Raw genomic sequence first — 57,671 nt, forward strand, 5'->3', positions numbered from 1 at the left:
TCTTGACTATTATGTATCTTTTCTTTCCAAAATGGTATAGGCTTTTATTTTTATAATGCTGCAAAACTTTTCTTCTGTAAGGTATTCAAAGGATATTTCCCTTTGCCGCCGCTATTGGAAAGCCAAAAGCAGCGGCTTTTTTACGCGATATGACCGAAAAGACTAGAAAGCAGGATATGTCATCATTTGTCATTTCTTCTCAATGTAATAACTGCATGGCATATCAAGCCAAATACAAGAGAAAAACAGCCACCGCCAAATAGTGATGCTCCCCACCCTGCACCCGACATTGTCATAAAACCGCCAACAAAGAAAATACCAATGCCAAGAAATATCCCGACACCATAAAAAAGTCCAATTGCCATATCATACTTATTAAATTGTCGTTTCTCTTTTTTTCACATGTTTCCATTTTTGTTATTACCTCCTTCGCAAAATCGTCCATGTGGACTCCAAAAAGAAAACAAATTTTTTTCAACGTATTTAAATCGGGTTCATTAACATCTCTCTCCCAATTCGATAGCGCCTGCCGGGTAACATTCAATTTCCCAGCCAGTTCTTCCTGTGTCATTCCCGATTGTGTTCGCAGATGACGTATTTGCTTTCCTGTTGTAATATCCGTCTGTTTCTGGTTCAAAATGGTTCCTCCTCTCTGATGCTGATTTTATCAATGATATTTCGCAATAGCCAGCAATGAACGTTTGCATTGCGCAAGATGTTACATTATCTTCTGAAACATATGCCGGATCTTGTCTAAACGGCTGTTCGGGCGGCGTGGCTGAAACACAGGCTCGCCGGAAGTTTCCTGATACCCTTTTAATTCTGTAATGCAGACACTTCTTCCATTTGTATAAAAATTCAAATCATTTCTATATTCACCAATACAACGGGCAGGGATTTCCCCCTTAAAAATAACTTCATCTTTTTCAAGTCTGGTTGATTCAATGATTGCGCAATACTTTGGTGCGTCATTATAAGCCCGTGAAAGATATTCCTGCGGTGCAAAAAGGGTAAAGGAAAGGTATGGTTCCAACAGTTGTGTTCCTGCTTTTTTCAATGCCTGCTCCAACACGACAGGCGCAAGAAAACGAAAATCAGCGGGGGTGCTGACCGGGCTGTAATAAACTCCATAATCAAAACAAATTTGGCAGTCTGTCACTCCCCAGCCATATAAGCCCTGCTCCATTCCATAACGCACACCCTCCATGACGGCATTTTGAAAACTTTGGTTTAAATAGCCGAGAGATACCTCGCTTTTATATTGTGTTCCGCTTCCAACAGGAAGCGGTGTTACAGTCAAACCAATAGATGCCCAAAACGGATTCGGCGGCACTTCAATATGAATCGTGTAGCTCGCTTTTTTTTGCGGTCTTTCCAGATAAATAACCGAAGGCTCTTTCATAGCCACGCCCACATGATATTTTTCTTCTAATAGCGAACAAATAACTTCTAACTGTACTTTTCCCAAAAAAGATAATATAATCTCATGTGTAACAGTATCAATGTCAAAATGCAAAAGAGGGTCTGTATCAGCAATCTCTGTGAGGGCATTTAACAGGGCTTCCCTTTGCTCCGGCTTTTGCGGCTCTACCGTTGTCCGAAGTAATGGCATGGGATTATCAATCCGTGTTTTGTGAGGCAGGAGTTTTTCATTTCCCAGAATGTCGTTCAGTTTCAAAGTATCATCAGCTAAAATAACAATTTCTCCCGGACAGGCATGGTCAACCGGGACGATTTCACCATTTGACGGAATACACATTTCTGTAATCTTTATTTTTTCCTTTTTTGACAGCAGCAGGGTATCCCGTAAATGGAGCGTCCCATGATACAGGCGTAAATAAGAAAGCCGTTTTTTCCGCTCTGTATACTCAACCTTAAAAACATATCCACATAATTCAGACTGAATATCGTCTGTTTCTGTAATGAAAGTTTCTGTAATCGCTTCAATCAGTTTTTCTGTTCCTAAATTGTCTTTTGCACTCCCATGATAAACAGGAAACAAAGAGCAGCATCTGGTTCTTTTGCACTTTTCATATTGTAATTCCTGTATATCCAAAGAATCCTCTGCAACATATCGTTCTAATAGTTCATCGCTTCCGGAAATAATCATATCCCATTTGTCCAAATCAGAAATATCGGTCATGGTTATCTTTGGCGACAGGGAAACCTCCTGCATGACAATCATATCACTGGTAAGTTTATCTTTAATGCTTTGGTAAACACGCCGCAGGTCGATCCCATTTTGGTCTATCTTATTTATAAAGATAATTGTCGGAATGTCCATTTTCTGAAGCGCATGGAATAATATACGGGTTTGTGCCTGTACGCCGTCTTTTGCCGAAATGACTAAAACAGCTCCGTCAAGGACAGATAAAGAGCGGTATGCTTCGGTTAAAAAATCCATATGACCGGGAGTGTCCACGATATTGATTTTATAATCATTCCAGCAAAAAGAAGTAACCGCTGTCTGAATGGTAATTCCGCGCTGCCGTTCCAAAATCATAGTGTCTGTTCTTGTAGTTCCTTTATCCACGTTTCCTTGTTCCGCAATCGCTCCACTGGTGTACAGCAGGCTTTCCGTCAATGTTGTTTTTCCTGCGTCTACATGGGCGAGAATTCCAATATTGATTATTTTCATGTGATTGTCCTCCTTTTACAGCCCCAAAAGGGCATAAAAATCCCCAGCAGTAAAATACTTTTACCACTGGGGATTATAATTTGCGGACATACACATATACAGCATACACCTGTTTGTGATTGCTGTTTTTCGGATATGTCAAAATTGATAAGGCAAAAGTATTCTTAAATTGGGTACAAAAAACCAAGCCCCCACAAAAGGGACTATCATAATCCTTTGTTCCCACTATTTGATTATAGTTTTATTTAAGAATACCTTGCCGCATATTTTTTACTCCTTTTTTGGAATGATGCTATTATATCACATTAGTTTTAGGAAAGAAAGTACCTAAAAGAAATTTTTCTTCCCCTTATATGTAACAATCATACCGACTTTCTGGCGTTCAGAATGGTTTCTGCTGTCTGCTGTGGTGTTTGGTTGGAATTGTCCAGCCAAAAGCCGATCCGTGGTGTTGTCTGCATAAATGTATCGTATAAGGTTTCAACCGTAAAGCCGGAATAGCCTGTTTTCTCCCTGTATCGTTCCCTTCCTTTTATTGTTTCCACATCTGGACAAAGAACGACAACCTCAACAGGGTATTTATGCGGCACAAAAAATATGTACATGTAACTAATTCAACACATTTATAATTTGAATAGGGACATTATAGCATTTACTAAATACAAATTCAATGTATACGGAAATAAAGATATAAGGAGTGGGAAGGATTCCGCCGTAGTCGGCATTGTAGGAAAATCCAAAAGTTTAGATTTTCCCACAATGCTTATCTTTTGGTCTTTGGTTCGGAATAGTGTAGTGCTGGCGGTCTATCTCTTGTTTTCGGTTGCTTGCTTCCTTACCGTACATGAGCATTTAATGCCAGTTTCTAGTATATTTATCAACATTTTTAGTATGTTGATAAACTTACTTAGCAAGCTCGGTCCGAGCTTGCTGTAAGGTCTTAGCCAGACGGGCAAAATTTTTATTTACAAAGATACAACCTAAACAAAACTTTATCCATTAAAAATGACATTTGCCGATAAAAGGTCTAAGTTTTTGCTTAAGATAAATATTACTTTAATACATGCAAAAACCTCTCTCAAAATTTTACTCATAAAATTTCTTTCTCCCAAAATAACAATCCATACCCATAAAATGCTAAAATAGCAAGCAAAATATAAATGGCTAAATTTACAAATGCTAGAGAGCGACCTTTGAGAGTTGGCGGAGTTTTTGCGCCCAGGGTCAAACCTCACATCGTATCAATACTACGTGCCAATGCTTGGTCTTATCTTTTTGCGATACGCTCTGGGGCGAGCTACCTGAGTGTTATGATGATATAAGTATCTCGGCGTGCAGATAGAAAATTTATGAGTATGTCTATATGAGATATAGGAGTGTTGCGTAGGATATACCGCAAGTTTGTAAGCAAGCCAGTGTAAATTTACTTGGTAAAATTTACACGGCTAGCTTACTTTGGTGGCTTAAATTTATAGATTACGCATTGTAAATTTTAAAGAATGCTTACTACCCCATCTCCATCAATGCATCATCTTTTGTAAATTTACCACTCAACTCTGGCATCTCATTTACTATTATCTCTTTTAGCTCAGGATCGGTGCTTGCTATTTCAAGTAAAAGACCTAAGCTTTTGTCATTAAAGTCTCTTAGCCTGATATTTTCTTTTTGCAAGCTTTTGCTTTTACGTGCTAGAGATTGATTTTCTCTATTCTTACTCTCTATCAATGCATTTTGTTCATCTATCTTTGTTTGCTGATTAGTATGTGCTTTTACTCTATTTTTAAGAAGCATTATCTCTTTGTCTTGCTCAGCTTGAATCTCTTTTAAATCATCTAGCTCTTTTTCTAGCTGCTCTTTTTCTTTTAAGACTTCTAAGCTTTTCTTTTTATCTTCCTCTATGATCTTGTTTTGTTCTGTTACTTGCCCATCAAGAAGTTCTACCTTTTCTTTTAGCTGCTCATCAGATGTGATGGTTATGCTTTCTTGCATTTGTTCAAAAACAGAATTTCTAAGACCTACTATTAAAGCTCTTTTTTCATTTGGCTCTAACCTAAAGTACTCGTCGCCCAACAAAGGCTCTTTCTTTTGCATATACTTATTTGCTTCCGCTTCTATAAGCTTTTGAATTTTCTCTTTTAACTCTTTCTCGCTCTTATATTCACTTGCTATTTGGTGCATTTGGGTTAAATTCTTGTGTCTATTTTTACTTGGCTTACCACGAAGTACCTGACCTTCAAATGCCTCTGCACCCATATCTTGCAGCTCTTGGCCAAATTTTGCTGTTTGTGTCCTGCCACTAAATCTCAAATTTGCATGTTTTTCAAAGTTGTAGTTTGTAAAGATGATGTGATAGTGCTTGGTCTTCTCATCATTATGCTCAGCCACAAGCAGACACTTTGCGCCATACTTCGCGCAGTATGCGTTTACAAATCTCATTACTCTATCCATATGTATGTTTTCATTTATAAATTTTGACTCTTCGTCGTTTAGCCCTTCTTTTGGATCTTTCTCTCTGTCTGTACCAAATGTGATGATGACTTCACAAAAACTAGCCATATCTTTGCGCCAAGTTCTACGTATAACTATATCTTTACCTTGTCGTTTTTGTGTATAGGACTGCGCGGCATAGTCTTCTTTAAAGCTATCCTGAAAGCCTTTAAGTAATTTCTTTACAAAAGCCATATTATGTAACTCATCATCTTTGCTGTTAGCATCTCTCATATTGCCATTGCCATTAAATTCACTTAAGAGCTTGTAGCGATTAATAGTGGTTGGATTCTTGTTGAGATACTTTATATGCTCAGTTTGATTTTTCTCACGGCACGCATGTGCAAATCTACCTATGGCTCTACCATATGTTAAAAAACCTGACCTCACATTTATGACTAGGCTGTGATCATTTACTATATATGCATTAGCCATGGCAAATCACCTCACTATATGAACTTTCTTTCGTGCTAGCGGTGCTAGTTACTATTAATGAAAATTTTTTCATTTTTATCCTTTTAAAAGATATTTATAGTAATTACACCAATTTTGAAAAAAATCTGCGCTGGAAATGCAAATTTTTGTAAAAAAGTTTATTTTTTAAGAAAGAAAAGTTAAGAATATTAAAATGATAGATGTTGAAAGTGCGTATTTAAAGGAGTTTGAGATAAAAAGATTATCCGCCCCGAGTGAGGCGGATTTGTCAAGTAGGAGATTATTTTTTGCTAGGTGGATACATCTTCCAGCTGCTATCTACTTTCCAGTCTATCGGGTGGCAAGACATACAAGTATTTAGCTTTTGCGGATGATGCACGGCGTGGCATGACTGACACTGAAGCATTTCGTTGTCTCTATTATGGACACCATTATGCGGGTTAGACAAACCATAGTTTGCGGTCTTTTTTCTGATCTCATCTACCTTGTGACAGCTTGTACATTGTTGGTTTGTAAATCCTCTTTGTTTTGTTGGCATCTCAAAATCGCCCATCGCATACATCCTGACCTCGTTTAGTTGCTCGCCTATGGTTGGTGTATGGCAATCGTGGCATGTTACGTTTGCATCATTGTGCTTTTTGGCTAGCAAATTTCCTTTTGTATAAGAGTCGTACTCTGGCTGCATGTTGTGACACAAGATACAAAATTCAGCCTTGTGGCTAGCAGCCTCTATTTGGTGAAACGCTATAAAGCCCACGATAGCAGCTACTATTAGTCCTATTATCGTATATTTTTTTCTATTGCTCATGCTTGTACTCCTTTTGCGTTTGCCGCAGCCTGATAGCCTGCTAAGCGTCCGTAGCATAGGCATGTTCCGTGGCTAGTGCCGGCTAAAACTACTGGATAATCTCCCAAAAAGCGTCCGCCCATAACGTTACCGCAGGCATAAAGTCCAGAAATTTCGTTATAGTCGGTATCCAGCACGTTTGCAGTGCTTGGCTCAACGGTAAAGCCACCCATTACGACCAGGCTCGCACCTACTCCCATTTTGCCAGCATAAAACGGCGCATGGCGGACTGGAAACATCCTCTTAGCGGTCTTACCAAAGTCATCATCATAGCCTTTGTCGCATAGCTCGTTGTAGCGTTTTATGGTCGCCAAAAACTGTGTTTGCGCCTTTTTGTTATCAGGGTAGAGCTTACTAGCAAGCTCTTCAATGGTGTTTGCTTTTATGACATCAGGCATCTCTTCAATATCTTTTACCGATATATATGATGTTTTGCCTATCGCCCACTGGCAGTCAGGTGGAAGCTTTGGATTATCTTCTACACAGTGGTTTACACTGCCGTGTGATACGCCCATGAGGCCGACTTGCTCTGGAAATTTAGAGTCAAATACCTGCCAGCCAAAGCCTCCTGGTTGGCGAGAGAGCGGCTGAGTGACTTGCTGACCGCTTAGATCTTCATTTGTAAAGCGCTCTCCCTTTGCATTTGTTAGTAAAAACGCATCAACGCCAAGCGGTCCGCCAAGCGTGTGAGCGACTGGTGCGTGCGGTCCGTCTTCTAGCTTTGCACCTATCCATGAGCCAAGCTTATGCCCGTCTCCCGTATTGGTCGGATTGTTTTTGTAGTCTCTGTTTGGAAACGGACAGAAGAAATTTGCCACCCACGGCACAAATGTCTTTACCATCTCAGGGTCATTCATATAATCGCCCGTAGCAAGTATCACCGACTTAGCATTTATCTTGATATATGAGCCATCAGCCATATTTTGCGCGATCGCTCCTTGCATTTTGCCAGTTGTTTTGTCGCGAAGAAGCTTTTTCGCACGAGTTTTAAAGATATACTTTGCGCCTTGTTTTATAGACTTTTCATAAACTAGCTCCATCATCGGCTCTTGACTAGGTAAAAAGGACATAACAGTTGGATAGCTTGGGCTGTTTTCCTTACTTGGGTCGTATCCGGCCGGGAGTGGATAGTGCATAAGCATCAAATTTATCTTACTTCTATCAAGCTGCGTATCGGTCTCTTTCATAAAATGCACCGCAGGAGCAAGCTCTATCATCCAGTCAAAGTCCTCGCCGCTGTGATCCGCCCAGTAGTTCCACACTCGCTGATCGGCGCGGTAGCCCATCTGTTTTAAGTGTTCATTTATGGCCGCATTCTTGTCATATTTGATACCAAGCTCTCTTTGAAATTTATTGCCTAGAGTGCCGTACTGACCGCTTCTAACCTGAAAGCGACCGGCTTTTTCTAGGACGATAACCCTTGCGCCTTTTTCGCTAGCAGCGCGCGCAGCGTGAAGCCCTGAAACGCCAGCACCGATGATAAGCACGTCGGTTTCAAGCGTCTCTTTTATATCTTTGTCTGAAATTTCAGGCTCAACACCTAGCCATTTTGGCACATCAGGTGCTTTTGTGGTCTCCTTTTCTGGATGGATGAGGTGGTTATTTGGGTTATCACAGCCTGTTAGCAGCGCTGATCCTGCTGCAACTGAGCCAAGTGTGAGTGCGCCACTACGTTTTAAAAACGAGCGACGTGATAGTTCGTTATTTTCTACCATTTTATACTCCTTGTTTCAAATTTATTTCAATATATCAAAGTCATAAGACACTCTTAGCCAAAGCTCTTCATCTCTTGTCTTGCCGTTAGAGCTGCCGTTTGTATATTTTAGCTTTCTATCTAATGTTTCATAGATAGCTGATAGTTTTAGACCCTTAACCGCAGGGACTTTGTAAGTTACTTGCACGTCCCAGCCCTTTACGTCGATTCTAGTTCCTGGTGCTTGACCATGAAGGCCACCTGAGCGAACGTTGCTACCATTGTGCTGTTTGCCATACCAGTAGTCAGCATCCACTCTAAGACCCTCGGCGCCTACATTGCTAAGGTCGTAGCCTGCGCTAAATTTATGTAAATTCATACCAGCAAAATTCATAAATAAAAACGGACCATAGATTGGAGTGGCCGTAAATGAGCCAACGTCGTTTCCTATGCCTTGAAGCGACATCTGGTTTTTACTAACGGTTGAGTATGCGTATCTAAAATCAGCGCCATAAGCATTATAAAGCCCTATCATGCCTGCATAGTAATCGCCGTTAAAGTCGAAATTCTCTTTTAAAGTGCCGTTTGTTCTTGAGCCTTTATACATAAAGTCTATGCCAACGATCGCGTTTTCAAAAAGCGTAGGCGTTTTGTAGCCAGCAGCTGCGAAGTAGAAATTTATATCGCCTTTTGAGTTAGCCGCGTCGTCATACTCGATGCCTGAGACATTTGCGTAGCCAGCTGTGAGCGAGACGCCTGGGATGCCGCTATATGTTGCAAATGAGTTAAAGATGTTGTCAAATTTATAGCCGTAAGGTCCAAAGCCACCGATAACAACTCTATCTTTAAACCTTGGCGCGCCGTGATCTCCACCAGTTACTGCGCTTGATCTACCTGCAAATTTCCAAAAGTCAGCTAGGCCGATAACGGTATTTATACTATCAAGCTTTATCCTAGCGCTCACGCCCTCAAATGCCTCTTTGTAGCCCACGTCTGTGTTTGTTGCCACAAGTGGCGGCACTAGGCCTGTGTATTTTGAGTTGTAGTACTGGCGACCTAGTTTAAAGTCGATATAGTCATTCTCATATCCTAAGTAGGCCTCTGAAAGTGCTACACCTTCGCTATTCCAGTCATAGGCAAAATACTCTTTTGCAGCCTTTGACGGAGCAAAATTTACTAAGCCCTGAGCCGTAAGACCAAGCTTAAAGCCATAGTAAGAGCCAGTTAAGAACCTAAGCTCAGCACCTAAACCGCCTATGTGCTCGCGAATTTTATTTGTTCTGCTAGCTGGCGGGAAGTACTCTGTCGAGTCCATATCATAGTATGAAAATATGGTCGCACCCATAGTGCTTGCCTGCAAAGCCTCTTCCAAGCTCTCACTCGCACTTGTACAGGTCGTCATAGCCATAAGCGCAGCCAAACTAAGAGCAAATTTACTCTTGCTTGTAGTTAAAAAAGATGTTTTCACTCTAAACTCCTTAAATTTCTTTTTAGGCATTTAACAATGCCGCCTTTTTAAGCTTGGCTTATCGCATCATCACTTGCGATCATGCCGCGCTATGTAAATTTTGTCTTTTTAGTTTTGCCATTTGGTGATATGTCTAGAATAACCACGTCCTTTTAAAACACAAAGCTACTGTGTTTTATGGCATCCCCCCTTGGATTTATTAGTGAAATTATAACATGTAGGCATATCAAAAACGGTAAGATTTTGGTAACATTAACTAAAAAATATTTTTTAGTTTTAAATTTTAAATTTGATATAATCACTACTATGATAGAAATTTTACTTATAGAAGACGACCTTGAACTAGCCGAGCTTTTAAAATATGCATTGCTAAAAAGCGAGATTGGCGTAACCATAGTCACAAATCCGCTTAAAGGGCTTGAAATTTTAAACGAAAAAAATACCTTTGATGCATTGGTGCTTGATCTTGGCTTGCCAGATATGGACGGTCTTGAAGTGTGCAAGCACGTAAGACACAGCTATCCATCGCTACCTATCATCATCTCATCGGCTCGCAGTGAAACGCTAGATAAGATAAAGGGCTTTGAGCTTGGGGCGGACGACTACATGGCAAAGCCCTATGAGCCAATAGAGCTTGCATTTAGGCTAAGGGCGATACTTCGCCGAGGGATACAAGCTGGCAATGACTCCAAAACCTTTTGCGTAGATAAACAAAGACGCACTATATTAAAAAATGGAGAAGCCATAGCGCTTACAAAAGCGGAATTTGACATCTTTATCTACCTTTATGAAAAAGAGGGGATAGTCGTATCAAGAGAGGATATTTTGTTAAATTTAGGTCAGGCTAAATTTCAAAGCGGGCTAAAAAGTATCGACGTAGCCATAGGGCGCTTGCGCCAAAAGATAGGAGACGACCCTAAAAATCCACACTTTATCCACCCCGTGCGCGGTATAGGGTATAAATTTATCAATGCGTAATATATCTATCATCAAACTCATATCTTTTTTCTTTTTTGCCGCGCTCATTACGGTAAATTTGGCATTTTTTATCGAATCAAAAAAGCAGATTAGAGACGCAGAGTATCATACTTATGAGCGCTTTATGCTGGGTATGCGTATACGAGGACAAGTAGAAGGCAACGCGGCTAAACAACTAGCGCAAATAGGTCTTAAAAGTAGCGAGCTTGATCCTATTAAGATCAGGCAAGGCGGAGAAAAAATTTATAGCGACTCGTATGCTGATATGATAAGGTATAACAAAAAGTTTTATTTTGTGCCTAGATTTTCTTCTATCGATCCAAAAATGTTTTCGCGCATTATGGATGCGGCAGGGCTTAATATATCAAGCAAAGATGACATAGTAAAAAACGATGTGCCTTTAGAAAATTTAGAAGAAATTTCTTCAAATGGCATTTGGGTGCTTTGGCTCGTAGTAAATATAGTAATGGTCGCATTTTTTATAGTCGTTTTGAAAAAACTGCTAAGGCTTAGAAATTTAAAAAATATGATAAGAAGAGCAGGCGAGGAGGATAAATTTAGGCTGATAAAAGTAGAGGCAAACGACGAAATAGGCCAAATCGCTGGCGAATTTAACACGACTATGCAAAAGATAGACGCCATAAAACAGGCTAGAGCGCTCTTTTTGCGTAATATCTTGCATGAATTTCGCAACCCGATAATGAAAGGGCGGATCATGGCGGATATGATCGCTGAAATTTTACAAGACGATAAGGCGGGAGACAGGTTAAAACAAATTTTTATAAGGCTAGAGATGATACTAGGCGAGGTTGTCAAGGTCGAAAAACTAGTATCGAGCGAGTGGGAGCTTAAAAAGAACAAACACCGAGTCATAGACATCGTAGATCACTCGGTAGATATGCTTTTGCTAAAAGATACAAGCCGCATAGATGTGCTAGCAGATGGTGAGATAAGCGCTGTTGAGGTTGATTTTGAGCTTTATGCGACCGGAGTTAAAAATTTGATCGATAATGCCTTAAAATACTCAAGCGACAAAGTCATCGTAAGGATAGATAAAAATGCTCTGTGCATCAGCAGCGTGGGAGACGAGCTTGAGCAAGAAAGACTTGAGTTTGATAGGGCGTTTAATAGAAGAGTAGAAACTTCAAATTCTGGACTTGGACTTGGACTTTACATAGCAAATCAAATTTTTAAAAAGCACGGCCATGCCCTAAAATACAAACACGAAGATGGTATAAATATTTTTATGATATGTTTTGGGGAGTGATTTAAATAAGAGTTGCTTTATAAGTCTCTTTAAGATATTTAGAATTTCATTGAGTAGATTTTAAGTCTTGACAAAAATATATGCAAAAATTTTAGAAAACTATTTTTATGGTATTAAAAGGGTGATGGCTTTATAATCATTGGAATTTTTAAGAGACTGTCCCACTTTTGTAACTAAGTGTTCCACTCTTAAAGGAAATTTTAAAGAAAGGGAAAGAACAAAAGCATCACTGCTAGTGCCTAAAATAGGATATTTTGGTGTCAAAGGGGAGACTTGAACTCCCGACCTCCGGCTTATGAGACCAGCGCTCTAACCAGCTGAGCTACCTTGACACGCGAAAAGAAATAGCAAGTATAGCTAAATATTCTTATTTTTAATTGAAACACTTTAAAAGGAGAGAAAATGAATGCGGCTTTGATTTTATTAGTCGTCATAGTTTTATTAGTTTTGGCGCTAGTGGGCGTTTATAACTCATTCATCGCCAAGCGCAACCAGGTGCGAAACATCGCTTCCACCGTCGATACGCAACTTAAAAAGCGCTACGACCTCATCCCAAATTTAGTTAGCGCCACGCGAGAATATATGAGCCACGAAAATGCCGTGCTAACGCGCGTTAGCGAACTTCGCTCGCAAGCAATCAGCGCAAGCTCTAACGCGGATAAATTTAAGCTAAATAGTGAAATTTCGGCTCTTTTAGGACAGATCCGCATTGCGGTGGAGGCGTATCCAAACCTCAAAGCTAACGAATCGTTTGCCAAGCTACAAAACGCGTTAGGCGAGTGCGAAGAGCAGATCAGCGCCGCACGCCGCGCTTATAACGGCGCCGTTACGGTTTATAATAACGCCTGCGAGATGTTTCCTACTAACATCATCGCTAGCGTTTTCAACTTTGCCAAAGCGGAATTTTTCGCTGCTAGCGAGCAAGAAAAGCAAGCCCCGAATGTTTCTGAGCTTTTCAAAAAATAAGTGCGAGGCGTATAAAATTTGCGACGAAATTTTAAAATTTTATCGCAAACAATGCCGAGCGCCGAAAGGCTAAATTTATAGCGAAAAAACAGATCGCGCGCAAAGAGCGTGTTCTTAAAAGAGTTTGCTTCGCGCCCCACGTGCTCGTCATCTTGTTTGAGATATCTTGCGGCATGCGGTACTGAGAATTTTAACAATAAAATTTTACGGTGCAATGCCAAATTTTAAAAGTCTAAATTTCGCAGTGTAAATTTTCGTTAGCTTGCCGCAGGCGTTACTTGCGCAAACGGCAGCAAAAAGTAACGCCTCGTTAGTCGTGAGTAATTTTACAAATTTGCGCCTCGGTTGCGACTGCGAGGTCTTTCGGCGCAAGAACGATCTGTTTTCCGCGCACGCCCGCGCTAACGTAAATTTTCTCCTGTGTTAACGCCTTTTCATCGATGAAGGTGCGGAAGTGCTTTTTCATCCCAAGCGGCGAGCAACCGCCCCTGACGTAGCCCGTGACCTTTTGCAAATCCTTCAAATCCATCAGCTCGCAACGCTTTGCCCCGCAGATGTGCGCGAGCGCCTTGAGATCCAAATTTAGATCGCCCTGCAGGCAGGCCACGACGTATTCGTGATCCGCCGTGCAGACTATCGTTTTATAAACCCGCTCGATCGGCTCGCTCACGCTGTTTGCAACATGCACCGCGTCTAAATTTAAAGGATCAACCGCATATTCTTTGATCTCGTAGGGGATTTTCAGACCGTCCAGGACGCGCGCGGCGTTCGTCTTTGAGCTCATTTCGCCTCCTTAAATTTAATAGCGGATTTTGTTTTCTTTCAAAAAATCGCGCAGATCTTCGTATTCGCTTTGATCGAAATAGCGCCATTTGCCGGGCTTTAGCGTCCCAAGCGTCATTCTGCCGAATGCCGTGCGCTTAAGCTCCACGACGTCCAGATCAAAATAGCCGAAAAATCTGCGCAGCTCGCGGTTTTGCCCCTCGTTGATGATCGCCTTTATCTTCGTATAACCGCCGCTGCTAGGCATTATGCGGTAGCCCAAGAAGGGCTTAAATTCCATCGATTTGATCTTGCTTTTAGCGTGCGCGCCCTTGCTTGCGTCTGCGGCGAAAAAGCCCTCGCGGATCGACGTTACGACCTCGTCCTTCACCTCGCCTTTTACCTTTAGATAGTACTCTCGCTCGATGTCGCTGTTCATCAGCGCCGTAGCGATCGCCGGCGCATCGGTCAGCAGCAAAAGCCCCTCGCTTGCAAAATCCAAACGCCCCACGCTAACAAATCTACTAAATCCCTCCGGCAAACTATCGTAAATCGTCCGCCTGCCACGATCGTCCTTTTTAGTAACTAACTCGCCTTTGCGTTTGTTATAAACAATCATCGTAAATTCCGTCTTAGGCTTGATGAGGCGCGAGCCGATGCGGATCTTCTCCTCGCCGCTAACTTCGATGAAATCGCTAACGACGCGGCCGTTAATGCTAACCTTGCCCTGCTTGATCAGCTCGTCCGCCTCACGGCGTGAGTAGGCGGTGTTATGAGAGATAAATTTATTCAGACGCATCTTTTGCATTATTTTAGCCCCAGACTCGTTAGATCATGGATATGCAAGATCCCCGCAGGCACGCCATTTTCGGCCACGGGCAGGACTTGAATTTTAAATTGCTCGATTAAATTTAGTGCGTCTATCGCGAGCATATTTTTATCGTCCAGCATTTTAGGATTTTTGGTGGCATATTTTAGCGCGCCGTCATTGATGTCAAAATCCTCTCGCATCAGCGCACGCCGCAAATCGCCATCACTTAAGATCGCCTCGAGCGCGCCCTTTTCGTTCACTAACAAAACGGTGCCGAGCTTTCCGTGCGTCATAACGTCGATAGCTTGTTTTAGGCTGGTGTTACGGTTTGCGAGTGGCAAATTTTTACTTTGCATCACGTCTTTTACTTTTACGAAAAGTCGCTTACCGAGGCTTCCGCCGGGATGAAAATTTGCAAAATCCTCCTTGCCGAATCTACGCTGCCTCATCAAACAGATCGCTAACGCGTCGCCTAACGCAAGCGTTAGCGTCGTAGAAACCGTCGGCGCAGCACCTAGCGGGCAGGCCTCTTTGACGATATTTAGGCTTATGAACTCATCGCCAACCTTACCGAGTGAGCTGTTTTTATCGCGTGCCATCGCGATGATCTTTACGCCGAAACGTTTGAGGTGAGGTAGAATTCTAACCAGCTCCTCGCTCTCGCCGCTAAAGCTGATCGCAAGCACCATATCGTCCTTGCCGATCATGCCCAAATCGCCGTGCAGCGCCTCGGTAGGATGGACGAAAAACGACGGCGTGCCGGTGCTGGCAAGCGTCGCAGCGATCTTAACGCCTATGTGACCGCTCTTACCCACGCCGGTGACGATTACTTTGCCTTTGCAAGCCAGGATCAAGTTTACGGCTCGCTCAATTTCGTCGCCGATAAGATCCGCATGCCGCAAAAGCTCCGCTCCTTCGAGCCTCAGCACCTCTCGTGCCGTATCTAAAATTTCACTCATTAAACCTTCTTTTTAAAATTTGCTTTCATTTTACGCCTCTTCGCGCCACGCCTAAATTTACGCTACGCGGAATTTCACGCCGTAAAACCAGCACACATTGCAAAATTTTACACCCAATAGCTCATCCGCGCCATAAAATTTCACTTGCCTGCCGCAGATCAAAGCCTCTTTGCGCGCTAAATTTAGCCACGCTTACATCAAATAGATCACCGGCACGATGGTCGGATATTTTTTGATCTTTCTAAAGATGTGTTTGCGCACGGCCTGGCGGATCTTGCCCTCCAGCGCCCAGTGATCGAGCAGAATTTCATCTTTTAAATTTGCCAAAAACTGCTCGATGATGCCCTGCATCTCTTTGGTAAAGTGCGCCGTTTGGTTCTCTGCGACGAGTCCGTAAGTGATGACGCGCGTCTGAATGAGCCTCTTTTCGTTTTTGTCGATCTGCGCGATGATGACCGCGACGCCCGCATCGGCTAAATTTTGGCGGTGCTTGACGATCTCGTCGGAGATCTGTTTGTTGATCTGGTTGTCAATGAAGACCTTGCCCGTCTTGACGGTCTTGACGCGCTTTAGATATTTTTCGCAAACCTCCATCTGATCGCCATCGTTCATCAGATAGATATTTTTCTCCTCGATGCCGCACTCCATCGCAGTCTCTTTGTGCTTTACGATGTGATTATACTCGCCGTGCACGGGTAGGAAAAATTTTGGCTTTATCAAGCGCAGCATGAGTTTTTGCTCCTCGATCGAGGCGTGCCCGCTTACGTGTATCTCGCTGAAGTCCTGATACGCGACCTTTGCGCCGCTTTTTAGCAGGTAGTTAAGCACGGTCGATACGCTGCTTTCATTGCCCGGGATCGCCTTGGCGCTGATGATTACCTGATCGGTGGATTTGATCTTGATATATTTGTGCTCGTCCGTCGCCATGCGATACAGCGCGCTCATCGTCTCTCCCTGCGAGCCGGTAGTAACGATTAAAACCTCATTATCGGGGTATTTGGAGACCTGATCGGCATCGACAAAGATCTTTTTGTCTAAATTTACATATCCAAGCTCCATCGCGGTAAATAAATTTCGCTCCATGCTTCGTCCGATGACGCAGACCTTGCGGCCGTATTTTACGCCGCGCTCAATAGCCTGATAGACGCGGTGGATGTTTGAGCTGAAGGTACTCATTATCACTCGCCCCTTACAGCTTGAGAATATCATATCAAAGGTCTTACCTACCGAGCTTTCAGACTTTGTGATCCCCTCTTTGTGCGAGTTTGTGCTATCGCTCATCAAAAGCATAACTCCGCGATCGCCGTAATAAGCTAGGCGGTTCAGATCGGTCGGATAGCCGTCGATCGGCGTGTGATCGATCTTAAAATCGCCCGTATGGATGATCGTGCCCGCTTTCGTTGTGATTGCAAGCGCGCTTGCATCGATAATCGAGTGCGTTATGTGGATAAACTCGACCTCAAAATCACCGATCTGATAAAGCTGGCGCTTCTGCACGGGGCGGAAGTAGCTGCGTTCGGCTTTAAGGCCGTGCTCTTCAAATTTATTGCTTATCATCCCCAAAGGAAGCGGCGTGGCATAGATCGGGAATTGAAATTCTTTGAAAAAATATGGCATCGCTCCGATATGATCCTCATGCGCGTGCGTGATAATTATGCCCTTGATCTTGTTTTTTATCTTGCGAACATAATCGAAGTCGGGGATTAAAATGTCCACGCCAAGCATACTCTCCTCTGGAAAGCTCATGCCCACATCGACGATGATCGCACTCGTATTGGTCTCAAAAACGGTCATATTCGCGCCGATCTCGCCCAGTCCGCCAAGCGGCGTGATACGCACCGTCTCATCGCTGCGATTAGCGTCTTTAAGCGGGTGCAGGCGCTCCTCGTGGATCAGCTTATTTTGCGCGATTGCCTCTTCCATCGCCTTTTGCCACGGCTCGTTGCCCGTGAGACTCTTTGGCATATTTGAGCGCTTTTTATGCTTTTTCTTTTTCTGCGAATCCGAAGAGTTCGTATCGTCTGCGGCGCTAGAATTTGCGCCTTTTGCGCTGCTGCTATTTGATTTTGCACGGCCGTCGCGGTTTAAATTTGAACCGCTCGCGCCGTTTTCGTTGCTTCTTGGATATGCACCGCCGAAATGCGCACCGCTCGCGCCGTTTGAATGCGTAGCATTTAAACCGCCATTTGACGCGCCACCCACAGAATTTGATCCGTTGCGAGAGCCGTTTTTTGAACCCTTTGAACGAGCGGAATTTTGCCCGTTTTTCGCGCCTTTATTTTTGCGGAAGCCGTTTTCATGCTCGTCGCCAAATTCCGCGCCGCCTGCAGAGCCCTCACTCGCGATAGATTTTTTTAGATTTTCCTTGCGTTTTTTGTAGCGATTGCTTTTTTTGAGTCGTTCGACGCCGTTTTCATTTCTGTTTTCTTCCATCTTTTGCCTTTAAATTTTTAAAAATTTCTAAAAAAAGGGTGGAATTTAACTCGTGCGCCCGAACTGTGGGCGGAATTTTCAAATTTAAAAAGATCTCTTCGGCTAAGCCTCCATCAAATTTTGCGCTTAAATTTTTAATAAGCGTCTTTCGCGGCGCACTGAAAGATACGCGCAAAAAGCTTTTAAATTTCTCGTATTCATCGAGATTTTGGAGCTGAGCGCAACTTTTTACGCCGAGGCTCTCCGCGCTTTCCTCGGCACCGGGCTTGAAATTTTTGCCCTTTACGAGCCTGATCACCGACGAAGTTACCTTCGGCGCAGGCTCGAAGCAGCCAGGCTCAACGTCGAATAGAAGCTCGCAACCGCCCGCAAGATCCGCCAGGATCGAAAGAGCGCTAAAATCGCTCTGCCCGGCTCTAGCGCAGAATTTTAAAGCGACCTCCTTTTGGATCATCACCAAAAATCCGCTGCACAACTCATCGTCGATCGCCTGCAAAATCATCTTTGTAGCGACGTAGTAGGGCAAATTTGCGACCAAAAAATATTCGCCGCAGCTAAGACCCCGCTGCTGCCAAATCCGCAAAGCATCGCCCAAAACGAGCTCAAGCTCGCCGCTAGCAATCTGCTGCGCAAATTTAGCGCTTAAAATTTGATATAAATCTTCATCTATCTCGAAACTTTTTAATCTGTAAAATTCCAAAAGCTTGCGAGTTAAATCACCTAAGCCAGCCCCGATTTCAACGACATTCTGTACGCTCTCGGGAATCGCTTGGATGATCTTGCTTAAAACGGCTTCGTCTTTTAAAAAATTTTGCCCGAACTCTTTTTTCGCCCTAATCATCGCGAGAGTCTAGCCAAATTTTACTTATAAAGTCATTATGTTAAGTAAAATTTGGCTAAAATCATAAAAATTTTATTCCGAAGGGCTACTTTGAATAGATTCGCAAAACGCATAATCCCGTGCCTAGACGTCAAAGACGGACGCGTGGTAAAGGGCGTAAATTTCGTAGGTCTCGTGGACGCGGGCGATCCGGTCGAGATAGCCAAACGCTACAACGAGGAGGGCGCGGACGAGCTGTGCTTCCTCGATATCACGGCGTCGCACCTTGAGCGCGATACGATAGTGGATGTCGTGGAGCGGGTCGCGCGCGAGCTTTTTATCCCGCTAACAGTAGGCGGCGGTATCCGTACGATCGACGATATCTCGCGCCTATTAAACGTCGGATGCGACAAAATCAGCCTCAACTCAGCCGCGATAAAAAATCCAAATTTGATAGACGAAGCGGCAAATAAATTTGGCTCGCAGTGCGTCGTGATCGCGATCGACGCAAAACGAAATTCTAGTGAAATTTCGCGCGGTAATTTATATGTCGCGGCGAGGAATTTGAACGTAAATTTACGCAATGAAGCACAAAATTTTGGAGAGACTTCACGCAGCTCGCAGGATGAAATTTTAACTGGGAACGGCGAGCCTTGCGGCTATAGTGTGTTTATAAACGGCGGTAGGCTGGATACCGGCAGGGATGCGCTTGCTTGGGCGAAAGAGGCGCAGGAGCGCGGTGCGGGCGAAATTTTGCTCACGTCGATGGACTGCGACGGCGTTAAAAACGGCTTTGAGCTAAATTTGACGCGGATTTTTAGCGCGCTTGATATCCCTGTGATCGCAAGCGGCGGTGCGGGTAAAATGGAGCACTTTAAAGACGCATTTTTAGCGGGCGCGGACGCATGCCTGGCGGCATCGATTTTTCACTTCAGAGAAATCGAAATCAAGGCACTAAAAGCGTATTTGCGAGAACAAAATATTGAAGTGAGACTGTAAATTTAGTCAGGTTTATACCGTGGGGTTAAAACTTAGCAGTCAAAGCGACTAAACAATTAATTTTATTTCAGCCCTTCGTTATCTTGCAAGTTTTTTGACAAGTATTATTTTGCTTAGGTAAAATTTATTCGTTTTAGCTAAATCATAAGCTTTTTTAAATACCTTTCCATCTTCTACTCGCCACCTGCGCTGCTACCATTATGGGAAGATAAGGGTACAGCTCTCATAGATATTTACTCGATTTATTTTAATTTCATCTGATACTTTACGACGAAAAAATTTCAAAATTTAGCTTTAAATTTATCGTCATTTTGCTATGATTAGTGAAAAATAATGAAAGCGTGAATGCGTAAATGATAATCTCTGCCGGACGAAATGAAATTTTTGATTTTGCCCTGCCTATGGGTGTAGGGCTAGTGGATATGAGTATAAATTTGACTAAATTTTTATGCGAAAATAGGCAAAGCTTGCCGAGTGAAATCATTTTCGTGGGTTCTGCGGGGCTATATAAAGAAGGTAAAATTCTAAAAATTTATGAAAGCAGATCGGCTGCAAACTGCGAGATATCGGCGCTTTATGAGCTTTCATACTCTCCAATTAACTATGAAATTCTAGCTAGGAATTCTGCCAATGTTTCATATGAAACAATAACTAATAGCTCAAATTTTATCACGACCGATAAAAAATCCGCATTAAAATTCTTTGAGCGAGGTTATTTTTTAGAAAATATGGAATTTTTTGCGGTTCTCAAGGTAGCACAAAAATTTCAAATTCCCGCTTACGGAATTTTTTGTGCGACGAATTTTTGTGATTCAAATGCTCACACGGATTTTTTAAAAAATCACGCCGCTGCAAAAGAAAATTTAACTAAATATCTAAAAACTAAGGCATTAATTTGAAAAATATCTTTGATTTTACAATGAAAGAGCTTGAAAATTTCGTCGAACCAAAATTTAGAGCCAAACAAATTTACGAATGGATTTACAAAAAGAATGTAGATGACTTTGCACTAATGCTAAATCTACCAAAAGAGATCCGTCAAGGTTTAGCTCAAAATTTTTATTTAGACCCGCTTAAATGTATCAGATCCGAAACAAGTAGCGATGGCAGTATCAAATACCTTTTCGCTCTCAAAGACGGCAAGACGATAGAAAGTGTCCTGCTACCGATGAAGGATGAGCTGAGAGATGAAAACGAAAAAATTATAAGACACGCGCGCTACTCAATCTGTGTAAGTTCACAAGTGGGTTGCAAAATCGGCTGTAGCTTCTGCTTGACAGCAAAAAGTGGTTTCGTACGGAATTTAGCTCCAGGCGAAATCGTGGCTCAAATTTGGCTCATCAAGAAAATAAACGCGATCCCGTACGAGCGCCGCGTCAATGTCGTATATATGGGAATGGGCGAACCGCTTAATAACCTAGACAACGTTGCCAAAGCCGTGCGAATTTTAAAAGAAAACGACGGACTCGCAATAGCGCCGCGTCGCCAAACGATAAGTACAAGCGGACTTTCTACGCAGATAAAAAAGCTTGGCGAAATGGATCTTGGCGTACTACTCGCAATCTCACTGCATGCAGTGGATGACGAACTGCGTGAAAAACTAATGCCGATAAATCGCGCCTACAATATCGCATCGATCATGCAGGCGGTGCGCGAGTTCCCAATCGATCTGCGAAAGCGCGTGATGTTTGAATACCTAATGATCGATGGGGTAAATGACCGCTCAAGCGATGCCAAAACGCTAGTGAAGCTTCTGCACGGCATCCGCGCAAAAGTAAATCTGATCTATTTTAATCCGCACGAAGGCTCGAGCTTTGGCAGACCAAGCCCTGAAAATATGATAAAATTTCAAGACTATCTATGCGCGCACGGCATTACTTGCACGATCCGCCAGAGCAAGGGGCTAGATATCAGTGCAGCGTGCGGACAGCTCAAGCAAAGAAACGAGCAAGATAAAATTCTGGCTCAAAGTGGTATCAGTGCCGATAAAATTTCGAACAAGTAGAGGAAAAATTCGGTGATTATTTTCAGATCATAAGGCAGATCAGTAAAAAATTTATAACGGAGTAGCAATGGACGCGCAAAAAATAATGGAAGAGATCGGCGTTTTCTTAGATAGATCGCTGCTTAAAAAATCCTAGATTACAAAGGCGGAAATTATTCGCTTTATCGAGGCAAAATGGGTGGAGGCGGACGATGAGAAATACCGCATCTGCGCCTCATACATCTACGCGGCGCGCATGGTGAATGAGTACAAATGGGCGGGCGACACCCCAAATATGCTGCGCTGGCTAGGCGAGATGGACAAGCACGCGAGAAGTAATGAAAATCCGCCCTACGTGAGCGATTATTATAAAGGCGAATGCTGCCTCGAGTGCGGAGCAGAGCAGGAGGCGCTTAAATTTTTGTGCAAAAGTTACGAAGCGATTGAGGAGTATCTTTTCATCCGCAGCCCAAAGGTCGCGGAGTTTTTTAATGCACATCTTGCGGAGCCTAAAATTTTGTCTAAATTTGAAGATGAGGAATACGAGGACTTAAGCTTTCCGCTGCGACTGGAGTATTTCGGTAAAGCTTTAGAGCAAGAGGGCGAGTTTCGCTGCGCGTTTTTAGATGAAGACGGCGAGGAGACGGACGAGCCAAGCCAGGCGCAATCGGACGCACTAGAGTTTCTAAAGCAAAATCAGGAAGAAATTTTAACGGGCGTCTTAGCTGAAATTTTAAAAAACTACCCAAAATGGCAGAAAGTTTATGACTATTCGAACGAGACGAAAAGCGATTTCATGCCAGGCATCAGCACGCCACAGAAGCTTAGTGAACTATTGGAGCTGCAAAATATCTATATCCTAGACGGCGCGAAAATCGGCTTTCAGTTTAGCTGCTCGTGGGATATAGAACATGGCTTGGGCGTGATGACGCGCAAAGGCAAGGTCATAAATATCGGCGAAGTGGGAGTAGCGTTTATGGCTATTTGAATTTAGTTTAAAATTGTTTATTTGAAACTTCGCGTAAGTTGCGAAATTATGACGATTATAGAGCATAAATACACATTTAGCTACATGCTTTATGGCAATCGGATCCGCGTTTATATAAATTTAGCCGCGTGCGATAGCAGCCAAAAATTATTTTCCTAAATTCTAATTTTATTAGAAGAGATTTTAAAGCAGAATTTTTCAAAGTTCTAAAAGGCCACTCAATAAAATCAAGAATTTAAACCAAAATAAAAGACTTATCAGAATGATTAGGTTAACGCGCCGCATAAAAGAAATTTGTCCTAGCACTATAGATTGCGGCAAAGCAAGTAATTGCTAAAATTTTAAAATTTTATGGTATATCGTAAGGCGTAAAAAACTAATAAAATTTAAAAACAAAACGTGCTTACAATAAATGTACGTCTAGGCGCCTTATCATTGTAGTAAAATTTATTATTCTACCTTCCGCCTTGCGCTTTAGCAAATATAATTAGATTTGACTTATTTGATTTATAACGCACGCTATATTTGACCTTTTAACAAATCTCATTAAAAGCTACACAAAAATTCCAAGAAATTTTATACACACCAAGCTTCTAAATACGCGCACAAAATAAATTCTTATCTTAAAAATTTATCTGATCCGCCAAAGCATCCAGATTTTATTGAGTTACCTAAATTTTACCGATTTTCGCGAGATTATAAAACTCTCTTGCGGCGTCAAATTCGCTTTTTATCTCGTATCGTTCGCCGCCTAGTTCAAAGCGAATTACATTCGCGTGCAGCAACAATCTCGGCGCTCCCGTCGTTCTGATCCGCTCCGTCTCATCCATTTTTTTATCCAATATCCGCTCCGCTTGCTCTCGCGAAAGCCCATACAGCGGCTCTCCCAATATCGGCGCACCCGCGGCAAATAGATGCAGCCTGATCTGATGCTGCCTACCCGTCAGCGGATAGCACTCGATCAGGCTAGCGTCTATGTCCGAGAAATATCGCAGCGGGCGTATCAGCGTGATCGCCTCCTTACCGTCGCGCGATATTTTCATACGAATTTTAAGATCGGCAAACTCGTCGCTAGGAGCGATCGGAGCATCAATCACAAACCCCTCAAAATCCTTTAAAAATTTCAGTTTTTCGCTAAATTTTGCGTATTTTGCAGGCTCAAATTTTTTCAAATTTACACAGCCTGTAGAAGTAGCCAGCATAGATTTAGCCGCAGATAAGGCGCAAGGTTTATGTCCGTTATCCGCGCTACTCATCGCGATAGCGGGTTTAAGCTTATCACTCACGCCGCAGGATAAGGCATCAAATTTAAATCCGCTGCCAACATCGCCAGTAGGAGCGCCAGATTTAAATTTAGCCTGCGCGCCGCCAGATAGAGTGCTGCGCCATAATCTCCTACTCGCACTATTAGACAAGATATTAAATCCAAATTTATTGCCTACTCCTTTTAGAGCTAGTGTATCGCGCAGATCCGACACGTTATCTGGTAAACTCACAGCATCGTCCGCAAATTTTGATCCGCAAATTTCATACGAACCTAGCGCATAGCAATTCTCTATCTCGCCATTGCAAGCAGCACTTTGCAAATCCCCTCGTACGAGCGCTAGATAGCTTTTCATCACCCTACGCTGTTCGAAGCACTCTTTAAGCTCGCGTGCCGCGTCTTTATCCTTAGCGACGATAAGAATTCCGCTGGTTTCTAAATCAAGCCTGTGCGCCACGCACGCGTCCTGCCCGTATAGCGACCAGATCTCGTCATACATATTATAAGGCGAGTTGCGTCCGCTCGGATGGCTTAAAATTCCACTCGGCTTGTCAAATGCCGCAAACGCATCGCACTCAAAGATCGGCTTCAGTCCGCGCGGCTCGCATTTGTAATCGATCAAAAAAATTTCTCCGCGAGCAACGGAATTTTTATGCAAATTTTGATCCTCTGCATCGGTTACGCGATGCTTGTCACAGATGCGCTGCGCGGATTTCATATCGTACCCGAGGCTAAGCAGAATTTCGTAAATTTTGCGTCCCTCAAAGCTTCCCAGGCTTCTTTTCTCATAACCCATATTAAACTTTCAGCCCCATTTTTATATAATTTTTGCCATCATTATACAAGAAATTCTAACCGAAAGGCTACTAAAATGGTCGAAAGATACGCAAGAAAAGAGATGTCTGAAAAATGGAGCTTGCAAGCCAAATACGATGCGTGGCTAAAAGTCGAGCTCGCAGCGGTTAAGGCGTGGAATAAGCTAGGTTTAATAAGCGACTGCGATAAAGATAAAATTCTACAAAACGCAAGCTTTAGGATCGAGCGGATAGATGAGATCGAAAAGACCACCAAGCACGACGTGATTGCATTTCTAACGAGCGTGAGTGAGAGTCTTGGGCAGGAGAGCCGCTTCGTACATTACGGCATGACTAGTAGTGACTGCATCGATACTGCCGTCGCGCTGCAAATCAAAGAAAGCATGGAGCTCATCATTGAGGATGTGCAAAATTTAAAAGCCGCGATAAAATCTCAAGCCATGAAGCACAAAATGACGCTGATGGTCGGGCGCAGCCACGGTATCCACGGCGAGCCGATCACTTTTGGGCTCGTGCTTGCGGTCTGGTATGATGAGATAAATCGCGCGCTAGAGCTTTTGCAACACGCAAAAAGCGTCATCAGCTACGGCAAAATAAGTGGTGCGATGGGGAATTTTGCCCACGCCCCACTAGAGCTGGAAGAGCTAGTGTGCGAATATCTGGGGCTAAAGCCCGCTCCCGCGTCCAATCAAGTCATCCAGCGCGATCGCTACGCACAGGTAATGAGCGCACTTGCGATCCTAGCTTCCAGCTGCGAAAAGATCGCTATCGCAATCCGTCACTATCAACGCACAGAGGTTTATGAGGCAGAGGAATTTTTTAGCCCAGGTCAAAAGGGCAGCTCTGCGATGCCGCACAAACGAAATCCTGTGCTTAGCGAAAACGTAACGGGACTATGCCGTATGATCCGCAGCTTCGCAATACCCGCGATGGAGGACGTAGCACTATGGCACGAACGCGATATCAGCCATAGCTCGGTCGAGCGATTTATCCTCCCCGACGGCTTTATAACTGCTGATTTTATGCTAAATCGCTTGACGAGCTTGATCGAAAAACTGCTCGTATATCCCGAAAATATGATGAGAAATCTAAATTTAACCGGTGGGCTCGTATTTTCGCAGCGCGTGCTGCTAGAGCTGCCTAAACGAGGAGTTAGCAGAGAGGATGCTTATAAAATCGTGCAGCGTAATGCGATGAAGGTCTGGGCGGATCTGCAAGAGGGCAAAAAAGCTATAGATGAGCAAGGGCATAGCCTATTTTTGCAAAATCTGCTAGCAGATACAAAGCTACGAGAAAAGCTAAGCGAAAGCGAGATCAAAGAGTGCTTTGACTACGGATATTACACCAAAAACGTGGACGCGATTTTCGCTAGGGTTTTTGGCAAATAGCAGACACGTGGCTTGCTATTTTAAAGCTCCGAACGGGCCTACAAAATATAGCAAAGCGGCTAGAAATTTATGTTTGCGCCGAAGCATTTTAATAACCGCGATTGAAATTTTAAAATTTTGATAAAGATAAAATTTTAGTAAAAGCGTAGCGCTTGTGGATAAATCTGGCATCTAAATCCGCACGACAGGCATCTACCGCTTTTACCGCGAATTTTCTACGGTTGCAACTAACCTTAAAATCGTAAAAATTTAATGCTTTAAAACGGTAAAATTCTTAGGCGTAGTAGTTTTAGAATTTTACCGCAAAATTTAAGTGCTAATCCCGAAGATGTAAATGCGAGATTTCCATAAAGCAAACAGGACCAATTCACCTCTAAATCAACTGCCATTAAAGCGCAATCCTTTTACGTGCTCGCTTAGCATTTTGCCTATGGCAACCAACCAAATTTTAATGATTTTATGGCATTTCTGCGTTGGCTCAAGCTAGGGGTCGCGAGATATCCGAAGCAATTATGAAACAAATTTAAAGTGGCAAATGGAGACATTGATAAAATTCCGCTTTTTCAACTTAAAATTATAACGATTCTTAGAAAAAAGCGGATTGAGTAAAATTTCATAAATTCCATCAATTTAAGCGCTTAGCAGATAGTACCAAAATACGAGCCAAGCATGTGAATATATTTGAATTTTGTATGTACGAGTGGGTAAAATTTGATGTCTAGTACCGGCAGCATCCTTGATTATCATATAATTATGTCTGAATTGCTAGCAAATTTCGGATTAAACAATCCTGCGATTTGATGTCTAATAATTATTTAGAATTTAAAACGGATGGGACGGGAGTTCGTTCGCCCCATCCTGCGCTAGTACATTAGAATTTTTAGAATTTAAAGTTGTATCCTAAATATAGTCCATGATTGGTCTCGTAGGCTTTATCTATATCCTCTCCGAGCTTACTAGCCTTGTATCTCGTGTAGTCCGCCTTGTAGCCAAACTCGATCTCATTATGCTCATCAAAGCTATATAAACCGCCCAGCCTTGCGCCGATGACCCAGCCAGGCAGAGTCTTTGAAAGCGAATCGCTACTTCCGTCAGATTCGTCATATGAATAAATTTTATATTTCAAAAATGAAACTCCTGTATATGCGCCCGCTACGAGTTTAAAGCCATTCGTAATCTCAGGCGTAAAATCCCCGCCTACGAGCAAGCTATGCTTATTCCACTCGTGTTTAAATATGATGTCCTCGTCAGTGCCAGTTTTCGAAGCTTTGAAATCATACAAGTACTCGCCGTACGCCCTAGCTATACCGAAATCGTAACCGCCTTTAAAGCCGAGCGCAGTCTGCCCCTTATTATCTTTATTCGTGCCAGAATCGTCCTCGTCAGACCATTTAGTAGTGATGCTGGATTTAAAAGAATAATCTCCCTCGATACCTAAAAATATCCCCTCGCCAAAGCTTGAACTCACGCATACCGCAGCGGCAAACGCCGCGATTAAAATTTTGTTTTTCACATTTTCTCCTTATAATTTATAATTTCGGGCTTTCCGCCGCCGCTTTGCCATTTTACCGCTTGCTATCTTTGAGCGTCTTCCGCCAAGCTCGCTCATAAGCATGTTTAAAATTTGCTGATTATAATATCCTTTTTTTGAAATTTCGATGAATTTCGCGACAAGACTTGGAATTTTATCTCACTCGCCTTGGATAAAATTTTATCTTGATTGCCTGGATGAAATTCGATGAAATTCTACGCCGCCTCCCCGTGAGCAACTAGAAAATTTAAACACCGGACACCATTAAAAACAATCTGTGATAAAATTTAAATCGCCTATTTAGTTGTTCGTTTTTATGTATAATTTAAAATTTACACACGAGATAAGTGCCGTGTTACCGATAGTAACTGCACTTTTAAAAATTTAAGACGATTTGATTTGGAATTTATAAAATTCCCGCCTCATTTTTGTATCATAAGCCAAATCCAAAAAAGGAGTATCTATGGAAGAACACAAAGTGGAATTACGCAACTCCCGCTTACAAGGGCCGCTAGACTCAGACGTAGACGAGCTGGGTTTAGACAGGCTCACCGACACCGTGCCGTTTCCTAAGCGTGGCGTAATTATCATGGCGATTGCCGCTGCTGTGGGTTTTGCGCTATATGCCACGTTACCGTTTGAGCCCAATGTCAAAAAAGGCCTTGCGCTGCTTGCTTTCATCGCAATTATGTGGCTTACAGAGGCCGTGCATATCACGGTAACCGCGCTTATGGTGCCGGTGCTTGCGGTAGCTATCGGACTTGGTAAATTCGCTAAAGATGGCACTTTCACGGCTGCCACCATCAAAAGCACGCTTGCGAATTTTGCAAACCCTACGATCTTTACCTTTTTCGGCGGCTTCGCGCTGGCAACGGCTCTGCATATGCAAAAGCTAGACAAAAAGATCGCGATGTGGCTAATCGCCCGCGCAGGCGGTCGCTTGGGTGTAGCTGCGATTTTAATCTGCCTTGCTACGGCGATCCTTTCGATGTGGGTTTCAAACACCGCAACTGCTGCGATGATGCTTCCGATCGCACTTGGAATTTGCGCCAACATGGACGAGAGCAAAGATCGCGGCACGCTCGTGTTTTTGCTTTTAGGCATCGCGTATTCTGCAAGTATCGGAGGTTTGGGCACGCTCGTGGGCTCACCGCCAAATTTAATCGTGGCTCAAGCCTTGCACTACAGCTTCGCAGACTGGATGAAGGTAGGTTTGCCGCTAATGTGCGTGATGCTACCGATAATGCTTGTGGTGCTTTATATAATTTTCAAGCCGAATTTAAGCCATAAAATAGAGATGGATCTGGAGCATATCCCTTGGACGCGCGAGCGCATTATTACGATCGTCGTATTTGCTCTAACAGCGCTTGGCTGGATATTTTCAAAGCAAATTTCAGCCCTTGTGGGCTTTAAAGTGGATGATGCTTACGTCGCCATCTGCTCGGCAGTCGTAATCGTCATACTAGGGCTTGCCAAATGGCACGATATCGCCGAAAACACCGAATGGGGCGTGTTGCTGCTTTTTGGCGGCGGACTTACGCTAAGTGCGGTTTTAGGCGATTCCGGAGCTTCTAAGGTACTTGGTGATCTAGTCGCGCATACTTTCGGCGGAGCGCCTACTTACATCGTACTTTTGGTAACGGCGGTTTTCATCATCTGCCTTACGGAATTTACGAGCAATACCGCCTCTGCTGCACTTTTAGTACCAGTATTTGCGGGAGTAGCGGCGCAAATGGGGCTACCAAAAGAAACTCTTACTATAGTAATCGGTGTGGGCGCAAGCTGCGCTTTCATAATGCCGGTAGCGACGCCGCCGAATGCTTTGGTTTTCGGAACGGGACGCATTCGCCAGGCGGAAATGGTACGAAGTGGCGGAATTCTAGCGATATTCTCCGCGTTTTTGGTTTCGGGATACGCGTATATTTTTTACTCGTAAAATTCCGTCAAAATTCTATAGTCCGGGTATCTACTCGGACTAAATATATTTATAAGATATATTTTTAAACTCCTAAATTTTCGGAATTTTTATAAAAAAATTCTAATTTAATACTATTTTAATCAGTTATCTGTATAATACACATATTTTACGGAAAGAAGAATTTATGGATTTTGATTTTATAGCTAAATTTAGCCCGATGTTCGTAAAGGCGGGAATTTTAACGCTGAAGCTCGCATTTTACGGGATTTTACTATCCATCATCATCGGTTTTATCTGCACGCTAATAAAATACAAAAGGCTGCCGCTGCTAAGCCCGCTTGTGAGCGCATATATCGAGCTATCTCGCAATACTCCGCTTTTAATTCAGCTATTTTTTCTATACTACGGTCTGCCGAAGCTCGGCGTTCAAATTTCAGGCTTTACCTGCGCGATTGTAGGTCTTGCATTTTTGGGCGGAAGCTATATGAGCGAGAGCTTTAGGCTCGGTTTTGAGGCGATAAAAAAATCCCAGATCGAAAGCGCGATGAGCCTAGGCCTTAGCGAAGCACAGATAGTGTTTTACGTCGTGCTGCCGCGCGCTTTTGCGATCGCCCTACCCTCCATCAGCGCAAACATAATCTTTCTACTTAAAGAAACCTCGATCGTTAGCATCGTAGCGCTCGCCGATCTCGTTTATGCCGCAAAGGACGTGATCGGGCTGTATTACAAGACGAACGAGGCGCTATTTATGTTAAGCGTTTCGTATCTGATCATAATCTTGCCGCTTTCGCTAGCGCTTACGCTGCTTGAAAAGCGCCTTGCGTATATGAGAGGCTAGCGATGGAACTCTTAAGCGGCGAAAATTTAATCAGGCTTCTTGGCGGGCTCGGGCTCACGCTGCAAATCGCGCTCATTTCAATCGCGGTTTCGCTCGCTCTGGGCTTGGTACTTGGAATTTTAATGGCCTCTGGGCGCAGAGCCTTATACATCCCGCTTAAAATTTGCCTAGAGATCGTGCGCATCATGCCGCCTATCGTCTGGCTATTTATCGTATATTTCGGCGCGAGCAAGGCATTTGGCATCCACATCTCAAATATCGCGGCTTCAATCATCGTCTTTAGCATCTGGGGCGTTTTTGAGATGATGGATCTGGTGCGCGGCGCCGTGCTTAGCATACCCAAGCATCAGTTCGAAAGCGCCGAAGCGCTCGCATTTAGCAGATCGCAAATTTATCTCTACGTGATCCTGCCGCTTGCGATGAGGCGCCTAGTGCCCGCAACGATAAATTTATTCAGCAGGATGATAAAAACAACCTCGATCGCCGTACTAATCGGCGTCATCGAGCTCGTCAAAGTAGGCCAGCAGATCATCGAAGTAAACGTCTTCCGCGACAATTATGCGCCGCTAATCATCTACGGAGCGATATTTTTCGTATATTTTTTGATCTGTTATCCGATCTCGGCGCTTTCGAAAAAACTAGAAAATAGGTGGAGCTGATGGAAATTTTAAAAATCGATAAAGTCAATAAATTTTACGGCGAGCTGCACGCGCTAAAGGACGTCAGCCTTAGCGTCGCGCAGGGCGAGGTCGTGGTGATCCTGGGTCCTAGCGGCTGCGGCAAAAGCACCCTACTTCGCACGATCAACGGGTTAGAGCCGGTACAAAGCGGAAATTTTATAATCGAAGGCGAGCGGATCGATCAAAATTTCAAAGAGTGGCGCAGGATCAGACAAAAGATCGGCATGGTCTTTCAAAGCTACGAGCTTTTCGATCATCTAAGCGTTCTGCATAACATAATCCTGGGCCCGATGAAGGTACAAAACGTCCCGAAAGAGGAAGCGATAGCTTTAGCTCGCGAATGGCTAAAGATCGTAGGTCTTGCGGATAAGGAAAACTCCTACCCCAAAGAGCTTAGCGGCGGGCAGAAGCAGCGCATCGCAATCGTGCGAAGCCTGGTGATGAAACCAAAGATCATGCTTTTTGACGAGGTTACTGCAGCTCTTGATCCCGAGATCGTGCGCGAGGTGCTCGACGTAATGCTAAATCTTGCCAAAGAGGGGCAGACGATGCTAATCGTAACGCACGAGATGGGCTTTGCGCGCGCCGTAGCCGATCGTATAGTTTTTATGGATGAGGGAAGTATCGTCGAGATTAACAAGCCGGAGGCGTTCTTTACTGCGCCGAAGAGCGAGCGCGCGAAGAAATTTCTAAATATGTTCGAATTTAAAAAATAAATTTTAATAAAGGAGAAAAGATGAAAAAAACGCTAAGCACGCTTTTTATCTTAGGTGCGTTATTTTTCGCAGGCTGCAACGACGAGGGCAAAGGCTCCTCAAATTCCGCGCAAGGCTCCGTCGAGTCGCAAAGTTATATCGACGGGATTAAAAAGCGCGGCGTAGTAAGGATCGCGGTTTTCGGCGACAAGCCGCCGTTTGGTTACATCGACGAGACGGGTAAAAACGCGGGATATGACGTGTATTTTGCAAAACGTATCGCAAAGGAGCTTTTAGGCGATGAGAGCAAGGTGCAGTTCGTGCTCGTAGAGGCCGCCAATCGCGCGGAATTCTTGGCGTCTGATAAGGTCGATATCACGCTTGCAAATTTCACCGTCACGCCGGAGCGCAAAGAGGTCGTGGATTTCGTGCTGCCGTATATGAAGGTAGCTCTCGGCATCGCGAGCCCAAATGGCGATATCACCGACGTTTCGCAGCTTAAGGACAAAACGCTTTTAATCAACAAAGGCACGACCGCGGATCTGTATTTTACGAAAAACCATCCCGAGATCAAGCTTTTAAAATTTGACCAAAATACCGAGACTTTCGGTGCGATGCTGGATCGCAGAGGCGATGCGATCGCGCATGATAATACGCTTTTGTTTGCGTGGACGAAGTCAAACCCGGGTTTTAAGGTAGGCATCCGCTCGCTCGGCGATCAGGACGTCATCGCGCCCGCGGTCAAAAAGGGCAACGACGAGCTTCGCAAATGGCTTGACGATCTAATCGTAAAGCTTGCGGACGAGAAATTTTTCCACGCCGACTACGATGCGACGCTAGCGCCGGTATACGGCGACGACATCAAGGCTGACGACGTCGTAATCGAGGGCGGGAAGCTATAAATTTTGATTCGCCGTCTAATTTAGCGGGGCGATTTTACTAGGCCCCACAAGCTCGCAGCGAGCTGGCGCCGTAGCTTTACCGAAACGGCGCCTATAAACGCTCATAGGAGGCGAGTGCTTTTTTATAAGCTAGCTAAATTATCGATCTAGCGGCAAAGTTTTGCTTCCGCACGACAGATTTAGCCACCAAGTAAATTTTAACCGAGATGGAATGCAACCTAGCGCCCGTCGTCGCGGCAAAATTTAAGTCGCGCGCGGCGGCATAAAATTTCAAGCGATAGTAGAATTCTAATGCAACCTTCTCGTGCGGTAAAAATTTATGCCGTGCGAGCAATGATAAATCGTAAGCGCTCGCTCACTAAACGGATCGGGATTTATAAAATTTTATTGGCTCAAGGCGGCTTGCAAAATCTTATACGAACGCCTCTCGCGCGCGTTCTATCTTTCGATTGGCTCGTGCGAAAGAGCGATCGCACATCCGCCCAAACGCACAATCTGCGCAACGCATTTATTTCCACGCCCAACTACACAGCGCATTTGTACCGCTAAGCCTACGATCCTGCGCGCTTTGTCTGCATATCTGTGTGTCGCCGGAGCCGTATACGGCCCGCCGCCGTCATACTCCACAGCGCCGCCGCTTGCCTCATTCGCTCCAAATTTTACGGTTCAAATTTAGCTCGCTCACGATACCCACAAGCGCGCCGATCTCATCTACGTAAAGCGCTATCGTGGCGTCTTGCTTTAGCGAGCAGTCGATTCTAGGCTCGAAATTATCGCGCCAGGTCTCGATCGCCACGTAAATTTTATCCTCCCTTAGCACCGCGTTTATCTGCGAGCCTAGCCTTAGATAAACCTCCGTCAGTCGCTGCATCAAAAGCGGCGTCAGAGCGTATCTAGCGCCCACTTGATCGGTCGTATAGACATCGAAAAATTCCTCAAATTTCACGTCGTCCATATTCGCTCGCTGCCCGTATTTGCGCAGATTTCGCGAGTTTTTGTGACATACCCGCACCTCGCAGTTAAGCCTTTTATGAAAGTCCGCGACGAAAAGCACTCCTTGAAATTTTACGTCGGTGCGAGTGCCGTTTTTGGTGCGCACCTTTTCGGCAGCGTAAAAGTCGCTAAAGCTAACGCGCACACCCTGCACCTCCCCGCTCATCATATCCTCGCTCGATTGCTCGTTTATGTAGCAGTCGTAAATTTCAAAAAACTCATCCGTCCCCAGCCCGCCATTTTCATCGTAGCTAAGCCCGAAGCTTTTTGCGATACTCGCGACGACCCTGTTTTTAAAATTTGATCTGAAATTCCGTCTTTTACTCGCCGTCAAAAGAGCGCTCACGACGCCGTAAACAGCTACGCCGAAAAATACGCCGACCGCCATCTCCTCCCAAAAGCGCGCCACTAGTGCGCCCACGCCGGTCCCTACGGCAGCAGCGATTAGACCAGCCTTTTTCACCGCTTTTTGCAGTGCCGCGCGCTCATCCTCCAGGCTCTGTAGATCGGCTAGAAAGTTAAATTTTGATCCGGCTGTTCCGTCTTTCTCGCTCCCGCCCTCGCCTTCGGCGGCTTTGGACTCAAACCTCCCGTGAGTAGCGCTCATGCGGCTATCGCTGTCTTTAAAGCCACTACCCTCGCCCGCTTCGGCTTTTAATACCTGCACCTCTTTCGCATCGGCGCTTAAAATTTGCCCATCTTGCGCCGCGCCCTGCCCTAGCGTGCCCCTGTTTTGCGCCGTGTCAAAGCCGCTAAATTTATCAAAATTTGCGCGCTGCGCCCCCTCGTTTTTGCTAGAGCTCAAGCTGCAAAATAGACGGTAAAGCAGTCCGTTTAAAACTGGAAAGATGATGAAAAGCGCGACTATGAGCCAGTTTGTATCAAATGAGACAGGCTCCGCCCTGGTATTCAAAAACACGTAAAGTCCGAGTAGCAGCAGGGTTATCAAAAATGAGACGAGCTTGCTAATGCGCGCGAGCTTTTCGCGCCGTTTTTCAAGCAGGTAAAGCTCCTCTAAATCGCCGTTTCTATCCATAATCCGCCTTTTGTAGCGCATTTAAGCGCCGGTTCATTTGTCGCGCAAATGTTAAATTTAACCGCGTGCCGCAAGTTTGATCGCCGCTAAATTTAGCGTAAAGCTCGCGCCCTGCTGTGATAAATTTTAAAATTTACTGCGCCTGCCTTAGATTTAGCCGTTATAAATTTTAAATTTCGTCCTTGCCGCGCCGCAGTTCGTTTAATGCGGGCAGATCTTTAGCGCCTCTTTTAGCCGCCCTAGCCCGTCTTTTAGCAGCGCCCTAGAGGTCGCGATATTTAGGCGCAAAAATTTCTCGCCGCCCTTGCCGTATTGCGCGCCGCAGGAGAGATACAGCCCCGTTTTTTCGCGGATGAAGCGCGCAAGCTCCGCGCTATCCTGCGTGTAAGCGCCCGCATCAAGCCACATCAGATAAGTCGCGTCTTGCGGCACGACATGCACCTGCGGAAGCTCACGCGCAATAAATTCCGTCGCGAATTTGCGATTTTCGCTGAGGTATTCGCGCAGCGCGTCCAGCCACGGCGCACCCTTCGTAAATGCGGCGATCGCTCCTTGGACGCCGAAAAAATTCGGCTCGGCGATGTCGTCGGAATTTAGCGCCTTTGAAATTTTATGACGCAAGCGCTTATCTGCGGCAAAGACCGCCGCACTTTGCAGCCCCGCGATGTTAAACGCCTTGGTTGGCGCGATTATGCTAGCCGAAATCCTCTCGCAGATCTTGCTTGCCGCAGCAAATGGCGTGTAACGCACGCCAGGCTCGGTCAGATCGCAATGCACCTCGTCGCTAAGCACCGTCACGCCGTGCTTCTCGCACAGCTCACCGATGCGGGCAAGGTCATCTCTGCTAAAGGTGCGACCGACCGGATTGTGCGGGTTGCAAAGGATAAAAAGCGTCGTCTGCGGATCGGCAAGCTTAGCCTGTAGATCCTCCCAATTGATGCTATAATCGCCGTTAGCGTAGGCAAGCTCATTCTCCACAGGCACGCGGGCGGCGTTTTTAATGCAGTAGTAAAAGCAGTTGTAAACGGGGCTCATCAGTAGCACGTTCTCGGCGGGCGAGGTGAGCTTGCGGATGATCGAATCGATCGCGGGCAGCGTGCCATTTGCGTAGATCAGCCACTCCTTTTGGATTTCATAATCGTGACGCGCGAGCCACCAGCCTTGATACGCGCTGCGCCACTCATCATCTACAAGCGAATAGCCTAAAACTCGCTCGTTCAGCCGCTTTTGCAGAGCCTCGATGATCTCGGGCGCTACGGCAAAGTCCATATCCGCGACCCACATCGGAAGCTCGCTCTCGCCTACGTCCCATTTAAGCGACTTCGTGCCGCGGCGATTTGGCAGAGTGTCGAAGTCGTATTTCTCCTTGCCACTTATAAAATCAAAAAGTCCCATCTTACGCCCTTAATTCAGTAATAATTTCAGTTTTAGACGCGTCGGTAGAGCCATCTAGGATCAGTTCGCCGATGCTTTCCGCGCGGATCAGCCCGCTGCTCGGATTCTTGACGCTATTGATCGCGCCTTTTACCTCGGCATGTACGTCGCTGTATTCAAACGCTAGCGTCGTATTTATAAGCTCGCAGTCTTGCAGGCGCAAATTTTGCATATAGCAAAAGCCCTGCAGGCTCTCGATCTTGCAGTTTCGCAGCGTCACGTTTTTAGAATTCCACCCGAAGTACTCGCCCGCGATGAAACAGTCCTCGATGAGGATATTTTCGCAGTTCCAAAATGCGTCCTTGGATAGGAGCTTGGAGTTTTTGATCGTTACGTTTCTGCAGCCGTCAAAGCAGTAATCTCCGAAGAGCGATAGATTTTCGATGCTTAAGTTTTCGCAATCAAGCCCGAAATAAGCGCCCTTTGCGGTGACGTTTTTAAGCGACACGTCGCTGCAGTGCCACAAGGTCTCTTGCGCATCGTGAAATTCTACGTTTTGCAACGCGGCGTCTTTTACGCGGCGAAGCCCCTTAGGCGCGCCGTAGAGGCAGTCTTTTAGCACCACGCCGCGGCTATACCAGATCCCTGCGCGCGCGACCTCGTCGAATAAGCAGTCCTGCGCGCGGATATTTTCGGCGTACCAAAACGGATATTTCCACTCAAATTTACAGTTTTGCGCGACGATATTTGCGCTGTGCTTTAGCGGCGACTCGCCCTCGCCGAAAACGGAATTTTCGATCCGCAGATCCTTTGCGCCGAACAGCGCGCGCTCGCCGCCAAAGTGCTTTTGTCTTAATATTTGCATGGCTTTCCTTAGATTTAAAATTTATTTCAGATTATACAAAGAATTTCAAAATTCCGCGTAGCTTAGGCGTATGAAACGCAAGCGAATTTTAAAAATTTTAAAATTTAGAGGCGGCGGGGGGCTAAATTTGACGCGCCTCGGTAGTGGTTACGAAACATATGCGGCGAATGCGCGGCAAATAGCCGCGCGCTTATAAAGGCGTTTTTGTAAACGCCCTAATGAAGCGCGCCTAGATCACTACGGCTATTCGCGTATTCGTTTAGGCACCCATATCTGCCCACGATAGGCACCACTTGAAAGCCGAATAAAAATTTATCGCGAGCGGCGCCTTATAAAATTTGTAAAATTTTCTACAATCAACGTGCAAGTTCCCCTAAAGCGTCGTGTCTGAAAAAGCGCAAATTTTACCCCGCACACAAACTGGGCGCGTCTAATGCTCGTGGTGATGCAAGTGGATGTCTTCGCCGCGGTCTCGATCTGTAGCGCGCTTTCGTAGATCAAAATACACAAAAAGCCCGCTAGGCTCGCCATCCTCGTAAATTTCAAGTTTGTAGCGCATTACGGCGTGCGTGCACACTGCAACGTCAAGCGTCGCTTCATAGCCGTCTGCGCTGCGCTTTAGCGGGAATTCCGCATTGCCCATATTCATACTCACGCCCGAAATTTTAACGCTCGGATTTTTCAGCTCACGCGAAATTCCGCTTATTTTTAGCTCGTTTGCTCCCGCTTCGATCGGATGGCGCGCTACGCTAAAGAGCGCCTTCTGCCCGCCCGCGTTAGTCTCGCAGTCCTGTGCGGCTAGATTGCAACCAAGACGCGTCCTTATATCCTTGAATAATGCATCGCTCTCATCCGCGCCAAATCCTAAAGTAGCGGCGAAAATCAAGCTAAAACGTAGAGCCTTTATCATTATGATCCTTTGTAAATGAAATTTGTACGCAATTTTAGCAGAAAATTCCGCGCCTATTAAAAATATTTATTAAAATTTTAGCTAAAATAACGATATCTTTTACGAAAGGACGAAAAATGGCTGAGTTTTTAATCAAAGACGCCAAGGACGGCTGCAAATTCGATCTACTTTATGACGGGCACGTACTGTGCACCTCCGAGGTTTACACGAGCAAGGCCGCTTGCAAAAACGGCATCGAAAGCGTCGCAAAAAACGCCGCACTAAATAAGATCGAGGATCAAATCGCGGGCGGCGAAAAGCTAAACAATCCGAAATTTGAGCTTTACACCGATAAAGCAGGTAAGGTTCGCTTCCGCCTAACGGCCAGCAACGGACAGATCATCGCCGTTAGCAAGGATTTTGAGGCTAAGGCGGACGCTCTGAAAGTAATAGAGCTTATCGTAAAACAGGCTCCGAAAGCCAAGATCAAGGAGGCGTAAATAATGGACATAAACGGACTTGTAAATATGGTCTCTGCGCTCAAAAGCGACGATAAAAATTTAAGAGAATTTCAAAGCGGTCCAGTCGCTTTTATCGAAAAATTTCTAGGCGTGGATCTACCTGACGATCAGATAAATGCGATAATTGCGGGCATCAGCTCAAATTTTTTAAGCAAAAACGAAAGCGGCGGATCTAGCTCGCTAGGCTCGATGCTGGGCGATCTTTTAGGAGGCGGCGAAGACGTGCAAGCAAACGCTGTCGATAGCAAAGGCGTGGATTTTAGCGCGCTGATCGGCAAAATCGCAAGCGCCAAGCTCGACCTAAACGGCGACGGCAAAGTCGATATCAACGACGCAAGTAGCTTTTTGGGCGATCTTTTAGGAGGCGGCGCAAACGGCGAAGACAAGGGGTTAAATTTAGGCGGCCTGCTAAAAACGTTTAAAATTTAAACGAGGATAAATTTCAAACGCAGGCCGGATTTTGCGCGACGATGTTTAAATTTACGGCGCGCTATTTTAATCCGTGCCTGCACCGTTTAACGCTTGCGTGAAGGGTTTAAATTTATGCTGTATTGCGCGTAAAAACCTCGCGCTTAATTAAGGCGGGCTCAAATTTAAAGCAAAAGTTATTTAAAATTTAAGCCCGTTTCGCCTTTGCAGCGTTTTGTTTATGGCACCTTGACGGAGCGCCCCGCTCGATCCTCTTTAAACCCTCGCTTCAAGATGAAACAATCTCAAATGCCGCTTAAATTTTATCTTTGTCTTTCAAGCGTCCGCTTTAAATTTAGTCGCTCTTTGGCTCGGTTTCATTTCGCTACCCATTCAAATTCCCGCGCAGCGCGTCAAAGCATATAGTCAAATTTTATCAAAATTTTAAAAACGGCTATAAATTAAGCGCGAAAGAGTTCGCCTAAAAAGGATATATTTTATTTCTATTTACTGTTTAGGTAGTATAATCGTTCTCGTCCGACAAGATAAAACCTCCTTTTTGTATGAAGCCCGAGCGTAAAAGCTCGGGCTTTTTTTATACCCGAAATTCTGCTATAATCCCGCCAAAAACCGCAAGGAATTTTATGCTTACACATATAGACGAAAACAATATGCCGCGCATGGTAGATGTCGGCGCCAAGGACGAGAGCGAGCGCGTAGCCACCGCTAGCGGTATCATACGAATGAGTGCGGAGGCTTTTGCCGCCGTTAAGCAAAACACGGCCAAAAAAGGCCCTGTGCTTCAAACTGCCGTCGTTGCCGCGATAATGGGCGCTAAAAAGACGAGCGAGCTAATACCTATGACTCATCCGCTTACGATTACTTCGATTAAAACGGATATCGAGGAGCTTGCGAGCGAGTGTGCGTTTAAGCTTTTTGTAACGGTGAAAATCACGGGCAAAACGGGCGTCGAGATGGAAGCGCTAACGGGCGTGAGCGTAGGGTTGCTGACGATTTACGATATGCTAAAAGCGATAGATAAATCGATGCAGATCACCGACATCGTGCTGCAACGCAAAGAGGGAGGCAAGAGTGGCGTGTATACTAGGAGCTGAAAAACCAAAAATCGACTACCCACTCTTTTGGGAATACAAAATCATCCTAGACGCAAGCACCCAAAAGCGCGAGCAGATCGATGAAATTTTAAGGGGCGAAAATTACAAAATAGACTTTTCGCGCTTTTCAAACGGCGGAAAATATATGAGCTTCAACGCAAGCGTCTTCGTAAATAGCGATACGCACAGAAATGAAATTTTCGAGCGCTTAAAGGCTCATTTTAAATACATACTGTAGGAGAGGATATGAAGGAAAAACTGATAGAAAAATTCGGCGCCGATCTCGCGCAAATTTCACAAGCCGAGCTAGCCTCATATGTGCAAGAGCTCGCCTTGCAAGAAGCCGCGAAGGCTTTGTGTGAGCTTGACGACGAGAGTAAAAGCGCCAAAAGCACGCAATTAATCCTAGACTTCGCAGACGAGTTAAAAGACGCGGGCGCGCTTAGCGATGAGACGGCAGAAGCCCTACTTAACGGCGTTAAAAAGGCGCTGTGCGACGAGGACGAGCAGGCTCTTTACAAGCTCATCTACGACTACGATGATCTACGCAAAAAGATCGCTTGTAAGCAAAAGGCGATTAAAACCCTAGTTCTGCGCAGCTACGACGATCTAGATACCGCGCTGCAAAACGCAAGCGAAACAGAAGCAAAAGAGCACATAGGCGCGGCGCTACAGCGAGCGATTGCGAGCAAACTTCCGCTTGCGGACGTGCTGAAAGAAGCGAGTGAACTGGCCTTCATAAGCGTGCTAGAAAGCGGCACCGACATCGAGGATACCGCGCACGAGACGGCGAAAAACATCGCATCTTCGGCTATAGGCGACGGAGAATTTACAAAATTCCGCACTAAAGAAATTTCAAAAATCATCATAAATCGCGCGATTTTCGTCGCAAACGAGAGCAAAAATACAGCCTCTGCGCTGATTAGAGGCGCGATTTTAGGCTGCTACGACGGCATAAACAAAGCCGCCGAAAGATACCGCGACGAGCTAAGTTTCTCGCCGGCAAGCGACGCACAGAGCCTAGAGAACGAAAGGCTTCAAATTTCGCAGATGAGCGAGCTATTTAGCGCCGTGCTAAGCGACGCGGTCGCAAGCTCGGAGGAGCCCGCTAAAAGCGAGATCGCCAAGATCGCCGATGAAGAATTTGGAGGCTACCTGGCTAAATTTAGAAAAATTTCAAACGATCTTGCCGAGCAGCTAAGCGCCAAAATCGGTGAGATCGAGCTTGGCGAGCGCGCGAAAAAGGCGAGCGCCAAAGCGCGCGAAATCACTCAAGAACTGAGCCAAAAAAGCGCCAAAATCATCGAAAACCTCGATCTGGACGAGAAGCTCGACGCAATCAAAAAAGAGCTTAGCGAATTTGAAAAGAAAATGAGCCAAAAATTTGCCGAGCTAAAAAGCTCCGACGTCGCCAAAAACGTAAGCGAAAGGGCGCGTGAGATGAGCGCTAAGGCTTACGAGGCCGCAAAAGAAACGATCGCCAAGCTAAAGTCCAAAAAAGACTAAATGGGCGCCGCAGGCGCGAAATCCCTAACGGTAAACACTCGGCGCTCGCTGCTTTGCGCTGCAAAATTTACTAGCATGCCTTAAAGCTCGCGCGCCCTAAAAGAAAGGAGCTTTCGTTAGAGTTTGCGAGGCCTGCGCAGAATTCTTTATGCGCTTTAACGGCGCTATAAAATTCCATGCTGATAAAGAATTTTACGAATTTTGCATAACTAAATTTAGATGCGCGCTGCAAAATTACGTGCCGCCAAAAATCCTACGGCGATGCGAGACCCTGGTCCAACCAAATCTTGCCGCAGTGATAAAATTCTAAGTGCAAAATTTTATAGCTGTCAGAGCATATATAAAATTCCAAAAACGGCGCGGATTTTTAAGCTTGAAATTTCATCGCGTAGATTTGCGTAGCAGAATTTTAAAATTCTAAACGCGTAAAATTTTAAAATTCCATCCAAAATGATACGGTACGGCTTGCAGTTTGAAATTTTATCCCGACGCGCGCAAATGAAATTTCGCGAGATAAACTCTACGAAAAAGCACTTGCGGCGTTTGACATTTCTGCGACCATTTCAATTCCCACAACGAAATTTCATTGCAGCACAAGATGCAGTGGTGTAGTACCTTTTGCCAAGTTAATAATTAGAATTTATGCGCCACAAAATACCAACGCGACTCACCTCAAATCATAGCGACATCCGAGCCCATTTTATCGTACGATTTGATTGCGCAAATTTCAAACTGCTCTTATCTGCCCAAACCGAGCGCCTGGTGTAAATAAAATTCTACCGGATTTATCGTTGCGTAAATTTAAAACCGCGCCCCTGCTCTATTTAGGCGCAGAGGCGCCTTATTTATACAACGTCGCACTTGGATTTGGATAAATCCACTACTTTCACACAGCAATGCCTCGTTTACGCCACGATAAAATTCTGCGAAATCTCCGCTAAATTTTATCCCTAAATTACAAAGCCCAATTCTATTTTAAAGGCGACGGGCGTCCTTAAATTTCACGGCAAATTCCAAATAGATCGCGTCTGCAAAATCCGGCAATCCAAAATAAAATTCTAAAAATTTAACCAAATTTCGCTAAAATCGCCGCAAAATTTTAAGGAGAAAAGATGAAAAAATTAGCTCTTTTAATATCCTTTGCTGCGATGATAATTTTTACCGGCTGCGCGAGTACCACGCAAGGCGGCGCCGTAGGCATCGACCGCTCGCAATTCATCACCGTAAGCGAAGCTGAAATGGATCAAAGTGCCGCGCTTGCCTACAGGCAGATTACCGCCCAAGCAAACGCCAAGCACGTCCTAAATACCGATAAAAAGCTAACTGATCGCGTTAGAGGCATCTCGAAGCGCCTAATCGCTCAAGTCGGCGCATTTCGCAAAGACGCACTGAAATGGAACTGGCAGGTAAACGTCATCAACGACCCTACGATCAATGCTTGGTGTATGCCTGGCGGTCGCATCGTCGTATATACTGGCATCATCGAAAAGCTTAAACTTACCGATGCCGAGCTGGCTGCCATTTTGGGACACGAGATGTCGCACGCACTGCGCGAACACAGTCGCGAGCGAGCCTCGACTGAGCAGATGAAAGATGTCGGTATCGCTGTAGCAAGCTCCGCAGCAGGGCTTGGAGATCTAGGCTCAGCGGCTTTGAACATGGCGGCTCAATACACATTCACGCTGCCGTTTTCGCGTACACATGAAACTGAGGCCGATCTGATGGGTGTCGAGCTGATGGCGCGCGCAGGATACGATCCGAGGGCCGCGATAAACGTCTGGGAGAAGATGAATAAACTAAATGAGAGCCATCCGCTTAAATTTATGTCCACACACCCTTCAAACGACGATCGCATCGCCGATCTGAAAGAGGTGATGCCGAAAGTCTTGCCGCTTTACGAGGCTGCCACAAGAAATAGATAGTCTTGCGATTTAAAATTTCGCAAGAGCTTGCGCGCTAAGGTTTTTTAAGTAGCAGGTTTTATCGTCGCATTTAAATTCCTTAATGGGCTTGCGCGCGGCGCTAGGATTATCCGCCGCCGCGCTAGAGCTCTATCGCGATAAAATCTCGCCGTGACAAAGGTCTGCCGCAGCGCGAAATTTTAAATTACCGCAAAATTCTACGCACGGGCGCGAGGCATTTTCCATATCTTTTGGATTTTAAAGCGTTTTTGGATATAATCATAAATATTTATTTTTAAATTTCAAAGGATAAGAAATTTGGACACGGACAGTTCGGTTTTAATGTTAGTTTTAGCTTTTGTATTCATCTTTATGAATGCTTTTTTTGTTCTTTCGGAATTCTCAATCGTCAAAGTAAGAAAGTCTCGCCTCGAAGAGCTTATCAAGGATAAAATTCCAAACGCAAAGCTCGCTTTTAAAATTTCAAACTCCCTTGACACCTATCTCAGCGCCACTCAGCTAGGCATTACGATAAGCTCGCTCGCCCTCGGCTGGATCGGTGAGCCCGCGGTATCGAGACTGATCGAGCTGCCGCTAAGATCCATCGGCATAGGCGGTGGAGCAGCGGCACATACGATCGCCTTCGTCATATCTTTTACGCTCGTTACGCTATTTCACGTCGTACTTGGCGAGCTGGTGCCAAAATCCATCGCTATTGCTAAAACCGAGAAGATCGTGCTTTTTATCTCTAGGCCGCTTCATATTTTTTGGATTATGTTTTTTCCGATCATCAAGGCATTTGACTTCATCGCTGCCGTCTCGCTTAAAATCATCGGCGTAAAGCCCGCCAAAGAGAGCGAGCTCGCGCTTTCTGACGAGGAGATCAAAATCATCGCGAGCGAGAGCCTAAAAGGCGGCGTGCTCGATAGCCTAGAGACCGAGATCATCAAAAACGCCGTTGATTTCAGCGATACGGTCGCCAAAGAGATAATGACACCGAGGCGCGATCTCATATGCCTAAATAAGCAAAAAAGCTACGATGAAAACTACGCAACCGTATTGCAGTCGAAATTTACGCGCTTTCCATATATCGACGGCAGCAAAGACAACGTCCTAGGTCTCATCCACATCCGCGACATCATCCAACAAAAGGGAGATAAAAGCTTCGATAAGATCGTGCGCAAACTCATCATCGTGCCTGAAAACAGCCCGATCTCTAAAATTTTGCCGATGATGAATAAGCAGCGCATTTTTGCCGCGCTCGTCATCGACGAATACGGCGGTACTGCGGGATTTTTGACGATGGAAGATATAATAGAAGAAATTTTTGGCGACATCAACGACGAGCACGACGCGAATGCGCAAAATTTCAAACGTATCGACGAGAACACCTTTGAGTTTAGAGGGCGTTTCGAGATCGAAGGCGTCGAGGAGGTGATGGGCATCGACTTTGATGAGGAGACCGAACAGCTAACGATCGGCGGCTACGTCTTTAATCTCTTCGGCAGCCTACCTGAAATCGGCGATAAAATAAGCGATGAAAACTGCGATTACGAAATACTGCGAATGGATGGCACGAGAGTTTCGCTCGTAAAAGCGATCAAAAAAGCAGCCGCGCAGCCGCAAGAAAACGAAGAGGCTGAGAAAAATAACTAAGCCAAAGTGTGGGTTAATAAAATTCCGCTCTGTGATGCTGCGCGCTAGAAATTTCAAGCACGCTGCCACTTGCGACGCTCTCAATCCCCATATAGGGCAAAAATTTATTCGCCGCTCCCACATAGATGCCGTAATAGCGAGCACAGGAATTCCCGCCGCCTTTCAGAGCGCCATAAAGTGCTATTTATAAGCGCGCTGCAAACGAAAGGCGAAATTCTACCGCGAAAATTCTGCCAGAGCGATGCTAGATAGAATTTCTCGATGAGCCTGTTTTTAAATTTTGCGAGATCGTAGATTTTAAAAATTTCAAAATTTCGCTGAATTTTAAAATTCTAATTGATCTAAATTTCTCGCCTAACTTAAATAGCAAGCCCCGCTACAAGCCCAGGCCAAGCGAATTCTAAATCCAAAGCCTAAGCGTAAAATTCTAAAATTATTAAAGATAAAATTTTGCCGCGTAGTATCGCAGAATTAACTCTATCAATTTTAATCGTAAAATTTCGCCAATCTTGCTTTAAAACTTCGCGATTTTAATTCTAAAAATTCCTAAGTAATCAAGTCGGCACGCCTTAAAATTCCGCATAAATAAATCTTAAATTCCTTTTTGCTACCATAACGAAAATTTTTCGTACGGATGGCTTTATGACAAAACACAAATTCTCATCGCGTTGGGCTTTTATCATCGCCTGTGTGGGCTCTGCTGTAGGTATGGCAAATGTCTGGGGCTTCCCTTATAAACTCGGCACGAACGGCGGCGGCGCATTTTTGCTAATTTACGTTTTTTTCGTAGCGCTGTTTTCATACGTAGGCCTAAGCGCCGAATACGCGATCGGTCGCCGCGCCAAAACAGGCACACTAGGCTCATACGAATACGCGTGGAAAAGCCGCGGACTTGGCGCTATTGGTAAGGTTATCGGCTGGTTGCCACTTGCCGGTTCGATGTGTATCGCAGTGGGCTATGCCGTCATCATCGCCTATGTTTTAAAGGCGCTAGTCCAAGCCATAGACGGCTCGCTAATGAGCGAAAATACCGATACGTGGTTTAACTCTTTTGCCCTGACGCCCTACTCCGTGGTGCCTTATCACTGCATAATCGTTGCAGGCACGTTGCTGACGCTATTTTTCGGCGCCAAAAGCATCGAAAAAACGAATAAAATTATGATGCCGCTATTTTTCGTGCTATTTGCAATTTTGGCAATTAGGGTCGCGACGCTGCAAGGCGCTGCGGGCGGATATGCCTTTCTTTTCGGCGCCGATTTTACTAAGCTAGCAGATCCGATGGTTTGGATTTCTGCGATGGGACAGGCATTTTTCTCGCTATCGATTACGGGCTCAGGGATGATCGTCTATGGCGCGTATCTATCCAAGGACGAAGACATCGTATCTGCGGCGAAAAATACCGCGCTATTTGACACGCTAGCCGCGATGGTAGCTGCGCTAGTGATGATCCCTGCAGTATTTGCTTACGGAATGGATCCGGCGGTGGGGCCTAAGCTACTTTTTGTAACTCTGCCTAAAATTTTACAAGATATGGCAGGTGGTAGAATTTTTGCGGTGATTTTATTTACTGCCGTGATTTTTGGTGGAATTTCATCGCTTCAAAATATGTTCGAAGTAGTCGCCGAATCGCTAATGCATAAGTTTCCAAGGCTAAGCCGTGCATTCACGCTTGCGCTATTGTGCGCGATCTGCCTGGGTGCGGGCCTTGGTATGGAAGCGATAAGCTCATGGGGTCCGTGGATGGATTTCGTATCGATTTATATCATTCCGATCGGAGCAGTAATCGGCGCGATATCGTGGTTTTGGGTGATTAAGCGGAATGAAATTTTAGATGAGATCAATCTGGGCGCAGAGAGGGTTCGCGGCAAGCTCTGGTATGATATCGGACGCTTTGTCTATGTCCCGCTGGCGCTACTTTTATGTATAATCGCGCTTAGTATGCATATTTCGTTTTAAATTAAAATTTCGCTAGATTTAGCATTAATAGTATTCTCTCATAATGGAGTTTTAGCAAACCACATTTATAAATCATTGCATTATCCATATAAATAATGTATAATGCAATCAAAAAGGAGACAATATGACGCGATCTATAAACGTAAATTTTAGAATGGAAGCCGAGCTTAAAAAAGGGTTGGAGGAAGTATGCTCTGAAATGGGGCTAAATTTAACTACTGCTTTTACAATATTTGCTAAAAAAGTATTGCAAGAACGCAAAATTCCTTTCGAGCTGACAGCAGATCCCTTTTACAGCCACGAAAATTTATCTCATCTTAAGCGCTCTTTTGACGAATTAAAGGAAAATAGCGGGATTGAGCACGATTTGTTAGAAGCGGATCAATGAAAAAAATCTGGTCGCAAGAAGCTTGGAAGGATTATCTGTATTGGCAGGAAAATGATAAAAATATTCTAAAGCGCATAAATAAGTTAATCCTAGATATAGAGCGTAACGGCTACGATTGTATAGGCAAACCCGAAGCGCTAAAGGGCAATTTATCGGGGCTTTATAGTGTTAGAATAGATGGAAAAAATCGGCTCGTATTTAGGATATCTAATAGCGCCATAGAAATAGCTCAGTCTAAAACTCACTATGGAGATAAGTAAAATACGTACAAAAGCATCAATATCAAAGCGGTAGTATTTGTCCCAAAAAAAACTTTCACACCCAAAAAAGGCGTGGAATTTTAAAATTTTATCTTATTTTATGGCTTAAAATTTTGAAATTCAGTGCAGATTTAAAGCAGTAAATTTCAAAATTTTACCTTGGCTGCTAAAAAGAAATTTCGTCGTTAAATTTAACAACAGAAATTACTTTTTAATAAATGCCGTATCTGCAAAAGAGTATCATGAGCTGCTGCAATATTTCAAGGCGCTAAACGTAAAAATAGAAGATCAGACCGACTTTATACCACAGGCTCAAAACAGCGGCTATTTCACCGATAAAAATGAAATTTGGAGCGACGGTTTTAACGATACGCAAATTCCGAAGAAAAATTTTAAATGGAAGCTTAGGCGGTTTTTTAGTTTGGATTGAAATTCTAGCCCAAACGGCAAGTTCTTAAATTTAGCGAGAATTTCACGAGCAAATAGGGCGGAGTGGGGCAGCGAGACGAATACCGCTCGCCGCTCCTCTGGCTTGCCGCATTCACAAAGCTATGGCGGGTAAAATTCACTCAGCCCGTCGCCAAGGTAGAAAAGCTTTGGGCAATTCAGAATTTAACCTCAGCCCATCACAGCCGCAAAGCTGCGGCAGGCCAAATCGATCTGACCCGTCGTCGCAGCAAATCCTCGACGATCTGGGGATAGAGTCTCGCCCTAAAACCCCAGACCGCTCCCAATCCCTACTTCGCCCCTTTAGGCGGCATAAATGCGGTTAGTTTGATATCCTCGCCCGCCTTGTGTTTATAAAGCTCGATATTTACTAACGCCGTGTGGGAGATGTTGCCGTTGGCAAGCTCGCTCGTAGGTAGATCGATCGTAAGCACGTTCGGATTTCCGTTTTTGCAAAGCCCATCGGCGTTAGGATCGTACCACGCGCCTTCAAAGATCTGCACCACGCCGCGCATTATGTCGCTGCTTACGTTGGCTCCCGCCAAAATTTCGCCGCGAGCGTTAAACACGCGCACCAGATCGCCCCGCTTGATACCGAGCTCCTTAGCGTCCTCGGTATTTATTAGCACCGGCTCGCGACCTGCAACGGCGTATCTCTTGCGATTTGAGGTGTTGCTCTGCTGCGAATGCAAGCGGTCATACGGATGCAGGCTAAGCAGATGAAATTTCGCAGGTTTATCCTTCATCCCGAGCCACTCGACGGGCTCGAACCACATCGGATGTGCGCCGCAGTCTTTGTAGTTCATCGCAGCGATCGTATCGGAGTAAATTTCAATTAACCCGCTAGGCGTTCCCAAAGCCTCCAAAACAGGATCATTTCTAAAATCTTCAAACGTCACGTACGCAGCACTCTCTGGCGTTTCGTAAAATTCCGTCGGCTCGTTTTTCTCCCACCACTGCTCAAAGCTCGGCATCTGTATTCCTAAAGCGGTGTTTGCATTCACGGCGCTAGCTGCTCCTTCGTAAAATTCTTTGATCCAATCCATCTCCGTTTTGCCGCCGTCCGTATAAGCCTCGGCAAGCCCCTCAGCGTAAGCCTTGCAAAGGTCAGTAAAAATTTGATAATCGTCCTTCGCGCCGTGCTGCTTAGCGACGACCTGCTTCATAGGAATGATGTGCATGTTGGAGTAGTCCCCGCTCATCGTAATGTCGTTGCGCTCGTACTGCGTAGTGGTCGGGAACACGATGTCCGCCATCTTCGCAGTAGGCGTCCAGTAAATTTCATTCACTACGATAGTGCGCGGTTTGCGCCAAGCCTTGATATTGGTGTTGGTGTCTTGATGATGCACGATAGGATTTCCGCCGACCCAGTAGATGAAGTCAATCTTCGGATAGGTGATCTTTGCGCCATTCGCGTCGATCGTCTTGCCAGGATTTAGTAGCGCGTCCGCGATACGAGCTAAAGGAAAGGCAACCTTCGCCGTATTTACCAGCCATGCTTGAGTGGCTTCATCGCCTTGCTTCTGATCCTGCGCAAGCCCTAAAAATTTGCCGTCCTTAACGACGCCGACGCTTGCCGCGTTCATTCCGCCGATCACGCCGCCCGCGCAGGTAGGCGCGCCGCCGTTAGCGTAGTGGTAGCTAAAGCCGAAGCCGCCTCCTGCAAGTCCGATCTGCCCTAGCATCGCGCACAAAGTCACGATCATCCAGTGCGCCTGCTCGCCGTGATGAGCGCGCTGGATACCCCAACCCGCCATTATCATCGTGCGGTTTTCGTAAAATTTTATCGCAAGCTCTTTGATCACGTCCGCGCTAATGCCGCAAATTTCACTAGCCCACTCGGGCGTCTTAGCCACGCCGTCGCTCTGCCCCGTGAGGTACGGCACGAATTTTTCAAAGCCCACGGTGTAGTTTTGTAAAAATTCCTTATCGTACTTACCCTGCGAGTAGAGGTGCTGCGCCATGCCTAGCATCATCGCTACGTCGGTGTTAGGGCGAGGGGTAATCCATCGCGCCTTACCTTCGAAATACTTGCCACTTACGGTTTTGATCGGATCGATGATAATGATCTCTTTGTCGCTGTTTTTTAGCTGCTCGAAATACTTAAATCCCTGCTCGTCCGAGCTCGTCCACGCCACGCGAAGCGTAGAGATCGGATTGAGCCCCCAAAAGACCACTACTTTGGAGTTTTCAAGCACCACCGGCCACGAGGTTTGCTGCTCATAGACCTGATTTGAGCCCGTTACGTGCGGCATTATGACCTGCGCCGCTCCCGTAGAGTAATCGCCCGTGACGCCCGTAAAGCCGCCGGTTAAGTTCATAAATCTATGAAGCAGCGTCCTTGAGACATGCACGTTGCCCGTGCTCTGCCAGCCGTAGCTACCCGCAAACACCGAGTCCGCGCCCTTTTGCTCGCGCGTCTTTTTAAGCTCGCGCGCGACGAGTTTGATCGCGTCTTCATATTTTACCTCGACCCATTCGTCAAGCCCTCGAAGCTCTGGCTTAGGATTATCGGGATCGGCGAGGTAGGATTTTCGCACCATCGGCGCCTTGACGCGCGTGTTATAAACGAGATCCGCCATCGTATTTTGAAGAGTATTTGGAATTTTAGAGGTGATCTTCCACGGTGCGGATTTTACGATCTTGCCGTTTTTGACGCTCGCTTTTAAAATTCCCCATCGCGCCGCGGTTAAAATTTCGCCGTTTTTCTTAAGCGCGGTGAGTTTATCCGCCGCAAGCATCGAGCTTGGAATGAGCGGAAGCGCCGAGACCGCCGCGCTGAGCTTTAAAAAATTTCGTCTTTTCATTTCATATCCTTTAAATTTACGTCCTTGGAGTGCTTTTGCAGATACTGCACCACCGTCCAGCTCTCATCCTTGCTAATAGGCGTACGCGAAAGCATCGATTTTATGTAGCCGGGCCATTTGTTTGCCTCGTAGCTTGCGGGCTGATGCAGAGCGTGACAGACACTACACGAGGCTTCAAATTTCTCCTTAGCGCCCGCGAAAATTTTATCCACGTCACCGCTTAGCGCACCCTCATCGGTGTAGGCGGTTATTTTAACCTTATTAAAGCCGTCCTCTTCGCCCAAGCTCTCGCTTTGAAATTTAGCCTGCTTCGAAAACGCCACCGCGATTATGCGCGCTTTAGGCGTGAAATAAATAACGTTCGGCGCCTTTGGATTTTGATAGCCGGTGAGCGAAAATTTCACCGCTCCGTCCTTGACCTCCAAGACCTCTATGGCGTTTGTGGGCAGCAGCCTGCCGTCCTTGTGCGACAAATCGCCGCTTACGCTTACCTGCTTTAGCACCGTGCCGTAAAGCGTCTCGCCCGCCTTAACCTCGGCGTTTGCACAGCTTGCGATCGCAGCCGCAAGAGCCGCCGTAGCCGCAATAGAATTTAAAAACTTCATGCTTATCCTTTCTTAAAATTTTAAAAACTTCTCGTAAATCTGCCGTATAAAAAGCCCGCAAACATCACGGCTAAAATCGCCGCGAATGCCGCAAACGCTACCTGCGCGCACTGCGCCGCGTCTGCAAATTTAATGCTCGGCACCAGATAAAATCCCTCGCCGTAAAATCCGCCAAAAAAACTCTGCACTTCGCTAAGTGCGGTGCCTGCGGGGAAGGACGGGGTGCCCGTGCAGCTTGCGGGGCGAAATAGCTCCGGCAGCAGGCTATCAAGCGGCGCCGCAAAAGGAAATGCGGGCGCTGCGAGGCAATTTGCGGTATCTGCGGCGGGGTGCGACGCGGAGCTTTGTAAATAGCCGTATATCGCGCCCGCAAATCCGAGCGCGTAAGCAACGAGCCTTGTTATGAAGCCAAACGGCAGCAGCAAGCCTATAAGCGCGCCCACGCCCGCTACGGCAAAGCCTAGACGCACGAGGGCACTCGTCTGCGTAGGCGACATAAAAAGGCAGCGCTGAAAGAAAAAATACGATACCGCAAGATAGCCTGCGCTTATCACAAAGAGCCAAAACCACGGCGCAGCGGTATTTTGCCACGCGTAAATCTTTAAAATCAATCTATTCAAGATCTCCTCCATCTTATAAAATTCTTAAGAATACTTTTTAATCTTAAGATTTAAATTTATGAGGGAATTATAGCAATAAAAGATAAAAATTCATGTCTACATTGCCCTAAATATCGGAGTTTTATAAGCTTTAAGCTTAACGTATAAAATTTCAATTTTAAAATTTGACGCTCCTTGCGTGGCGGCGGAAAGTTTTTGAGATATGAAATTAAAATGGTAGATTTTATAAAATTTATCTTTATTTAGCTCTGTTTTGATAAAAAATATATCGATTTCAAAACTCCGTAGCTCCAGCACCCAATAAATATTATGAAGATGATACAATGAGCCAAAATTTTGAATAATATCACTTTATAATTTAAGGACGAGGTGCCGTGTGAAATTTAACATAAATGCCGTTATCGGTGGGGCGGATGATGTGCCGATCTATATACCGGATATTATAAGAACGGCGAGGCGAGAGATTAAAAGGGTTTTTAGCGATTTTGAAATGCACTCGCTGCAAAAGATCGATATTTGCCTTTGTTCGAGCGGGGAAGTGTCGAGATATTTTCCGAAATCGGGAATTTATCAACCGAAATATTATCTTAAAAGCAAAAAAATTATCGCGTATATTCATTTTAGCTCAGACGAGTGGAGCTCCGATAAAAGGGTGAACGTAGATAAATTTTTAGAAAAGTTCAAGCAGTACCTTATAGAGCTTGGAGATATTACCGGGCGGAAAATTGCTAATAATAATTTGGAATTTGACGATACGCAGTACAAAGACAATATAAATAAAATTTTTGAAAATTTAGTAGTAAATTGTTGAAATAAAATTTAAAAGGGCTATCTATCTGAAGCGGCAAAATTCCGCTTCGGATAAAGTGGGCGCGAGCCGAGCTAGTGAAATTCCAAACGCTTTAAGACGCAAATAGCGACGAGGCGAGTTTGGAATTTCATCATCAACGATAATTTAAAATTTTGCCCGAAAGCCTATTGGCTAGCTTAAAGCGCCTTGGTTGGCGCCCCGTAGAATTTCAAAGCGCCGTTAAGCAAGCGATGAGCGAGCAGAGCAAGGCGGGTCTTGCGCGAACGCATAGGAATGCGCGCAGTGTTATTTCGCAGTAGAATTTTACAGATTTGATCTCGCGCGCAAAAGGCAAGATCAAGCCCAAATGCCCGACAGGAGCAAATTTTACGCAAGCCGCGCAAGAGCGGTCTTGCGCGAGCGCTAAATCGCAGCCTTTAGCGCTTCAAATTTCGCGTCTTGCTCGGCTAGCAGCTGCCCTTTCTCATCGCGCGAGACGTAAATTTTAAAGATATTCTCGCCCGCTTTGTCGTAAAAGCCCACGAATTTTGAGAGCATCCCCATAAAAGTCTGCGTCACGAGGATGATCTTATCGATCTCATCCGTCTTTAGATGACCCCCCAAAATGCCCAGCCCATGCGCTTCATCGCCGTTTGCGCCCATGCCGAAATTATAATATCCCTGCGCGCTCTTGCCGCTCGGGATCTTGGTTTTAAACTCAATGATGAAGCTCGGCGTATTTTTTACGAAAAGCACCTCGCCCCAGCTCTCAAGCTCCCTAATGACCTCGACGAATTTATCGCCGCCCGCGCTCTTTCCGAAGCGCTCGGGTAGGTTTAGCAGCACGTCTATCTCCTTGGCGCCGAGCTCCTTGCAGATCTGCGCGATCGAAATTTTAGGATTTTGCGCAAACAGCGCCTCGATTCTCTCTTTCATTTTCATCCTTTCTAAAATAAAATTTTGAGCGCCATTATAATATAAAAATTCTAAGTTACAGATAACGGCAATCAATTAAAGAGGATTTGAAAAGCTTATTCTAAGAAAAATTTAGCGCTACAAAGTGCTTATGCATAGAATTTTAAGTGATAATACAAAGAATTTTATCTGCACGGAATTTTATAATTCTAAAATTCCGCAAATCTTTAGAGCTTTATCATAGCGGATCGTATCCGAAGCGATTGGACCCGCTATCGCCGCGCTGCACGAAAAATACAAGCAGCACTATCCAACCCACAAATGATACCAAAAGGCCGATATCGCCGAAAAAAGCACCCACTATAGGCGTTAAAATAAGCAGAAAAAACCAGCCGCTTCTATCGGTGTCATGTAGTCGCCTGACCGATACGGTGATGGCTGGCACGAGCATAGCTAGCTGAAAAAGCGCATCTATAATGCCGATTTCTTGATGGACGATTTTGCCGGCTATTATTTGATTATACCCTATCGTAGTGCCTAAAACGCCATCTATCAAGCTCAAAACAATCCCGCCAAGCACGGTAAATAGAAAAAACCACCAGTACTCCGACCTCGATGCTCGCCCGCTAAATGCGGCGTATTTTTGCTTTACGCAAGTTTGCACAGACTCCATAAAAGTCATTTAAAACTCCTTTTTTAAAATAATATAGGATTATACTAATCGCCCCTTAAATTTAAATACCTAAAACTCCCGCCCGTTCATCTGCCTTACGTGATACGCCAGATGCACTAGGCCGTAGCCGCCTTTTGAAGCGGTAACCTCCTTAGTGCCATAAACCGCCGAAACATTTAAAACTACCGAAGCTAACCACCCTATGGCAAATACTAAGGCAAAAAGCTGCGAGTCAAGCGCTATCAGGACTAGAGTTACTATCTCCGTAGCTGCAATAACATAAAACGCTCTTAGATAGTTTTTCTCTCCGCTGCAATCGTAAAGCTCTTTACTAACTAGCAGCTGATAGATCAGATATACCGCTGTGCATACACAATAAATGCTTATCATAAAAACTGATGGTTTAAACAATTCAAATCCTACAAATATAGTGCTTACTGCGCTTATAGCCGAGGAAACCCCGACTAACACGGCGTTTGATAGTAGATCCGTGCTGCGTATAGCGCGCGCTAAAAAATATAGCCCCACAGCTAGGCATATCATTGATATAAGTCCGACGCCCTCCAACGCACCCACTTTATCTACATTCTTGATATATCTGCCTACCGCATTTAACGCCTCAAGCCCAAACGCTATATAAAGGGTAGTTTTGGCAGTAGATAGATTCTCGCTCTGCTCTTTAGCATCATCCGTATAAACATACAGGATTGCTCCCGCGCCTACGGAGGCATTTAGCTTTCGCACCATTTCAGGCAACCTAAAAAAGTCGCTAACAAGCCAAATCAAAAATAAAACATTAGGCACCGAGAAAATAACCATAAAATGAAAAAAGCCCTGTTCTATATCCTTTAGGTCTGATGCTTGCACGCCCAAATCCGGACGAGATGAGTTTACAAGCGCCAACAGCTCGTTACCTTCTATACTCGTCCATATGACAGCAACCACTACTAAAAAAAGCCAGATGAGAAATGGCAGCCCGCCTAAAAGCTGAAAAATCGCGGAGATTATACGCCCAAGATAAAATCTATGCGCACCGAAAGGCCCGAGGAACATATAAAATACGTAGGCTTTATTTAGATCGTAAACCTTAGCTGAGCTTTGCGTAGAGTTAATTCTATCGGAATTTGAGGAAGCTGAATTTTGCCAAGTGGAATTTTGCTCCACAAAATTCTGCGAGTTCGCAGCATTTTCGGTAGAATTCAAACTTTTAGCGTTAGAATCTTGCTCGCTAGAGCCTGTAGCGGCAGAATCTCGCAAAATAGAATTTTCTTCATCCAAGCCTTGAGCTGCAAAATCTAAATTTTGCTCCGCAGAATTCTGTGGAGCAAAATTTTGCCTTATGGAAGTGGAATTTTGCTCTATAGAATTCTGAGCCGCGGAATTTTGCTCGCTAGTATCATCCGCCACAAGAGCTTCTTGCGCTAAATCCAAATTCTCAGATTGCTCCTGTGGCTTCTCGTCCAGAGGCTTTTTCTCTTCGCCGCTTTTACGTCTTATACTGGCTAGCGACGCAGGATTGCTGCTGCCGCCCCAAATATCTTCGCCCATCTGCTCTCCTTGATTTTTAAAGCAATTTTACCTGAAATTTAAGGAATTTTTGTATATTCGCCACTACAAATTCAAAACAAAGGACAAAAATGCCAACAGTAACATTTCAAGGAAAACCTGTAGAGCTAAGCGGGCAAGAGATAAATCTAGGCGATCGCGCGCCGCAAGTACGCTTAGTAGCTCAAGATCTAAGCGAAATCGAGATCGCTAGCGGCAAGCACGTGCAAATTATCGTCGCCGTGCCGTCGCTAGATACGCCCGTCTGCGCGACGGAGGCACGCAAGTTCAACGAGCGCGCTGCATCGCTTCCCAACACCGAAGTAATCGTCGTTTCGATGGATTTGCCGTTTGCGATGGGGAGGTTTTGTACGACTGAGGGGATCAAAAATCTACGCGTTGCAAGCGATTTCCGCGATAAGGAATTTTGCCGCCGCTACGGCACTCTCATCGCCAGCGGCGCATTGGCAGGTCTTAGCGCCAGAGCAATCTTCGTCATAGATACCGCAGGCGTCGTGGTTTATAAAGAGCTCGTAAGCGACATAGCCTCTGAGCCCGACTACGACGCAGCCCTAGATTTTGCGGAGCTCGTCGCTCGCAACAGCTGCTCTAACTGAGCAAGATAATAGATCCAAGGTTTGGATAATTTTAGCCTCGCTTTAGTTCACTACTTTAAGCAAATTCGCCCTACTGCAAGTAAAAAACGAAGTAGGGCGCTTAAAATTCTACTTCAATTTTACATTTTGATTTTATGCTTTGATTTGCGCTTCGGCGCATGCAAAGCTGTTAGCGCACTGCGATAGCAAGCGGATGAGAACAAAATTTATAGGATCGCCTGCTGCTAAATTTTAAATTTAGCAGCAGCGGGAGTTGAAATTTTAAATTTGCCCGCTTAGCCACTCCGCGCGATAAATTCGCTAAAAGAGATCTCGCGTGCGTAAAATTTAACTCCGAGCGAGGCGAGTTTGTTTTGCAGCGCTAGCGCCGACTCCTCTATGCCGCTAAAAAGGCAAAGCGGCAAATTTTGCGTTCTCTCTTTGGTCGCTGCAAAGCTCCCATCTTCAAAAATTTTCTTTAAAAACACGAGCGTTTTTACCTTATCCGCGCCCAAGTCCTCGATGAAAACGCTGAAATATTTATATTCGGGCTCCTCGCGCGCTTCATCTTGCTTCGCGTAGTCGTCCGCCAGTTCGCGATAAAATTCGTTGTTTAAATCCGTAAGCGGCGCGATCGCTTCAAGTGAGCAAGGCGCCTCAAGCGCGGCAAGGGCGGTTAAAATTTCTTCAAATTTAACGATGTCGTCCGCAACTTTAATCGGCTCCCAAGAACCAGCGCCGTGATAGGCAAAATACACGGGCGAAGCGTCCCCCAGGGCAAAATCTACGAAAAACGGATCGTCCATGCCGTTACGCGCGATGACCCGCCAGCTCTTTCGCCACTGCCCGGGCGTATCGTCTGCAAGCTCCTCGCCCGTTTTGCGGCTAGCGAGCCTATACCCCTCCTGAAAACTCTCAAACTCGCCCTCATCGGGATAGAAAAACGGCAGCAAAATGGACTCTGAAACGATGCGTTTGCGGATAAAATTTCGGATCAAATTCGGGATTTGCATGGCGCGACCTTTGGGTTAAATTTGAGCGAATTTTAGCAGAGTTTTTACTCCGCGCAAAATTTACGTTTGAATTTGACGAATATGAAAGAAAGTAAATTTACGCTCAAAGTTTGATGAATTAAATTTGAGCGCAAAAAGACAAGCCAAGATTTGCAAGACGAGACGATGTACCGCCAGAAAAACGTAAGCGGAAGTATTTTAAGATGGATTTGAACGTTGCGACGAA

General features: G+C 45.1%; 49 protein-coding genes and 1 tRNA gene. 25 read left to right on the forward strand and 25 right to left on the reverse strand.

Going from position 1 to position 57,671, the window contains the following annotated elements:
- Positions 1–292 precede the first annotated feature (292 nt).
- The 6 genes from Q0393_RS07780 to Q0393_RS07805 form a co-directional block, all read right to left on the reverse strand.
- Complete coding sequence (locus Q0393_RS07780; protein WP_002602098.1) at positions 293–637, reverse strand: helix-turn-helix transcriptional regulator; 345 nt, start codon at positions 635–637, stop codon at positions 293–295.
- A gap of 81 nt (positions 638–718) precedes the next feature.
- Complete coding sequence (tet(32), locus tag Q0393_RS07785; RefSeq protein ID WP_002602099.1) at positions 719–2,638, reverse strand: tetracycline resistance ribosomal protection protein Tet(32); 1,920 nt, start codon at positions 2,636–2,638, stop codon at positions 719–721.
- A gap of 1,506 nt (positions 2,639–4,144) precedes the next feature.
- Entirely contained in the window at positions 4,145–5,560 is a 1,416-nt protein-coding gene (locus Q0393_RS07790; protein WP_298979224.1) for a hypothetical protein, read from the reverse strand.
- A gap of 280 nt (positions 5,561–5,840) precedes the next feature.
- A complete protein-coding gene (locus Q0393_RS07795) occupies positions 5,841–6,368 on the reverse strand; it encodes a cytochrome c3 family protein (protein ID WP_194172105.1) in 528 nt (175 codons plus the stop codon).
- On the reverse strand, positions 6,365–8,122 hold the full coding sequence (locus Q0393_RS07800) for an FAD-dependent oxidoreductase (protein ID WP_298979228.1): 1,758 nt from the start codon (positions 8,120–8,122) through the stop codon (positions 6,365–6,367). The genes Q0393_RS07795 and Q0393_RS07800 overlap by 4 nt, the downstream gene beginning before the upstream one ends.
- Before the next feature lie 21 nt (positions 8,123–8,143).
- Positions 8,144–9,568 (reverse strand): metalloid reductase RarA, encoded by a 1,425-nt coding sequence (locus Q0393_RS07805; protein WP_298979230.1) that lies wholly within the window; start codon positions 9,566–9,568, stop codon positions 8,144–8,146.
- 306 nt (positions 9,569–9,874) lie between these two features.
- Between Q0393_RS07805 and Q0393_RS07810 the strand changes: the two genes are divergently transcribed.
- Positions 9,875–10,546: a response regulator transcription factor gene (locus Q0393_RS07810; protein ID WP_367179179.1), complete on the forward strand. Its 672-nt coding sequence runs from the start codon at positions 9,875–9,877 to the stop codon at positions 10,544–10,546.
- Positions 10,539–11,813 carry an ArsS family sensor histidine kinase gene (locus tag Q0393_RS07815; protein WP_298979235.1) on the forward strand — a complete coding sequence of 425 codons (1,275 nt, stop codon included), beginning with the start codon at positions 10,539–10,541 and terminating at the stop codon, positions 11,811–11,813. Before Q0393_RS07810 ends, Q0393_RS07815 begins: the two co-directional genes overlap by 8 nt.
- Before the next feature lie 255 nt (positions 11,814–12,068).
- Here the strand turns inward: Q0393_RS07815 and Q0393_RS07820 are convergent.
- Positions 12,069–12,145: transfer RNA gene (locus Q0393_RS07820), tRNA-Met, on the reverse strand.
- Between the two features lie 70 nt (positions 12,146–12,215).
- Here Q0393_RS07820 and Q0393_RS07825 point away from each other — a divergent pair.
- The gene (locus tag Q0393_RS07825) at positions 12,216–12,779 is read left to right on the forward strand and encodes a LemA family protein (RefSeq protein WP_297923082.1); all 564 of its coding nucleotides are present in this window, start codon (positions 12,216–12,218) and stop codon (positions 12,777–12,779) included.
- A gap of 310 nt (positions 12,780–13,089) precedes the next feature.
- Here the strand turns inward: Q0393_RS07825 and ybaK are convergent, their stop codons facing one another.
- The 5 genes from ybaK to rsmA form a co-directional block, all read right to left on the reverse strand.
- A complete protein-coding gene (gene ybaK, locus Q0393_RS07830; RefSeq protein WP_298979237.1) occupies positions 13,090–13,563 on the reverse strand; it encodes a Cys-tRNA(Pro) deacylase in 474 nt (157 codons plus the stop codon).
- A 15-nt stretch (positions 13,564–13,578) separates the two neighbouring features.
- Positions 13,579–14,340, reverse strand: a complete 762-nt coding sequence (locus Q0393_RS07835; RefSeq protein WP_297897096.1) for a pseudouridine synthase — start codon at positions 14,338–14,340, stop codon at positions 13,579–13,581.
- Between the two features lie 8 nt (positions 14,341–14,348).
- On the reverse strand, positions 14,349–15,311 hold the full coding sequence (locus tag Q0393_RS07840) for a KpsF/GutQ family sugar-phosphate isomerase (protein ID WP_298979239.1): 963 nt from the start codon (positions 15,309–15,311) through the stop codon (positions 14,349–14,351).
- A 192-nt stretch (positions 15,312–15,503) separates the two neighbouring features.
- Positions 15,504–17,744, reverse strand: coding sequence for an RNase J family beta-CASP ribonuclease (locus tag Q0393_RS07845; RefSeq protein ID WP_298979241.1), 2,241 nt, complete (start codon positions 17,742–17,744; stop codon positions 15,504–15,506).
- The gene (gene rsmA / locus Q0393_RS07850; protein WP_298979243.1) at positions 17,725–18,585 is read right to left on the reverse strand and encodes a 16S rRNA (adenine(1518)-N(6)/adenine(1519)-N(6))-dimethyltransferase RsmA; all 861 of its coding nucleotides are present in this window, start codon (positions 18,583–18,585) and stop codon (positions 17,725–17,727) included. The genes Q0393_RS07845 and rsmA overlap by 20 nt, the downstream gene beginning before the upstream one ends.
- 90 nt (positions 18,586–18,675) lie before the next feature.
- Between rsmA and hisF the strand changes: the two genes are divergently transcribed.
- From hisF to Q0393_RS07870, 4 genes are all read left to right on the forward strand, one after another.
- A complete protein-coding gene (gene hisF / locus Q0393_RS07855; RefSeq protein ID WP_298979245.1) occupies positions 18,676–19,563 on the forward strand; it encodes an imidazole glycerol phosphate synthase subunit HisF in 888 nt (295 codons plus the stop codon).
- Between the two features lie 353 nt (positions 19,564–19,916).
- Positions 19,917–20,462: a purine-nucleoside phosphorylase gene (locus Q0393_RS07860; protein ID WP_298979246.1), complete on the forward strand. Its 546-nt coding sequence runs from the start codon at positions 19,917–19,919 to the stop codon at positions 20,460–20,462.
- On the forward strand, positions 20,459–21,568 hold the full coding sequence (rlmN, locus tag Q0393_RS07865; protein ID WP_298979248.1) for a 23S rRNA (adenine(2503)-C(2))-methyltransferase RlmN: 1,110 nt from the start codon (positions 20,459–20,461) through the stop codon (positions 21,566–21,568). The genes Q0393_RS07860 and rlmN overlap by 4 nt, the downstream gene beginning before the upstream one ends.
- Before the next feature lie 178 nt (positions 21,569–21,746).
- A complete protein-coding gene (locus Q0393_RS07870; protein ID WP_298979250.1) occupies positions 21,747–22,535 on the forward strand; it encodes a hypothetical protein in 789 nt (262 codons plus the stop codon).
- 671 nt (positions 22,536–23,206) lie between these two features.
- Here Q0393_RS07870 and Q0393_RS07875 read toward each other — a convergent pair.
- Positions 23,207–24,595 carry an RluA family pseudouridine synthase gene (locus Q0393_RS07875; RefSeq protein ID WP_298979252.1) on the reverse strand — a complete coding sequence of 463 codons (1,389 nt, stop codon included), beginning with the start codon at positions 24,593–24,595 and terminating at the stop codon, positions 23,207–23,209.
- Positions 24,596–24,670: 75 nt separating this feature from the next.
- Between Q0393_RS07875 and purB the strand changes: the two genes are divergently transcribed.
- Positions 24,671–26,002: an adenylosuccinate lyase gene (gene purB, locus Q0393_RS07880; protein ID WP_297882648.1), complete on the forward strand. Its 1,332-nt coding sequence runs from the start codon at positions 24,671–24,673 to the stop codon at positions 26,000–26,002.
- Between the two features lie 880 nt (positions 26,003–26,882).
- Here purB and Q0393_RS07885 read toward each other — a convergent pair.
- Positions 26,883–27,515: a hypothetical protein gene (locus Q0393_RS07885; protein ID WP_298979255.1), complete on the reverse strand. Its 633-nt coding sequence runs from the start codon at positions 27,513–27,515 to the stop codon at positions 26,883–26,885.
- Between the two features lie 607 nt (positions 27,516–28,122).
- Here Q0393_RS07885 and Q0393_RS07890 point away from each other — a divergent pair.
- From Q0393_RS07890 to Q0393_RS07910, 5 genes are all read left to right on the forward strand, one after another.
- Entirely contained in the window at positions 28,123–29,469 is a 1,347-nt protein-coding gene (locus Q0393_RS07890) for a DASS family sodium-coupled anion symporter (protein WP_298102400.1), read from the forward strand.
- A gap of 166 nt (positions 29,470–29,635) precedes the next feature.
- Positions 29,636–30,289: an amino acid ABC transporter permease gene (locus Q0393_RS07895; protein WP_291938807.1), complete on the forward strand. Its 654-nt coding sequence runs from the start codon at positions 29,636–29,638 to the stop codon at positions 30,287–30,289.
- Between the two features lie 2 nt (positions 30,290–30,291).
- Positions 30,292–30,948: an amino acid ABC transporter permease gene (locus Q0393_RS07900; protein ID WP_298979257.1), complete on the forward strand. Its 657-nt coding sequence runs from the start codon at positions 30,292–30,294 to the stop codon at positions 30,946–30,948.
- Positions 30,948–31,685: an amino acid ABC transporter ATP-binding protein gene (locus Q0393_RS07905; RefSeq protein WP_298979258.1), complete on the forward strand. Its 738-nt coding sequence runs from the start codon at positions 30,948–30,950 to the stop codon at positions 31,683–31,685. The genes Q0393_RS07900 and Q0393_RS07905 overlap by 1 nt, the downstream gene beginning before the upstream one ends.
- 20 nt (positions 31,686–31,705) lie before the next feature.
- Positions 31,706–32,566: a cysteine ABC transporter substrate-binding protein gene (locus Q0393_RS07910; protein WP_298979260.1), complete on the forward strand. Its 861-nt coding sequence runs from the start codon at positions 31,706–31,708 to the stop codon at positions 32,564–32,566.
- A 643-nt stretch (positions 32,567–33,209) separates the two neighbouring features.
- Here the strand turns inward: Q0393_RS07910 and Q0393_RS07915 are convergent.
- The 4 genes from Q0393_RS07915 to Q0393_RS07930 all read right to left on the reverse strand — a co-directional run bounded on the left by Q0393_RS07915 (position 33,210) and on the right by Q0393_RS07930 (position 37,744).
- Positions 33,210–34,595: a DUF3137 domain-containing protein gene (locus Q0393_RS07915; protein ID WP_298979262.1), complete on the reverse strand. Its 1,386-nt coding sequence runs from the start codon at positions 34,593–34,595 to the stop codon at positions 33,210–33,212.
- Positions 34,596–34,796: 201 nt separating this feature from the next.
- Positions 34,797–35,990 (reverse strand): MalY/PatB family protein, encoded by a 1,194-nt coding sequence (locus Q0393_RS07920; protein ID WP_298979264.1) that lies wholly within the window; start codon positions 35,988–35,990, stop codon positions 34,797–34,799.
- A 1-nt stretch (position 35,991) separates the two neighbouring features.
- Positions 35,992–36,834 (reverse strand): DUF3737 family protein, encoded by an 843-nt coding sequence (locus Q0393_RS07925; RefSeq protein ID WP_298979266.1) that lies wholly within the window; start codon positions 36,832–36,834, stop codon positions 35,992–35,994.
- Between the two features lie 430 nt (positions 36,835–37,264).
- A complete protein-coding gene (locus Q0393_RS07930) occupies positions 37,265–37,744 on the reverse strand; it encodes a hypothetical protein (RefSeq protein WP_297904142.1) in 480 nt (159 codons plus the stop codon).
- A 116-nt stretch (positions 37,745–37,860) separates the two neighbouring features.
- On the opposite strand from Q0393_RS07930, the gene Q0393_RS07935 reads away from it, so the two are divergent.
- The 10 genes from Q0393_RS07935 to Q0393_RS07980 all read left to right on the forward strand — a co-directional run bounded on the left by Q0393_RS07935 (position 37,861) and on the right by Q0393_RS07980 (position 47,434).
- Positions 37,861–38,223: a DUF1508 domain-containing protein gene (locus Q0393_RS07935; protein ID WP_297917808.1), complete on the forward strand. Its 363-nt coding sequence runs from the start codon at positions 37,861–37,863 to the stop codon at positions 38,221–38,223.
- Between the two features lie 3 nt (positions 38,224–38,226).
- A complete protein-coding gene (locus Q0393_RS07940) occupies positions 38,227–38,673 on the forward strand; it encodes a hypothetical protein (protein ID WP_298979268.1) in 447 nt (148 codons plus the stop codon).
- 623 nt (positions 38,674–39,296) lie between these two features.
- Positions 39,297–39,767 (forward strand): cyclic pyranopterin monophosphate synthase MoaC, encoded by a 471-nt coding sequence (moaC, locus tag Q0393_RS07945; protein WP_297990246.1) that lies wholly within the window; start codon positions 39,297–39,299, stop codon positions 39,765–39,767.
- On the forward strand, positions 39,745–40,005 hold the full coding sequence (locus tag Q0393_RS07950) for a DUF493 domain-containing protein (RefSeq protein ID WP_298979270.1): 261 nt from the start codon (positions 39,745–39,747) through the stop codon (positions 40,003–40,005). The genes moaC and Q0393_RS07950 overlap by 23 nt, the downstream gene beginning before the upstream one ends.
- A gap of 8 nt (positions 40,006–40,013) precedes the next feature.
- Positions 40,014–41,273 (forward strand): hypothetical protein, encoded by a 1,260-nt coding sequence (locus Q0393_RS07955; protein ID WP_298979272.1) that lies wholly within the window; start codon positions 40,014–40,016, stop codon positions 41,271–41,273.
- Positions 41,274–42,385: 1,112 nt separating this feature from the next.
- Entirely contained in the window at positions 42,386–43,195 is an 810-nt protein-coding gene (locus Q0393_RS07960) for a M48 family metallopeptidase (protein WP_298979274.1), read from the forward strand.
- A 321-nt stretch (positions 43,196–43,516) separates the two neighbouring features.
- Positions 43,517–44,830, forward strand: coding sequence for a hemolysin family protein (locus Q0393_RS07965; protein WP_298979344.1), 1,314 nt, complete (start codon positions 43,517–43,519; stop codon positions 44,828–44,830).
- A gap of 642 nt (positions 44,831–45,472) precedes the next feature.
- A complete protein-coding gene (locus Q0393_RS07970; protein WP_298979276.1) occupies positions 45,473–46,786 on the forward strand; it encodes a sodium-dependent transporter in 1,314 nt (437 codons plus the stop codon).
- Positions 46,787–46,910: 124 nt separating this feature from the next.
- On the forward strand, positions 46,911–47,174 hold the full coding sequence (locus tag Q0393_RS07975; RefSeq protein WP_298979278.1) for a type II toxin-antitoxin system RelB/DinJ family antitoxin: 264 nt from the start codon (positions 46,911–46,913) through the stop codon (positions 47,172–47,174).
- Complete coding sequence (locus Q0393_RS07980; protein ID WP_298979279.1) at positions 47,171–47,434, forward strand: Txe/YoeB family addiction module toxin; 264 nt, start codon at positions 47,171–47,173, stop codon at positions 47,432–47,434. Before Q0393_RS07975 ends, Q0393_RS07980 begins: the two co-directional genes overlap by 4 nt.
- Positions 47,435–48,171: 737 nt before the next feature.
- Here Q0393_RS07980 and Q0393_RS07985 read toward each other — a convergent pair.
- The 3 genes from Q0393_RS07985 to Q0393_RS07995 are packed head-to-tail and all read right to left on the reverse strand — an operon-like array spanning position 48,172 to position 51,913.
- Complete coding sequence (locus tag Q0393_RS07985) at positions 48,172–50,688, reverse strand: molybdopterin guanine dinucleotide-containing S/N-oxide reductase (RefSeq protein ID WP_298979281.1); 2,517 nt, start codon at positions 50,686–50,688, stop codon at positions 48,172–48,174.
- A complete protein-coding gene (locus tag Q0393_RS07990) occupies positions 50,685–51,293 on the reverse strand; it encodes a cytochrome C (protein WP_298979283.1) in 609 nt (202 codons plus the stop codon). The genes Q0393_RS07985 and Q0393_RS07990 overlap by 4 nt, the downstream gene beginning before the upstream one ends.
- 20 nt (positions 51,294–51,313) lie before the next feature.
- Positions 51,314–51,913, reverse strand: coding sequence for a disulfide bond formation protein B (locus Q0393_RS07995; protein WP_298979285.1), 600 nt, complete (start codon positions 51,911–51,913; stop codon positions 51,314–51,316).
- A gap of 376 nt (positions 51,914–52,289) precedes the next feature.
- Here Q0393_RS07995 and Q0393_RS08000 point away from each other — a divergent pair, with 376 nt between their 5' ends.
- The gene (locus tag Q0393_RS08000; RefSeq protein WP_298979287.1) at positions 52,290–52,724 is read left to right on the forward strand and encodes an Imm12 family immunity protein; all 435 of its coding nucleotides are present in this window, start codon (positions 52,290–52,292) and stop codon (positions 52,722–52,724) included.
- A 402-nt stretch (positions 52,725–53,126) separates the two neighbouring features.
- On the opposite strand, the gene hutX is transcribed toward Q0393_RS08000, so the two are convergent.
- From hutX to Q0393_RS08015, 3 genes are all read right to left on the reverse strand, one after another.
- The gene (gene hutX / locus Q0393_RS08005; protein ID WP_298979288.1) at positions 53,127–53,639 is read right to left on the reverse strand and encodes a heme utilization cystosolic carrier protein HutX; all 513 of its coding nucleotides are present in this window, start codon (positions 53,637–53,639) and stop codon (positions 53,127–53,129) included.
- A gap of 217 nt (positions 53,640–53,856) precedes the next feature.
- Entirely contained in the window at positions 53,857–54,300 is a 444-nt protein-coding gene (locus Q0393_RS08010) for a DUF805 domain-containing protein (protein WP_298979290.1), read from the reverse strand.
- A gap of 60 nt (positions 54,301–54,360) precedes the next feature.
- On the reverse strand, positions 54,361–55,839 hold the full coding sequence (locus tag Q0393_RS08015; protein WP_298979292.1) for a TM2 domain-containing protein: 1,479 nt from the start codon (positions 55,837–55,839) through the stop codon (positions 54,361–54,363).
- Between the two features lie 89 nt (positions 55,840–55,928).
- On the opposite strand from Q0393_RS08015, the gene tpx reads away from it, so the two are divergent.
- Positions 55,929–56,453 (forward strand): thiol peroxidase, encoded by a 525-nt coding sequence (gene tpx / locus Q0393_RS08020; RefSeq protein WP_005872978.1) that lies wholly within the window; start codon positions 55,929–55,931, stop codon positions 56,451–56,453.
- 275 nt (positions 56,454–56,728) lie between these two features.
- On the opposite strand, the gene Q0393_RS08025 is transcribed toward tpx, so the two are convergent.
- Entirely contained in the window at positions 56,729–57,445 is a 717-nt protein-coding gene (locus tag Q0393_RS08025) for a hypothetical protein (RefSeq protein ID WP_298979295.1), read from the reverse strand.
- Positions 57,446–57,671 lie beyond the last annotated feature (226 nt).

Source organism: uncultured Campylobacter sp. (assembly GCF_938015785.1).
Classification (GTDB): Bacteria; Campylobacterota; Campylobacteria; order Campylobacterales; family Campylobacteraceae; genus Campylobacter_B.

Coding starts and splice junctions, on each gene's coding strand:
- Q0393_RS08015 (WP_298979292.1), bottom strand. CDS start 55,839: ATGGGCGAAGATATTTGGGGCGGCAGCAGCAATCCTGCGTCGCTAGCC.
- Q0393_RS07800 (WP_298979228.1), bottom strand. CDS start 8,122: ATGGTAGAAAATAACGAACTATCACGTCGCTCGTTTTTAAAACGTAGT.
- Q0393_RS07790 (WP_298979224.1), bottom strand. CDS start 5,560: ATGGCTAATGCATATATAGTAAATGATCACAGCCTAGTCATAAATGTG.
- Q0393_RS07940 (WP_298979268.1), top strand. CDS start 38,227: ATGGACATAAACGGACTTGTAAATATGGTCTCTGCGCTCAAAAGCGAC.
- Q0393_RS07900 (WP_298979257.1), top strand. CDS start 30,292: ATGGAACTCTTAAGCGGCGAAAATTTAATCAGGCTTCTTGGCGGGCTC.
- Q0393_RS07990 (WP_298979283.1), bottom strand. CDS start 51,293: ATGAAGTTTTTAAATTCTATTGCGGCTACGGCGGCTCTTGCGGCTGCG.
- Q0393_RS07810 (WP_367179179.1), top strand. CDS start 9,875: ATGATAGAAATTTTACTTATAGAAGACGACCTTGAACTAGCCGAGCTT.
- Q0393_RS07920 (WP_298979264.1), bottom strand. CDS start 35,990: ATGGGACTTTTTGATTTTATAAGTGGCAAGGAGAAATACGACTTCGAC.
- Q0393_RS07930 (WP_297904142.1), bottom strand. CDS start 37,744: ATGATAAAGGCTCTACGTTTTAGCTTGATTTTCGCCGCTACTTTAGGA.
- Q0393_RS07970 (WP_298979276.1), top strand. CDS start 45,473: ATGACAAAACACAAATTCTCATCGCGTTGGGCTTTTATCATCGCCTGT.
- Q0393_RS07890 (WP_298102400.1), top strand. CDS start 28,123: ATGGCGATTGCCGCTGCTGTGGGTTTTGCGCTATATGCCACGTTACCG.
- Q0393_RS07905 (WP_298979258.1), top strand. CDS start 30,948: ATGGAAATTTTAAAAATCGATAAAGTCAATAAATTTTACGGCGAGCTG.
- hutX (WP_298979288.1), bottom strand. CDS start 53,639: ATGAAAGAGAGAATCGAGGCGCTGTTTGCGCAAAATCCTAAAATTTCG.
- Q0393_RS08025 (WP_298979295.1), bottom strand. CDS start 57,445: ATGCAAATCCCGAATTTGATCCGAAATTTTATCCGCAAACGCATCGTT.
- Q0393_RS07840 (WP_298979239.1), bottom strand. CDS start 15,311: ATGAGTGAAATTTTAGATACGGCACGAGAGGTGCTGAGGCTCGAAGGA.
- Q0393_RS07875 (WP_298979252.1), bottom strand. CDS start 24,595: ATGGGTTATGAGAAAAGAAGCCTGGGAAGCTTTGAGGGACGCAAAATT.
- Q0393_RS07795 (WP_194172105.1), bottom strand. CDS start 6,368: ATGAGCAATAGAAAAAAATATACGATAATAGGACTAATAGTAGCTGCT.
- Q0393_RS07845 (WP_298979241.1), bottom strand. CDS start 17,744: ATGGAAGAAAACAGAAATGAAAACGGCGTCGAACGACTCAAAAAAAGC.
- moaC (WP_297990246.1), top strand. CDS start 39,297: ATGCTTACACATATAGACGAAAACAATATGCCGCGCATGGTAGATGTC.
- Q0393_RS07860 (WP_298979246.1), top strand. CDS start 19,917: ATGATAATCTCTGCCGGACGAAATGAAATTTTTGATTTTGCCCTGCCT.
- Q0393_RS07935 (WP_297917808.1), top strand. CDS start 37,861: ATGGCTGAGTTTTTAATCAAAGACGCCAAGGACGGCTGCAAATTCGAT.
- Q0393_RS07975 (WP_298979278.1), top strand. CDS start 46,911: ATGACGCGATCTATAAACGTAAATTTTAGAATGGAAGCCGAGCTTAAA.
- Q0393_RS07815 (WP_298979235.1), top strand. CDS start 10,539: ATGCGTAATATATCTATCATCAAACTCATATCTTTTTTCTTTTTTGCC.
- Q0393_RS07960 (WP_298979274.1), top strand. CDS start 42,386: ATGAAAAAATTAGCTCTTTTAATATCCTTTGCTGCGATGATAATTTTT.
- Q0393_RS07895 (WP_291938807.1), top strand. CDS start 29,636: ATGGATTTTGATTTTATAGCTAAATTTAGCCCGATGTTCGTAAAGGCG.
- ybaK (WP_298979237.1), bottom strand. CDS start 13,563: ATGAGCTCAAAGACGAACGCCGCGCGCGTCCTGGACGGTCTGAAAATC.
- Q0393_RS07910 (WP_298979260.1), top strand. CDS start 31,706: ATGAAAAAAACGCTAAGCACGCTTTTTATCTTAGGTGCGTTATTTTTC.
- Q0393_RS07985 (WP_298979281.1), bottom strand. CDS start 50,688: ATGAAAAGACGAAATTTTTTAAAGCTCAGCGCGGCGGTCTCGGCGCTT.
- Q0393_RS07835 (WP_297897096.1), bottom strand. CDS start 14,340: ATGCGTCTGAATAAATTTATCTCTCATAACACCGCCTACTCACGCCGT.
- Q0393_RS07965 (WP_298979344.1), top strand. CDS start 43,517: ATGTTAGTTTTAGCTTTTGTATTCATCTTTATGAATGCTTTTTTTGTT.
- Q0393_RS07980 (WP_298979279.1), top strand. CDS start 47,171: ATGAAAAAAATCTGGTCGCAAGAAGCTTGGAAGGATTATCTGTATTGG.
- purB (WP_297882648.1), top strand. CDS start 24,671: ATGGTCGAAAGATACGCAAGAAAAGAGATGTCTGAAAAATGGAGCTTG.
- Q0393_RS08010 (WP_298979290.1), bottom strand. CDS start 54,300: ATGACTTTTATGGAGTCTGTGCAAACTTGCGTAAAGCAAAAATACGCC.
- Q0393_RS07955 (WP_298979272.1), top strand. CDS start 40,014: ATGAAGGAAAAACTGATAGAAAAATTCGGCGCCGATCTCGCGCAAATT.
- tpx (WP_005872978.1), top strand. CDS start 55,929: ATGCCAACAGTAACATTTCAAGGAAAACCTGTAGAGCTAAGCGGGCAA.
- Q0393_RS07915 (WP_298979262.1), bottom strand. CDS start 34,595: ATGGATAGAAACGGCGATTTAGAGGAGCTTTACCTGCTTGAAAAACGG.
- rsmA (WP_298979243.1), bottom strand. CDS start 18,585: ATGATTAGGGCGAAAAAAGAGTTCGGGCAAAATTTTTTAAAAGACGAA.
- Q0393_RS07825 (WP_297923082.1), top strand. CDS start 12,216: ATGAATGCGGCTTTGATTTTATTAGTCGTCATAGTTTTATTAGTTTTG.
- Q0393_RS07925 (WP_298979266.1), bottom strand. CDS start 36,834: ATGCAAATATTAAGACAAAAGCACTTTGGCGGCGAGCGCGCGCTGTTC.